We start from the raw sequence: 53,011 nt of genomic DNA on the forward strand, positions 1-53,011 counted from the left end.
TGTGCGGGGTGAGGCGGCGGCGCCCGCCCTACCCAGCCGCCGGGGCCGCCGTGAGGCCGAACTCGGCGCCCCACGGGTCCCGCAGGACGGCGGGTTCCTCGCGGGCGGGCCGGAGGACCTGGGCGCCCAGGGCGACGGCCCGGCGGGTGGCGGCCTCCGGGTCGGTGGCGCCGAAGCGGGGGAGCCACTGCGGTCGGCCCTGGTCGCTCTCGACCACCGGGACGCCGCCGCCCCCGCCGCCGAACAGCTCCCCGTAGAACGCCTCCGCGCACCCCGCCGCCTGCGTCCGCAGCTCGTGCCCGCACAGGGCACCGGGCTCGTCGACGAGCATGCCCCCCACCGCCCGCTCGCCCTCCCAGAAGCCGACGGTGGCCCCGACCGCGTCGATGGCCAGGAAGAGCCGGCTGCCGCCCCCGGCGGGCACCGGCGGCATCACGACCCGCCCGCCCTGGTGCCACACGCGTTCGCAGGTGAGGTCGGCGTCGTCCGTCGCCAGGTAGATGTTCCACGCGGCGTGGGGCGGCAGGCCGGCCGGGGCCGCGCCGAAGCCGCAGACGGCCCGGCCGCGCAGGACGGCGAGGTCGTAGCCGGGTGATTCGGTGACGAACTCCCAGTCCAGCAGCGCGGAGTAGAACGCCCGGCTGCCGCTCAGGTCGGGAGTGATGCAGTCAACCCAGCACGGCGTGCCGTGGGGGCTGCGGGTACGTCGGGGCACGGTTCCTCCGTCATGGCGTGGTCGATCAGCCCGGCCGCCTCCTCGGCCCAGCCCACGTCGGGCAGGTGGAGGCGGAGGGCGGGTGCCCCGGTGAGGGCGGCGGTGGCGTCGGCGGGCCAGAGGCGGGTGGTGTAGTCGCCGGGGGTGAGCCGGACGTCGTCCTCGGCGGCGCGGCAGAGCCGCACCAGGGTGGGCGGTCCCGGTCGGGCGTGGAGGGGGACGACGGGGCCGAGGCTCTCGGGCCGTACCTGGAGCACCTCGGCGCCGCCCCCCGGCGGCTCGACGGTGCGCCAGGCGCCTTCGGGCAGTCCGGCCCCGCGCAGCCAGGCGGCCGCGGCTCCGCGGGCTTCCAGCGGGGCGAGGTAGGGCAGCGGGTGGCCGGTGCGGCGGTCGAGGACGAGCAGTTGCCCGGAGACGAACGCCCAGCCGCGCCGCGCGAGCGCCGCCGCCACGTTGGCCTGCTCCCCGTACGGCCCGCCGAGCAGCGCCACGGACCGGCCGTGCCGGGCCAGCACCACGGCGGGCGTCAGGCAGTACCGGTCCCGGAGGGCGGCGAAGGGCGGTACGGCCGGGGGCAGGTTGCCCCAGTCGCGGAAGGCCCGCCGCAGCAGGGGGGTGCCGTCCGCGCGCCGTACGAGGTAGTCCGGTTCGGCGCCGCCCCGGCGGATCTCCACGAGCAGCCGCGCGGAGCCGCCGCCGCCCCCACGAAGGTGCGGCCCGAACCGGAAGGCGATCTCCTCGCGCTCGACCCCGGTGAGACCGGTTTCGAGGCCGGCTTCGAGTCCGCTTTCGAGGCCGGGTTCGAGGCCGCTCGTGAGACCGCTCGTGAGGCCGATCTCAAGGCCGAAGAAGTCCAGCAGGATGGGCTCGGTGTCCGGCAGCACTTCGCCTCCTGACGTGCGCGTTCTGCGTGTCCGACGTGTCCGACGCCCGGAAGTCTGCTGCAGGGCCCGGGCCGCCGGAAGGGTTTCCGGACGGCAGGAAGATCGCGCTGGCAGCTTGGTGCCACGGCTGGCATGATCGAGCCGCCGACTCGCCCGGCGTCAGGCCGGGAACGGGGACGAGGACGCGAAGGGGTGGGCCGATGGTGCCCGAGATCGACGGTGCGGCGCAGGACGTCTACCGGCTGATGCTGGCGGAGCACCGGATCGGTGCCCCCGACATCGCCGTCGCGCTGGGCCTGTCCGAGGCGCGGGTGCGCGCCGCGCTCGACCGACTGGAGGGCCTGCGGCTGCTGATCCCGTCGGACGGCCTGGCGGGGGAGGCGCCCGGGGGCCTGCGGCCGGTGGATCCCAGGGTGGGGCTGCCCGCGCTGCTGCGGCACATCGAGTCGGCGCAGCAGCGCAGTGTGGAGGAGTTCGAGCGGCGCCAGGCCGCGATCACGGATCTGCTGGCCGAGTACCGGGACGAGTCGGCGGACGAGAGCGCCGACCTGGAGCGCCTGGTGGGCATCGCGACGGTGCACGCCAGGATGGACCAGGTGATCAGCGGCGTCCGCGAGGAGCTGCTCACCTTCGCCCCGGACGGTGTCCGGCCTCCGACCTCCTTGGAGGCGAGCCGCGCGGGCAACGAGGACCTGCTGACCAGGGGCGTGGCGATGCGCACGATCTACCTGGACGCCGCCCGCAAGTACCGCCCGCTGGTGCGGCACGCCGAGTGGCTGACGGGGCTGGGCTGCCAGATCCGCTCGGTGCCCGCGCTGCCGCTGCGGATGCTGGTCTTCGACCGGAAGCGGGCGTTCGTGCCGATGGACCCGGCGGACACCCGCCGGGGCGCGATCCTGCTCAGCGCCCCGGGGGTGATCACGGCCCTGGTGTCGCTGTTCGAGCAGACCTGGGCGGACGCGAAGCCGTTCGGCGCCCCGCCGCGGCGCGACGAGCAGGGGCTGACCGGGCAGGAGCAGGAGTTGCTGCGGCTGCTCGGCCAGGGGTTCACGGACGAGATGGCGAGCAAGCGGCTGGGCCTGTCGCTGCGGACGGCCCGCCGGATGATGGCGGACCTCATGGACCGCCTGGGCGCCCGCAGCCGGTTCGAGGCGGGTCTGCTGGCGGGCCGGCGCGGCTGGCTCTGAGGGGGCGGGGCCCAAGTGGTGTGGGTCACGCCGGAATCGACCGTTTTCGACTGTTCTGCCGGGGTGCTCGGAGCCGTCCGCAGGGGTTGTCGGTACACCGGAGGTTCGTGACCGCAGTGGCCCTAAATATGATCGGAAGTCACGCTCGTCGGTTCGTCCCGGCGACCGTCCGTGCAACCCGGGGCGGTGGTCGGGTCGTCATCCAAGTGTGCGGTGCGCCAGATCGTCCGGGGCGTCGCTTCCGTCGGTGAAAGGTACGCGCATGTCAGGTGAGTGGGGCGAAGGCCCGACCCAGGGCGAGGACGCCTCCTCCGGCGCGGTCTCGACCGGGGGCGACGGAGCCGTGCCGCCACCGCGCACCGGCGGTCGCGCCGAGGCCCGCAGGGCCGCCCAGGGCAAGGGCGGCGACCGCAGCGGCGGCGCGACGGACGGCGACAAGGACGGCGGCCGGGCCGCCGGACGCGCGGCGGCCCGCCGTGGCGGCAAGCCCAAGAAGAACGTGAAGAAGATCGTCGCCTGGTCGGCGGCCGGCGTGCTGGTGCTGATCGCGGGCGCGGGCGGAGCGATCTACTTCAAGCTCAACGCCAACATCAAGTCCTTCGACGCCGACGCGATAGCCACCGACCGCCCGCCGGAGGCCAAGGCCGACGCGGACGGCAACAGGCCGGTCAACATCCTGCTGATCGGCTCCGACAGCCGCGGCAAGAACAACGCCGACCTCGGCGGCGGCGAGGACGGCGGCGCCCGCTCGGACACCACGATCCTGCTGCACGTCTACGCCGACCACAAGCACGCCGTGGGCATCTCGATCCCGCGCAACGCGAAGGTCCCGATCCCGTCCTGCAAACTGCCCAACGGCAAGTGGACCAAGGGCGGCGGCGTCGAGCTCTTCAACTCGGCCTTCGCGATGGGCGGCAGCGACGACGGCAACCCGGCCTGCACCCAGAACACCGTCGAGAAGGTCACCGGCATCCGGGTCGACCACACCATCGTGGTGGACTTCAGCGGCTTCGCCTCGATGACCAAGGCCGTGAACGGCGTGGACATCTGCCTGCCGAAGGCGATCTACGAGGGGGACATCAACCCCAAGCTGCCCAAGAAGGGCGCGATGGTCCTGCCGCAGGGCAAGCAGACCGTCCAGGGCCAGCAGGCGCTGGACTACGTCCGGCTGCGCCACGGCATCGGCGACGGCTCCGACATCGGCCGGATGAAGCGCCAGCAGGCGTTCCTCAGCTCCTTCGCCAGCAAGGTCAAGAAGGAGGGGCTCAGCCCCACCACCCTCCTGCCGCTGGCCGACGCCGCCACCAAGTCGCTGATCGTCGACCCCGGCCTGGACTCCGCGGACAAGCTGATCTCCTTCGGCATGTCGCTGCGCAACATCGACATGCACGAGCTGAAGTTCGTGACGGCGCCCTGGCGCTTCCGCACCGAGGACAAGGACCTCGACCTGGTCCACCCCGACGTGGACAAGCTCTGGGAGACCCTCAAGGCCGACCAGACCGTCGACGGCCAGAACGCCACCGGCCAGCAGCCCGACGCCCCCGCCACCTCGGCGCCCCAGCAGCCCACCACCCCGGCCGCCCCGGCGGGGGACGCCGCCAACGCCTCGATCAAGGTCGCGGTCTACAACGGCACGAGCACCAACGGCCTGGCCGGCAAGGCGACCGAACTGCTCAAGGGCGCCAAGTTCACCGCCACGACGGCCGGGCAGGGGCCCAACACCAAGTACAAGACCACCGTGGTCGAGTACGGCTCCGGGCAGAAGGCCAACGCCGACAAGGTCGCCGCGCTGTTCCCGGGCGCCACGGTCAGCGCCGGCGGCGGGCGCGGCGTGAACGTCATCGTCGGCCAGGACTTCGCCGCCGCCAGCGGCCTGGCGGGCGCCACCGGCGGCGCGGGCACCCCCGCCCCGGGAGCCCCCGGCGGCGCCCCGCAGCCGCTGCCGACCACCGTCACCAACGACGTCCGCTCGGCCGACGACGACATCTGCGCCAACACCTCGTACGGCAGCGGCGGCTGAGCCGTGGGGAGGTGAGGGCCCCGGGGCGCGTGCCCCCGGGGTCCGTGCCATGGTGGCCCTGACGGAGGGGGCCACCACGGCACCGAAAGGCGGGCCCATGCCCGAGATCGCCCTGCAGCTCGACATCGCCGCCCAGCGCTCCGTCGTCCTCGCCGCGCTCACCACCCACGACGGCCTGACCGGCTGGTGGACGGACGCCGTGGACCGCGACGGCGACGTGCTGCTCCTCACCCTCCCGGGCGCCCCGGAGCCGTACCGGCTGCGCGTCCAGCGGGCCGACACCGACAAGGTGGTGTGGTCCAACGCGGGCGTCTTCCCGCCGCAGTGGGCGGGCACCTGGATCAGCTGGGACCTCGCCGAGCAGCCCGGCGCCCCCGAGCGCACGGTCCTGCTGCTGCGCCACGGCGGCTGGCAGCCGGGCGGCGAGCACGGCATCCCGGCGGTGGCGGGCACCTGGGCGGAGCTGGTGGTGCGCCTCAAGGACTACGCGCAGAGCGGCGAGAAGCAGCCGTACTTCGTCACCACCCGCCGCCACGACCCCGCGTAGGGCGTGTCCTCCGGCGCCCCCCTTCGCCCGCCAGGGCGCCGTCCGGTGGCGGGATCGCGGCGGCGGGCCGATGGTGGGCGGTGTACCGCCGTCCGCGCGACGGGTGTGCGGGCCGGGGCCCGGCCCGCGGCCCGCCCGACCCCGCCACAGCCGGCCACCACCGCCTCCGGGAGGCCCCGCAATGCCCGTAGTCACCGATCCGTACCAGCCCGGCACCCCCTGCTGGATCGACCTGATGGCGAGCGACCAGCAGGCCGCGCTCGACTTCTACCGCGACCTGTTCGGCTGGCAGGGCGAGGTCGGCCCGGCCGAGTTCGGCGGCTACGCCGTGTGCACGCTGAACGGCCGCCCGGTCGCCGGGATCATGGCGCGGTCCGCGCCCGAGGGGCAGCCGTTGCCGCCCGTCGGCTGGACGACGTACCTGGCCTCGGACGACGCCGACGCGACCTCCTCGGCGATCACCGGCGCCGGGGGCACCGTCCTGTACGAGCCGATGGACGTCGGCACGATCGGCCGGATGCTGGTCGCCGCCGACCCGACCGGTGCGGTGTTCGGCGCCTGGCAGGCCATGGACTTCATCGGCGCGGGCGTCGTCAACGAGCCGGGCGCGCTGGTGTGGAACGAGCTGAACACCACCGACACCGACGTCTCCGGCCGCTTCTGCCACCAGGCGCTCGGCCTGCGCCCGGCCACCATCCAGGGCATGGACGGCTACTTCTCCCTCAACGTCGGCGACCGCACGGTGGGCGGCCTCCAGTCCGTCCCCGGGTACCTGGGCGGCGGCACGCCCTCGCACTGGATGACGTACTTCTCGGTGGACGACACCGACTCCACCGTGGACGCCCTGGTCAAGGCGGGCGGCTCGGTCGTCCAGCCGCCCTTCGACATGCAGTCCGGCCGGATGGCCGTCGTCCGGGACCCGCAGGGCGCCGTGTTCGCCGTCATCCAGGCCCCCGAGGCGCAGCTGCCCGACTCCGCCTGAGCCCGGCGGTGACCGGAAGCCGCCCTTCCCGCGACGCGCCGCCGGGAATGGGCGGCTTCGCCGCGCTCCCCGGGTAAGACTGCACCCATGCTGGGGCTACCGGACGACATCCGCGCTTTCCTCTTCGACCTCGACGGGGTGCTCACCCAGACCGCGAAGGTGCACGCCGCGGCCTGGAAGGACACCTTCGACGCCTTCCTGCGCGCCGAAGCCGCCCGCACCGGCGGGCAGTTCGTCCCCTTCGACGCCGTCACCGACTACGACGTGTACGTGGACGGCCGCCCGCGCCTGGACGGCACCCGGGCCTTCCTGCGCAGCCGGGGCATCGACCTGCCCGAGGGCACCCCGGAGGATCCGCCCAACTCCCGTACGGTGCAGGGCATCAGCCGCGCCAAGAACGACACCGTGCTCAAGCTCATCCACGACCAGGGCGTGCAGCCGTACGAGGGCTCCGTCGCCTACGTGCACCGGCTGCGCGCGCTGGGCCTGCCGGCCGCGGTGGTCTCCTCCAGCGCCAACTGCCGGGACGTACTGCGCTCGGCGGGCATCGAGGAGCTGTTCGAGGTGATCGTGGACGGCCTGGTCTCCGCCCGCGAGCACTTGCCCGGCAAGCCCGCGCCGGACACCTATCTGTACGCGGCCCGCGCGCTCGGCGTGGAGCCCGCGCACGCCGCCGTCTTCGAGGACGCGCTGGCGGGCGTCGCCTCCGGCCGGGCGGGTGGCTTCGGCGCGGTGGTCGGGGTGAACCGCACCGGCCAGGCCGCCGAACTGCGCCGCGACGGCGCCACGGTGGTCGTCGACGACCTGGCCGAACTCCTGGTCGACGAAAAGCGGGGAGACGAAGCATGAGCCCGTCCGACAACTTCACCATCGACCCCTGGCAGATCACCGAACACGGCCTGGACCTCAACGCCCTGGCCCGCTCCGAGTCCCTGTTCGCGCTCTCCAACGGGCACGTGGGCCTGCGCGCCAACCTCGACGAGGGCGAGCCGCACGGCCTGCCCGGCACCTACCTCAACGGCGTCTTCGAGCTGCGCCCGCTGCCGTACGGCGAGGGCGGCTACGGGTACCCGGAGTCCAGCCAGAGCATCATCAACGTCACCAACGGCAAGATCATCCGGCTGCTGGTCGACGACGAGCCCTTCGACCTGCGCTACGGCGAACTCGTCAGCCACAGGCGCTGGTTGGACTTCCGCGAGGGACTGCTCCACCGCGAGGCCGAGTGGACCTCCCCGGCCGGGCGGACGATCCGGGTGCGCTCCACCCGCCTGGTCTCGCTCACCCAGCGCGCCGTCGCCGCCGTCGAGTACACCGTGGAGGCGGTGGACGCCCCGGCGCGCATCGTGCTGCAGTCCGAGCTGGTGGCCAACGAGCAGCTGCCCGGCGGCCCGGAGGGGGACCCTCGGGCCGCCGCCGTGCTGGAGGCCCCGCTGCAGGCCGAGGCGCACCACGCGAGCGGGGCGAAGGCGGTGCTGGTGCACCGCACCCGCTACAGCGGCATCCGGGTCGCCGCCGGGATGGACCACGTCATCGAGGGCCCGGAGCGGTACGACGTCGTCGCCGAGGCCGAGACCGACCACTGCCGGATCTCCGTCACCACCGTGCTCCCGCCCGGACAGAAGCTGCGGCTGGTCAAGTTCACGGCGTACGGCTGGTCCGGCGCCCGCTCGCTGCCCGCCGTCCGGGACCAGGTCGAGGCCGCGCTGACCGCCGCGCGGTACACGGGCTGGGAGGGCCTGGTCGCCGAACAGACGGACTTCCTCAAGGAGTTCTGGGAGACCAGCGACATCGAGATCGAGGGCGACGTCGAACTCCAGCAGGCCGTCCGGTTCGCCGTCTTCCACGTCCTCCAGGCGGGCGCCCGCAGCGAGGAACGCGCCATCCCCGCCAAGGGGTTGACCGGCCCGGGCTACGACGGCCACAGCTTCTGGGACACCGAGACCTTCGTCCTGCCGGTGCTCACCTACTGCCTGCCGGGCGCCGTCAACCAGGCCCTGCGCTGGCGGCACACCACCCTGCCGCTGGCCCGCGAGCGGGCCGCCCAGCTCGGCCTGGCCGGCGCGGTGTTCCCCTGGCGGACGATCCGGGGCGAGGAGTGCTCCGGGTACTGGCCGGCCGGCACCGCCGCCTTCCACATCGGCGCCGACATCGCCGCCGCCGTGGTCCGCTACGTCCGGGCCACCGGGGACGTGGAGTTCGAGCGCGAGTACGGCCTCGAACTCCTCGTCGAGACCGCCAGGATGTGGCGCTCGATCGGCCACCACGACACCGCCGGCAACTTCCGCATCGAGGGCGTCACCGGCCCCGACGAGTACAGCGCCGTCGCCGACAACAACGTCTACACCAACCTCATGGCGCAGACGAACCTGCGTGCCGCCGCCGACGCGGCCGTGCGCCACCCCGACGCGGCCGCCGCCCTCGGCGTCGACACCGAGGAGACCGCCGCCTGGCGCGACGCGGCCGCCGCGATGTACCTGCCCTACGACGCCGACCTCGGCGTGCACCCGCAGGCCGACGGCTTCACCCACCACCAGGTCTGGGACTTCGAGGGCACCCCGCCCGAGAAGTACCCGCTGCTGCTGCACTACCCGTACTTCGACCTGTACCGCAAGCAGGTCGTCAAGCAGGCCGACCTGGTGCTCGCCATGCAGGTGCGCGGCGACGCCTTCACCGACGAGCAGAAGGCCCGCAACTTCGCCTACTACGAGCGCCTGACCGTCCGGGACTCCTCGCTCTCCGCCTGCACCCAGGCGGTGATCGCCGCCGAGGTCGGCCAGCTGGACCTCGCGTACGACTACACCGCCGAAGCCGCCCTGATGGACCTGCACGACCTCGGCGGCAACACCCGCGACGGCCTCCACATGGCCTCGCTCGCCGGGGCCTGCATCGCCCTGGTCGCCGGCTTCGGCGGGCTGCGCGACCACAGCGACACGCTGTCCTTCCGGCCCCGGCTGCCGGCCGGGCTGACCGGGCTCGGCTTCTCGCTGATGGTGCGCGGGCAGCTGCTGGGCGTGCGGATCGGCCACGAGGGAACCACGTACACCCTGCGCCGGGGCGAGGTGATCCACCTGCGGCACGACGGGGAGATGGTGCAGGTCAAGGCGGGTGAGCCGGTCACCCTGCCCACCACGGCCCCGCCCGCCCAGGAGCGCTGCGCCCAGCCGCCCGGGCGCGAGCCCGCCCGCCGCCAGCCGCTGGCGGGCCTGGCGGCGGGCAAGCTCGGCCAGCAGGACCACCTGGCCGCCGAGTAGGCCACCTGTTCGGGTCCGTCCCGGGTGCGGGGCGGGCCCGGGCGCCGGAGGGTGGTCACATCCTGTGGCAACCGGTGCCGGGCGAAGGAGAACCCCCGTGGCGAGCGTGGCCGAACAGATGGTGGAGATCCTGCGGCAGGCCGGGGTGGAGCGGGTCTACGGCGTGGTCGGCGACAGCCTCAACCCGGTCGTCGACGCGATCCGCCGCGCCGAGGGCATCAGCTGGGTGCACGTGCGCAACGAGGAGGCCGGCGCCTTCGCGGCCGCCGCCGAGGCCGAGCTGAGCGGGCGGCTGGCGGTGTGCGCCGGCTCCTGCGGCCCCGGCAACACCCACCTGATCCAGGGCCTGTACGACGCCCAGCGCAGTGGACTGCCCGTCCTCGCCCTGGCCTCGCACATCCCCTCTGGCCAGATCGGTACCGGCTTCTTCCAGGAGACCCACCCCGAGCGGGTGTTCACCGACTGCAGCTCCTGGTGCGAGATGCTCTCCGCCCCCGCCCAGCTGCCCCGGCTGCTGCGGGTCGCCATCCAGCACGCGCTGGGCTCGCACGGCGTCTCGGTGCTCGCCTTCCCCGGGGACGTCGCCGCGCTGCCCGCCGCCGGACCGACGGGATCGAGCCACTTCCTCACCGAGCAGGCGGTGGCCGCCCCGCCCTGGTCCCAGGTGCAGGAGCTGGCCCGGCTGCTGAACGGCGCCCGCAGGGTCGCCCTCTTCTGCGGCGCCGGGGTGCGCGGCGCCCACACCGAGGTGATGGAGCTGGCCCGGGTCCTGGCCGCGCCGGTCGGGCACTCGCTGCGCGGCAAGGAGTGGATCCAGTTCGACAACCCGTACGACGTCGGCATGAGCGGCCTGCTCGGCTACGGCGCTTGCCACGAGGCGCTGCACGAGGCCGACCTGCTGGTCATGCTCGGCACCGACTTCCCGTACGACTCCTTCCTGCCGCAGGCCCGCACCGTCCAGGTCGACCACGACGCGACCAGGCTGGGCCGGCGCACCGCCCTGGAGCTGGCCGTGCACGGGGACGTGGCGGCCACCCTGCGGGCCGTCCTGCCGCTGCTGGACGAACGGAAGGACCGCGCCTTCCTGGACGGCATGCTGCGCAAGCACTGCAGGGCGCTGGAGGACGTCGTCGGCGCGTACACCAAGGGCATCGACAAGCACCTGCCGATCCACCCCGAGTACGTCGCCTCGGTGCTGGACGAAGCCGCCGCCGAGGATGCGGTGTTCACCGTCGACACCGGCATGAACAACGTCTGGGCCGCCCGCTACCTGACGCCCAACGGCCGCCGCCGGGTGATCGGCTCCTTCCTCCACGGCTCGATGGCCAACGCCCTCCCGCACGCCATCGGCGCCCAACTCGCCTGCCCGGGGCGGCAGGTGGTCGCCATGGCGGGCGACGGCGGGATCGGGATGCTGCTCGGCGAACTGCTCACCGTGGTGAAGTACCGGCTGCCGGTGAAGACGGTGGTGTTCAACAACGGCGCGCTCGGCATGATCAAGCTGGAGATGCTGGTCTCCGGGTACCCGGAGTCCGAGATCGACAACGGGGACGTGGACTACGCGGGCATCGCCCGGGCGATGGGCATCCCGGCCAAGCGGGTCACCGAGCCGGCCCGGGTGCGGGAGGTGCTGGCGGAGGCGCTGGAGCGGCCGGGGCCCGCGCTGGTGGACGTGGTGACCGACCCCAACGCGCTCTCCATCCCGCCGAGGATCACCGCCGCCCAGCTCAAGGGCTTCGCACTGGCGGCGGGCCGGACGGTGCTCTCCGGAGGGGTCGGGCGGATGGTCGACCTGGCGCGCAGCAACCTGCGCAACATTCCCTGGCCGTAACGAAACCGGGTTTGCCCCTGAGGCAATTTTCTTGCCCGCCAGGCAGGACGGGTGTCCACTGGTCACATGACCACCAGCCCCACAGGCGCAGACGGCCCGAACGACGACCAGGAGGTCGCCGGCCTCGCGGCCCGGCTGCGCGAGCACCGGCTCGGGAGCCGCCTGACCCTGGAGGTCGCGGCGGCCCGGGTCGGGCTCTCCCCAGCCTATCTGTCCCGGCTGGAGACCGGACGGCGCCAGCCCTCCCTGCCCGTCCTGCTGGGCCTGGCCCGCGCCTACGGCACCTCCGTCTCCGGACTGCTCGGCGAGACCATGGCCGAGCCGGACCCGATCGTGCGCGGCGCCGCCGTCGAGCCCGGCCGCGCGGGCGGCTGGGGCTACCGCAGGGCCGGCGCCCCCGGGCGGGCCATGCAGTCGCTCCACGTGCACGTGCCGCCGGGCGTCCAGGACGCGGTGGTCCGGGTGCACCCCGGCGAGGAGTGGCTGTACGTCCTGCAGGGCGCGCTGCGGGTGACCCTCGGCGAGCGCGTCCACCGCCTCGGCCCGGGCGACTCCGCCCACTACGACTCGCTCACGCCGCACTGCCTCGCCGCCGAGTCGGAGGACGGCGTCGAGCTGCTCTTCATCCACACCCTGCTGCAGAGCCCCGGCGGCGAGCTCTGCCTGGGCGGCGGACCCTCCGCCGGCCACTGAGCCGACGCATCGAACCGACGCATCGAACCGACGCATCGAACCGACGCATCGAACCGACGCATCGAACCGAAGCATCGTCAGAACCCCTCGGAGGAGATCACGATGGCCGATCCCACCACCACCGTCACCACCGCCACCACCGCCGCTGCCCTCAACCCCGACACCCCCGCCGGTCCGAAGACCATGGACGCCGGCAAGTGGGCCAACAAGCGCGTCTACATCCGCCTGGTGATCTACACCGCGGGCATCCACGTCTTCGCCGGCTTCATCATGCTGCTGTTCGAACTGGGCAGCCGCAACCGGTAGTTCACCCGCCCCGGGTCGACCGGAGCAGCTCGCACAGCGCCCCCAGGGCCGCCGGGAAGGCGTGCTCCGGCGGGGTCGCGTACCCGATCACCAGGCCCGGCTCCGGCTCCGGCTCCCCGCCGGCCCGGTGCCAGTCGAGGCCCGAGAGTCCCAGCCCCGCCGCCTCGGCGCGGGCCGTCAGCTCGGCCTCCGTCACCGAGCCGGCGGGCAGCCGGATCACCACGTGCAGCCCGGCGGCGATCCCGGTCACCCGTACGTGCGGGGCGTGCTCGGCCAGCGCCGCGACCAGCCGGTCGCGGCGCCGCCGGTAGTGCAGGCGGCAGCGTCGCACGTGCCGGTCGTACGTCCCGGAGGTGATCAGCTCGGCCAGCGTCAGCTGGTCCAGCACGGGGGACATCGTGTCGGCCCGAATCTTCAACCGGGCCACCGGCTCCAGGAGTTCGTCCGGCAGCGCCAGCCAGGCCAGCCGCAGGCCCGGCGCCAGGCTCTTGGCGGCCGTGCCCGCGTACACCACCCGCTCCGGGTCCAGCGCCTGCATCGCGCCCAGCGGCTGCCGGTCGAAGCGGAACTCCCCGTCGTAGTCGTCCTCGACGATGTACCCGTCCCGCTCGCGCGCCCACCGCACCGCCGCCGCCCGGCGCTCGGCGGACAGCGCGGCGCCCGTCGGGTACTGGTGGGCCGGGGTGAGCAGGACGGCCCCGCGGGTCTCGTGCAGGCCCTCCACCCGGGCGCCGTCGCAGTCCACCGGCAGCGGGTGCACCGCCAGCCCGGCCGCCCGGGCCGCGGCGTGCTGGGGCGGCAGCCCGTACGCCTCCACCGCCAGCGTCCGGGTGCCGCGCTCGCGCAGCGCCGCGCAGAGCAGGCCGAAGCCCTGGGAGACACCGGTGCAGATCAGCAGGTGGTCCGGGTCGGTGCGCACGCCCCGGACGCGGGCCAGGTAGCGGGTGAGCGCCTCCCGCAGCTCGATCCGGCCCAGCGGGCTGCCGTAGCCGAACGCCTCGTGCGGCGCGGTGGCCAGCGCCCGCCGGGCGGCGGCCAGCCAGGCGGTGCGGGGGAACGTCGACAGGTCCGGCCGCCCGGACATCAGGTCGTGGCGCACGCTGCGCCGCTGCGGCCCCGGCGGGACGGCGGTGCGCCTCACCACCTCGCACGGCACGGAGCGCTCCGCGACGACGGTCCCCGACCCCTGCCGCGAGCTCAGCCACCCCTCGGCGGTCAACTGCCCGTACGCCTCCACCACGGTGTTGCGCGCGATCCCCAGGTCCTCCCCCAGGGCCCGCGAGGACGGCAGCCGCGTCCCGGGCGCCAGCCGCCCGTCCTGCACCGCCTCCCGCAGCGCGTCCTCCAGCGCCGCCCTCAACCCCACCCCACCGGCCCGCCGCTCGGTGAGGTCCAGATGCAGATCGCCGCCGAACGTCGTCCAGGTCCCGGTCACCCACCCATTCTCCCCGACGACGCGGCAGCGCCCGGACCGTCGGGCGGTCCGGGCGCTGGTGGGGAGGCGGTGGGGAGGCGGTGGGGAGGCGGTGGGGGAGGCGGGCTCAGACGGAGAGGTAGACGGCGCTGCCGAGGCCCGCGAGGAAGCAGTAGACCGCGAAGGGGGTGAGGCTGCGGGTCTCGAAGTACTTGGTGAGGAAGCGGACGGAGATGTAGCCGGCGACGAAGGCGGCGACGCTTCCGGCGGCGACGGGGCCGAGGACGGAGGAGTTCTCGGGCTTGAAGAGTTCGGGGACCTTGAGGACCGAGGCGGCCAGGATGACCGGGGTGGCGAGGAGGAAGGAGAAGCGGGCGGCGTCCTCGTGGTGGAGGCCGCGCAGGATGCCGGCGCTCATGGTGACGCCGGAGCGGGAGATGCCCGGGAAGAGGGCGAGGATCTGGGCGGCGCCGATCCAGGTGCCCTGGACGAAGCTGAGCTTGGTCAGCCGCATGTCGGAGGCGATCGCCGGGTCCACCCCGGGCTCGTCGACGGGGGCCGCGTGGCCGGCCCGGCGGCGGCCGTTGCCGCCGCGCTTGAGGCGTTCGGCGCCGAGGAGGACCAGCCCGTTGAGGGCGAGGAAGACGGCGGCGGGGACGGGCTTGCCGAGGGCGTGGCGCAGGGCCTTCTCCAGGACGAGGCCCGCGACGCCGACCGGGATGGTGGAGATGATCAGCAGCCAGGTGAGCTTCTCGTCGCGGGTCTGGATCCGGCGGTGGCGGATCGAGGAGACGAGCCCGCTGACCACCCGCACCCAGTCCCGCCGGAAGAACACCACCAGCGCGAGCGCGGTGGCCAGGTGGAGGGCGACCAGGGCGGCCAGGTAGGAGGAGCCCTCGGCCGTCATGTCCAGGTCCTGCCCGAGCTTCCCGCCCACCAGGGCGGGGAGCAGGATGCTGTGGCCCAGGCTGGAGACCGGGAAGAGCTCCGTCACGCCCTGCAGCAGGCCGACGCCTATCGCTTCCGGGTAGGTCAGGGTGGACATCTCACACCTTCGCTCGGGAATCTGCGCCCGCCGAATCCGGGGGCCCCCGCGAAGCTACTACGGACCTGTAGACGCTCGGCAAGTCCGTCGCCAGAAATTCATCGACCGTACGACCCCGGGACATCGAGGGGGCGAGGCGCCGAGGCGCTACCCCAGGGCCACCCGCTGCCACGCGTCCGCGCCAGGCGCCGCCGCGAAGTCGTACCGCAGCAGGTCCGGCCCGAGCGCGAGCAGCGAGATCGAGGAGGAGCCCCAGATCCGCCCGTCCCCGAAGTCCCGCCGCTGCACCAGCGCCGCGTCCGCGTCCAGCGCCAGCCCGTCGCCCGTGACGATCGGCAGCCAGGCGCCCCACGCCTCCCGCGCCGGCCCGCCGGGGCCGGGCCGCGGGCGCGCGGTGGCGGTGAGCCGGGCCCGGAAGTGCTCGGCGCGGGCGGCCATCAGGGCGCGCACCCGCTCGGAGGTGGTCCGGTTGGCGGCCCGCCCCTCCAGGCCGTCGTTGAGCACCACGCTGAGCCCGACGGGCAGTTCGCGCTCCTGTGCCCGCCCGGAGCCGCCCCAGCTGGTGACGCGGGCGCCGTCCGGCCGGACGACCACGAGGTGGAACGGGTCGTACGGGGCGAGGTCGAGGTGCCCGATCCCGCCGTGCTCGACGGCGGTGAGCGGCAGTTCGCCCCGGGAGAGCCGGGCCTCGGCGGGGGCGAGCGGCCCGAAGCCGTTGAGCAGGCAGGCGGCGGTGCGGGTGGCGGGGTCGACGGCCAGCCAGGTGCCGCCGGCGGCGAGGTCCAGCCCGCCGACCAGCCCGGGCCGTCCGGGCCAGTGCGGGCCGGGCGGCCGCCAGGCGCGCCCGAGGTACTCGTCCCGGACGGAGAGCAGCAGCACCGGCGCCGCGGACTCCGGTTCTATGCTCACGAACGCCGTACACACGACCCTTGGGCCCCCTCGGTCTCGCCCTCCCCGCGATCCTCGCACGTGCGTTCCCGTACCGGAAGGGGAGGCGGAGTGGCCGAAATGGCCGAAGTGGCCCAGGGAAACCGTCGCCGAATGCACCAGAACTCCGGGCCGCCCGCTTCCTAAGCTGATCACCATGACGACCAACGAGACCGTCCCCGCGCCCGCGCAGCGTCTGGAACTGCACCGCCATGCCCCAGACTTCTACCAGGCGATGATCGCCACCGACCGGGCCTCCCGGGCGGGCCTGGACCCGGTCCTCGCCGAGCTGGTCAGGGTGCACGCCTCGATGATCAACGGCTGCGCCTTCTGCATCGACATGCACGCCGCCGAGGCCCGCGAGAACGGCGAGCAGGACCACCGCCTGGTCTCCCTCCCCGCCTGGCGCGAGACCCCCTGGTTCACCGCCCGCGAGCGCGCCGCCCTGGCCCTCACCGAGTCCGTCACCCTGCTCACCCAGGGGCACGTTCCGGACGCCGTGTACGAGGAGGCGGCCGCGCAGTTCGAGGAGGCCGAGCTGGCCCGGCTGATCGCCCTGATCGCCACCATCAACGCGTGGAACCGCATCGGCGTCTCCACCCGCATGAGCCCGGCAGCGAAGTGAGCGGCGCACAGATGACGACTCGGCAGAACACTCAGCAGCAGCAGGCCCGCCTCCTCCGCGAGCTGCACCGCCCCGGCGACCCCCTGGTCCTCGCGAACGTGTGGGACGCGGCGAGCGCCCGTCTGGTGGTCGCCGCGGGCGCCAGGGCGGTGGCCACGGCCAGCGCCAGCGTCTCCTGGTCCCTCGGCAGCCCGGACGGCGGCGGCGCCGACCGCGACCAGGTGCTGGCCCGCACCGCCCAGGTGGTCCGCTCGGTGGCCCTGCCCGTCACCGCCGACATCGAGAGCGGCTACGCGGACACCCCCGCCGGGGTCGGCGAGACCGTCACCGCGCTGCTCGCCACCGGCGCCGTCGGCCTCAACCTGGAGGACGCCGCCCACCCGCCCGAGCAGGCCGCCGAACGCATCGCGGCGGCCCGGGCGGCGGCCGACGCGGCCGGCGTCCCGGCGTTCGTCAACGGGCGCACCGACGTGTTCCTGCGCGGGATCGGCGCCCCCGAGGGCCGCCTGGAGGAGACGGTGCGCCGCCTGCGGGCGTACGTCGAGGCGGGCGCGGACGGCGTGTTCGTCCCCGGCGTCTCCGACCCGGCGACCATCGCCGCCCTGGTGGAGGCCGTGCCCGCCCCGCTGAACGTGCTGGCCGGCCCGGGCTTCCCGTCCGTCGCGGAGCTGGCGAAGCTCGGCGTAGCCCGGATCAGCCTCGGCCCGGGCCTGGCCGAGGTCGCGTACGCGGCCGTGCGCCGCGCCGCCGAGGAGCTGTACGGCGAGGGCACGTACGCGGCCCTGGAGGGCGGGCTCACCTACCCCGAGCTGAACGGCCTGTCGCAGCAGCAACAGCAGCAACAACAACAGCAGCAACAACAGCACTGACGACATGAGACTCGGGCGGCCGGCCGTACGGGGGTCGGCAGGCCGCCCGTCCCGCGTGTCAGCCGATCTGCCCGCTGAGGCCGGGGTGGCTCATCTGGTTGGTGCCGACGGCCTCCACCTCGTTGGCGGTGTTGCTGGCCACCGGGAGCTGGAGCTTGCCGACCGTCTGGAGGGCGAGGTCGGCGGGGGAGGCGTTCAGGCCGTCGGTGAGGCCGCCGGTGGCGTCGGGCGAGGAGGCGGTCTGGCCGGTGGCGGAGGCGGCCGGGGCGGCGAGCGCGAGGCCCGCCATGGTGAGGGCGGCGAGGGTGGCGAGTTTCTTCATGCCCTGCCGAACGACCCGGGCGGCCCTCAGGTAACCCCGTGGGCCCGACCGTCACCCCCGAGCGGCCCCTTTCAGGCCGTCACCCACAGGGTCCGCACACCGTTGCTGACGAAGGACGGCAGCGGCTCGTTCGTCCGCCCCTCGGCGAGCGCCAGCGAGGGGTGGCGCCCGAACAGGTGCCGCAGCGCCGTCTCCGCCTCCAGCCGGGCCAGCCCCGAGCCGAGGCAGAAGTGCGGGCCGTGGCCCAGCGAGAGGTGCCTGGAGGTACGGGACAGGTCGAAGCGGTCCGCGTCCGGGTGGTGCCCGCCGTCGCGCCCGGCCGCCGCGTACGAGGCCAGCAGCGCCTCGCCGCGCCGTACGAGCACCCCGCCGACCTCGATGTCCTCCATCGCGTAGCGCAGCGGGAACTGCCCGACGGGCGAGTCGTGGCGCAGGGTCTCCTCGACGGCCGCCGACCACGGCCGCGCGCCCTCCAGCAGCAGCCGCAGCTGGTCGGGGTGGGCGAGCAGGGCGCGGACCGCGTTGGTGATGAGGTTGAGCGTGGTCTCGTGCCCGGCTATCAGCATCAGCAGCAGGGTGCCGACGAGTTCGGCCTCGCTCAGCCGATCGCCGCTCTCCCGTACCGCGATCAGGGCGCTGGTCAGGTCGTCGCCCGGCTCGGCGCGCCTGGCCGCCACCACCGAGGCGAGCAGCGCGTTGAGGTCCCGCTGCGCGGCCACGGCCGCCTCGGGGGTGGCCGCGCTGGAGACCAGCGTGTCGCAGAGCGCGTGCAGTTCGTCCTGCTGATCCTCGGCGAAGCCGAGCAGTTCGCCGATCACCTGCATGGGCAGCGGGTAGGCGTAGCGCTCGCGCAGGTCGAACTCGCCCTCCAGACCGGCGATCCCGTCCAGCAGCGCGAGCGCCCGGGCCTCGATCGCGGGCGCCAGCGCGGCGATCCGGCGCGGGGTGAACGCCTGGCTGACGAGCCCGCGCAGCCGCCGGTGGTCCTCGCCGTCCGCGGTGACCATGCCCGGGACGGCGACGAAGTTGAGCAGCGGCCAGCCCTGCGGCAGCCGGCCCTCCCGGAAGGTCGTCCACAGCTGGGCGTTCTTGCCGATCCGGGGGTCGGCGAGCACCGACTGGAGGGTGTCGTGGTGCGTCACCGCCCAGACCACCACCCCGCCAGGGAGCTCCACCAGGACCGTGGGCCCGGCTGCCCGGAGTCGGGCGTTCTCGCCGTGCTGGTCGCGTCCGAAGGGGTCGAGCCGGATCGGTTCGGCGTCGCGGGCGGCTGCGGAGCGGCCGGGGGCGGTGTCCATGCGGATCTCTCCGGTGCAGGGGGGCGGGGCGGGGTGAAGGCGCTGTAGAGCACCGGCAGGGCGGTCAGCGCCCGCGACCACGGGGAGGGGCGCCAGGTCAGGTCGTGGGCGGGGACGGCGAGCTGGAGGTCCGGCAGCCGGTGCAGCAGGGTCTCGACGGCGGTCTCGACGATGATCCGCGCCGGGTGCTGCGCCGGGCAGACGTGCTCGCCGGCGCCCCAGGCCAGGTGGGCCCGGTTGCCGCCGAGGGAGCCCTGCGCGGCGGAGGCGCCGCCGAGGACGGCCGGGTCGGCGTTGGCCGCGGCCAGGCCGAGCACCAGCATGTCGCCGGCGGCGATGTGCTGGCCGCCGAGCACGGTGTCGGCGGTGGCCCAGCGGCCGGGGAAGTTCTGCGTCGGCGGGTCGCGCCACAGCACCTCCTCCAGCGCGTCGGAGACGGTCAGCCGCCCGCCGGTGATGGTGGTGCGGAAGCGCCGGTCGGTGAGCAGCAGCCGCAGGGTGTTGCCGGTCCAGTTGATGGACGTCTCGTTGCCCGCGATCATCAGCACCACCAGGTGGTGCACCGCCTCCTCGTCGCTCAGCGCGGCCGGGTGGGCGAGCAGCCAGGAGGTGAGGTCGGCGCTGGGCGCGGCCCGGCGGCGGCGGACGAGGTCCACCAGGATCGCCTGGAACTCCTGGTTGGCGCGCACCGATTGGGGGCCGCTGTCCACGAGGTGGCTGATCAGCTCGATGAGCCGGGGCCCGGCCTGGGCGGGCAGCCCGAGGAGCTGGGTGAAGACCAGCAGGGGCAGCGTGCGGGCGTACTGGGCGATGAGGTCGGCGGTGCCGTCCGGGCCCCAGCCGTCGATGAGGCCGTTGGCGGCGGCCTCGGTGGTCTCGCGCAGCTGGTGGTGGTCGATCTGGGCGAGGGTGTCGGAGACGGCGGCGCGCAGTCGCTGGTGCTCGGCGCCGTCCAGGTTGAGCAGGGTGGGGCGCCAGGCCGTCATCGGCAGCAGCCGGGAGTCGGGGGCGAGGCGGCCCTCGGCGGGCACCCGCCAGTGCCGGGAGTCCTTGGAGAACAGGGTCTCGTTGCGGGTGAGTTCGAGCAGCTCGCCGTAGCCGAGGACGAGCCACGCCTCGACGCCGGGCTCCAGCTCGATCGGGGCGACCTGCCCGTGGCGCTCGCGCAGCCGCGCGTACAGGCCGTGCGGGTCGTCGGCGACGGCGGCGCCGTACAGCGGGGCCGGGCGCGGCGCCTGCCCGAAGTGGTGGTCGCCGTACGGGAGTCGGGCGCCGCGGGTGACGGGGCAGCCGGCGGCCTCGGGATCGGGCGGCGTCATGCCCTCAGCTCCAGCAGGGAGCTGCGGTGCAGGTGGTCCACGAAGTCGATCAGGAGGTCGTAGGACTGCCGGCGGTCGCGGGCGTCGCAGAAGAGCAGCGGCACGTCGGGCAGCACGTCCAGCGAGGCGCGCACCTCCTCCTCGGGGTAACTCGGCGTCCCGGGGAAGGTGTTGACGGCCACGGCGAAGGGGATGCGCTGCTCCTCCAGCCGTCCGAGCACCTCGAAGCTCTCGTCGGGCCGGCGCAGGTCGACCATCACGATGGCGCCGAGCGCGCCGCGCGAGAGGTCCTCCCACAGCGGCAGGAAGCGCTGCTGGCCGGGGGTGCCGAACAGGTAGAGCGCCAGGCGGGAGTTGAGGGTGATCCGGCCGAAGTCCAGGGCGACGGTGGTGCTGGTCTTGCCGTCCAGTCCGGTCAGGTCGTCGACGCCGGTGCTGGCGGCGGTCATGGTCTCCTCGGTGCGCAGCGGGGCGATCTCGCTGAGCGAGCCGACCAGGGTGGTCTTGCCCACCCCGAACGGCCCGGTGACGAGGATCTTCACCGAGCCCCGCACCGAGGAGGGCAGGTACTGCGGCCCGGCGTCGGCGGAGTCGACGTCAGCGGAGTTGGCGGAGCCCAACGAGCACCTCCTCCAGGAGGGTGGTGGGCAGGCGCTCGGCCTGCGGGACGGGCGGGAGGACCTGCACGGCGCCCAGGTCCCAGAGGTCGCCGACCAGCACCTTGACCACGCCGAGCGGCAGCCCCAGGTGGGCCGCCACCTCGGCGACGGACAGCAGGCTGTGGCAGAGCGCCACGATGCGCCGGTGCTCCCGGTTGAGCAGCACGTGCTGGGGCAGCTCCGGCGGGTGCGGTAACGCGCTGACGAGGCTCTCCACGGCCAGGTCGGTCCGGGTGGGCCGGCTGCGGCCCCCGGTGATGACGTACGGCCGTACGGGACCGCTCACCGCAGGCCCTGCGCCGCGTGGTCGAAGCGCGGGGGACTGGTCAGGTGGGCGCCGATCCGCTCGACGAGCATCTGCATCTGGTAGGCGACCAGCCCGGCGTCGACCGCCTCGCCGGTGACCACGGCCAGGTGCGCGCCGGCTCCGGCGGCGACGATGAACAGGTAGCCGCCGCCGTACTCGACGATGATCTGCCGGGTGGCGCTGTCCGGTCCGCCGAAGCCCACCGCGACGCCCCGGGCCAGTGACTGGAGGCCGGAACAGGCGGCGGCGAGCCGCTCGGCGTCCTCGCGGGCGATCTCGGCGCTGCGGCCGATCTCCAGGCCGTCGCTGGAGACGACGACGGCGTGCTGGACCTGCGGCACGGCGATGATGTCGGCGAGCAGCCAACCGAGGTCAGGGGCGGTGGTCATGGAACTCTCCGGGCTGGGGAAGTCGGGGGGAAGCGGACAGGGAAGGGTCGTTCTGCTCCAGGGCCCGGGCGCGGGCGGCCGTGCGGCCGCTGGCCGTCCCGGCCTGGAACATCGCCATGAACGCCTGCGCGTCCCGGGCCGAGCGGTGCGGCGGCGCGGGCGGCGGTGGGGGAGCGGCGTGCTGGGCGGTGCGGCCCGCGCGGGGGCGCCGGTGGCTCCGGCGAGGCAGCGGGGGCGGGGTGCCGTCGGCCGTGGGGGTGGGGCCGGGCGGCGGGGTCTCCACCAGCGGGTGACCGGTGAAGTGGCCTGAGGGGGTGCCGGTCTGGGGCACGGCGCCGAAGGCGGGTCCGGAGGGGCCGAGGCCCGGGACGGTCGGCGGCAGCGGCTCGGTGAGCAGCGCGTTGGGCAGCAGCACGACCACCCGCACCCCGCCGTACGGGGAGGGCGCCGAGCTGAGCGTGACGCGGAAGCCGTACTGCTCGGCGAGCCGGCCGACGGCGGCCAGGCCCAACTGCGGGACCTCGCCGAGCCGGGAGACCTCCAGGGTGCTGCCCCCGGACAGGGCGGCGGACGCCTTGGCGACGGCCTGCTCGGGCATGCCGACGCCGCAGTCGTCGATCTCGATCACGGCGCCGTTGTGCACCGGTACGAGGGTCACGTACACCTGCGTGCTGGGCGGGGAGTAGCGGGTGGCGTTGTCCAGCAGTTCGGCGGTGGCGTGGATCAGCGCCTCGGCGGCGGCGCCGATGACGGCGGACTCGATGCGGCTGCGCAGCACCACCCGCTGGAACGGGAGGATGCGGGACTGCGCGCCGCGCACCACGTCCTCCAGGGCGATGGGTTCGGGCCAGTTGCGCCCGGCGCGGGCGCCGCAGAGTACGGCCAGGGTCTGGGCGAGGCGGGCCTGTTGGGCGGCGGCGTGGTCGGCCTTGAGCAGGCCCTCCAGCAGGACGGGGTCGTCGTGGGTGCGCTCCATCTCGTCGAGCAGGGCCTGCTGGTCGTGGGCCATGACGAGGATGCGGCGGGCGACGCTGAGGAAGGCCCGCTGGGTGGAGGCGGTGAGTTCGTGCTCGTGCTGGACGACGGCCAGTTCGGTGTCGCGGCGTTCCTGTTCGAGGGCGAGCTGCTCCCGGGCCTCGTGCAGCTCGCGCCGGAGCCGGTCGGCCCGGCGGCGGTGGGTGACGGACACGGCCCGGTACCGCGCGGCGGTCACGAGGGCGAGGACGGCGAGGACGCCGGTTGCCGTTGCGCACCACTGAGTCATCGTCACGCCGCGAATTCTAGGGCGATGATCCTACGAAGGTGTGAACAGATCTCGCCAAGTGACTGGATCTCGTCAAAATCCGGCAACGTGGCGTCAATTCGGCCTGGTTCGAACGCGATCCTAGGGCAGGAGTACTGGCCGGTCCAGACCTCGTGGGTGCCTGCGGCGCCCCGTGATCGGCCGATTCACGACCCCGGATGTGTGGAATTCGTGTGCAGGCTGTCGGGAAGCGACGGCGCCCGGTGCAGGAGCAGCAGCGCCACGTCGTCCGGCCGGGACCGCCGCTCGGTCACGTTCAGCGTCAGCAGGTCGGCCAGGCGCTCCAGCGCGGCCGCCGACCCGATCCTCCCCGGCCCCGCCTGGCGGGCCCACAGCTCCAGCCCGCCGAGCATCCGCTGCACCGACTCGTCGTAGTCCTCCTCGCGGTCCTCCACCAGCCCGTCGGTGTACGCCAGCAGCGTCTCGCCGACCCCCAGGTGCTCCACCGCCAGCGGGTACGGCTGCCCGGGCTCCACGCCCAGCGGCGGCCCGCCCGGCAGCGCCAGCTCGACGGCCTCGGCGTCCCCGGTGATCCGCACCGGCGGCGGGTGGCCGGCGCGGGCCGCCGTCAGGGTGCCGTCCGCCGGGTCCAGGGTGAGGAAGAGGCAGGTCGCGAACAGGTCGGTGTCCAGCCCGGCCAGCAGCCGGCTCGTCCGCTCCAGCGCCGCCGCCGGGTCGTGCCCGTCCGTCGCGTACGCCCGCAGGCCGCTGCGGAGTTGGCCCATCACGGCGGTGGCCTCGGCGTTGTGGCCCTGCACGTCGCCGATCACCAGCCCGATCCGGCCGTCCGGCAGCCGCAGCAGGTCGTACCAGTCACCGCCGATCTGCATGCCCTCGGTGCTCGGCAGGTAGCGGGCGGCGCTGGCGATCCCGGGCAGCGCGGGCAGGGTGCGCGGCAGCATCGCGCGCTGCAGCTCGCCGGCGCGGTGGTGCTGGGTGTCGAACAGCCGGGCCCGCTCCAGGGACTGGGCGAGGATCCCGGCGAAGGCCGAGTACAGGGTGCGGTCCTCGCGGCTGAACGCGCGCTCGGTGGCGAAGGTGATCAGGCAGGAGCCGACCTGCCGCCCGGAGGCCACCAGCGGCAGCACCGCCCAGGCGGCCGGGGCGCCACCCGGCTTCGGGCCGGCCGGCTCGCTGAACAGCGGGGCCGAGCGGGTCAGCGCGTCCCGCATCACGCCCTCGGACAGGTCCGCCAGCCGGGTCAGCTCGGCTCGGCGCGGCCCGCCGTACACGGTGTGCGAGACGGGCAGCAGCCGGCCCTCGTCCACCAGGTCCAGCACGATGCTCGCGGCGCCGAACGCCGGGCGGGCCACGTCGGTGACGGCGGTGGTCACCTCCCGTACGGTCACCGCCCGGGACAGCGCCCGGGTGAGGGAGAGCAGCAGCGCCGTCCGCGCGCCGGCCGGCCCCGCCGCCGCGGCCTCCGGGCGCCGCACCTCGGAGAGCAGCCCGGCGATGCGCACCGGGCGGCCGTGGACGTCCAGCATCACCTCGCCGGACTCCTCGACGGGCGTCGCCCGGCCGCCCCGGCGCAGCATCCGGTAGCCGATCCGGTAGCGCCCGCCGGCCGCCAGCGCCTCGGCCAGCGCGGCCTGCACGTCGGGCAGGTCCTCGGGGTGGACGACCCGCTCCAGCTCCGGCGCCTCGCCGTCCGGGGCGACGGGCCGCCCGGCCAGGCGGAACGCCGCCTCGTCCCAGTAGCTCTCACCGGTGACGAGGTCGCGCTCGAAGGCGCCGTGCCCGGAGGCCCGGACGGCGAGCGACACCAGCGGATGCGCGGCGGCCGCGCCGTCGGGGGCCGGGAGCTTCAGGGTGCGCACGTCCGCGTGGTCCAGCAGATGGGCGAGGCGGTGGGCGCAGGCGTCGCCGATGGTCTCCAGCACGTCCAGGTCGCGGCGCGGCACCGTCCCCCGGTGGGCCAGCGCCAGGGCCAGCACCCCGACCGGCTGCTCGTCCACCACCATCGGAAGGGTCACCACGGCGACCATGCCGGTGCCCATCCCGGTGTTCCTGTTCGGGTAGTCGACGCTGGTGTGCTCGGGGCTCATCAGGTACGGGCGGCGCAGCCGCAGCGCCATCGCCGCCGGCAGGTCCCCGGCCGGGTCGACCACGCCGTAGCGCTCGTGCGCCCAGTCGGGCAGCCCGTGCGAGGCCGTCAGCCGCAGCATCCCGCCCGCGTCCACCAGGTAGAGGGCCGAGCCCTCCCCGGTGATCCACCCGGGCCCCTCGTCCAGGACCGTCCCCAGCAGCTCGGCCGCACTGCCGCACCCGAGCAGCAGCCGCACGCACCGCATCGCGCTGCGCGGGGTCGTCCGGATCGTCTCGTCGGTGGCGGGCTCGGCGGCGGGTTCGGTGGCGGGCTCGGCGGCGGGTTCGGCGGGGCGCACTGATTCTTCATACCCCATTTCGCCCACGCCCGACTCCCGCCCCACCGGCCCCGCGCGTCCCGGCCCGCCGACGGTTCGGCGGGGGCTCGGCGGGGGCTCAGCGGGGGTTCAGCGCGGCGCGGGCGCTCCGGGCCAGCCGCGCAGAGCGGTGGTGAGGGTGGTGATCAGGCGGTCGTGCGTGGTCGTCAGGTCCTCGGCCAGCTGGAAGGCGCCGGAGGTGGTCAGGGCGGCGAAGCCGTGCGCCATCGACCGCACCGTCCGGGCCGCGTGGATCGCCTCGGAGCCGTCGAGCCCGTACTCGCGCAGCACGGCGATGATCACCCCGACGAGCCGGCCCGCCGCCCGGGTGAGGTCCTCGTCGGGCTGGGGCGCCTGCGGGAGCGCGTGGTAGCGGTGCGGGTACGCGGTGGCGTACGCCTGGTACGCCCGCAGCACGGCCGCGACGGCGTCGTCCCCGCTGCGCCCGACGGCCGCCTCCGCGAGCCGGTCGGCGAGCTCCCCGGTGACGCGGACGGCGACCAGCCGCCGCAGTTCGGTCAGGCCGCCGCTGACGTGCTTGTACAGCGAGGGCGTCGCCACACCGGCCCGGGCGGCGACGGCGGCGAGGGTCAGCCCCTCCGCTCCCTGCTCGTCGATGAGGCCGAGGGCGTGGTCGACGACCTGCTCGGGGTTCAGTCCTACGCGGGGCATGGGGGTGTCTCTCTCCGTACGAAGGGGCGGGCGCGTGATCGGGCGCGTGATCGGGGTCGGGAGCGGGACCGGGTGCGGGCTCGCGGTGTCAGCCGCGCTCGGCGAGGAAGGGCAGCAAGGCCTCGGCGACGGCCTGCGGGTTGTCGGCCATCGGGTAGTGGCCCGACCCCTCGATCATCACCTTCTCCGCCCGCAGCGCCGCCGCCTGCCGCCCGGCGACGGCCGCCGGGTCGGGGAAGTCGGGGTCCTTGCTGCCCATCAGCACGATCGCCGGGCACCGCACCCCGGCCGCCCAGCCCACCGGCGCGGAGTCCCCGCCGACGTGCCCGCGGGTGGCGACCTTGCGGCCGGGGGTGCGCAGGGCGGCGACCAGCCCGTCCACGTACGCCTCGAAGTCGGCGGGCTTGGCGCCCGGGTAGGCCATCTTGCGGAGGTAGAAGCCCCAGGCGGCGGGCCAGTGGACGAGCATCGTGCCCATCACCTTCATGACGGCCTTCATCAGCCCGCTGGGCGGGTTCTCGACGAAGGCGTCGATCAGCGCGATCCCGGCGACCCGCCCGGGCGCGTCGAGGGCGGCGCGCACCACGGTGGCGCCCGTGTAGGACTGCCCGACCAGGACGGCCCGCTCGATGCCGAGGTGGTCGAGGAGGGCGAGGGCGTCCCCGGCGACCGCGGCGGGGGAGTAGTCGTCCCAGGCGATGCCGGACTCGCCGAAGCCGCGCAGGTCCATGGTGATCACCCGTCGGCCGGCGGCGGTGAGCAGCGGCCTGAGGTGGCGGTACGCGGTGCGGCTGTCGAGCATCCCGGGGAGCAGGAGGACGGGGAGGCCCTCGCCCTGCCGGGTGTCGTCGAAGGCGATCCGGCCGCCGGGGAGGTCGAGGTACTGGGTGGCGGGGGCGGTGGTGCCGTTCATGGGTTCTCTCCTCGGTCCGGTGCGGGGTGCTGCGCGGTGCTGCCGATAGCCATAAAGCTAAGGCTAATAGCCTTAGCTGTCAAGCTATCGGCGCCACGGATCGAGGATTCCCAGGTCGGGGCCCTGTCAGGCCCCCTGGAACGGATCGTGCTCCGCCAGCAGCTTCTCCAGCCGGGCCTGGTCCACCCGGGCGACGGTGTCGCCGGCCTCCTGTCGGTCCCGGATCACCTTCGCCAGCGTGAAGGCGGAGGTGACGGTGTAGAGCAGGCCCACGCCGAGGAAGGCGCGGACCCACCCCCCGACCGGCAGATAGGCGATCCCCGCGGCGAGGGCCGTGGCGGAGACGCCGAAGGACAGGACGGCCTGGACGTAGTACGCGGCCGTGGTGCGTGACTGCATCGGTGCGCTCATGGCGCCCAGCATGCGTGCGCTCCGGCCCTTGGCACATGAGTAGCGGTACTCAGTCGGGGCCGTGCAACGGGGGATCGTTCGTTGACGTCCCCTCACCCGCTTCCCGGTCGTCCCGGACGAACGGCTTGGAATCAGAGCCTCCTCGGATTAACGTTTGATAACGCAGCGCGGTCTTCAACGCCGTACCCAGACGGCACCGTGCGCCGTCGCCTAATCCCACCGGCCGGCCTTCGGGCAGGTCAGGGAGCCGGGGAACCACGTTCCTTGGGGTGAATCGGCGGGGCTCCGGCCCGGCCGTAGGAGACCTTCCTGCTCCGAACCCGTCAGCTAACCCGGTAGGCGCGAGGGAAGGAAAGGAGCGCGCCCCCGTGGCGTCGACGCACACCCCGGCACACCCGGCCGGCCCCGCAGCCGGTACCCAGCTGCTCGAACATCCCGGCCACGACGGCTTCGAGCCGGACGGCCCCCTCGCGGCCGAGACCGAGACCAACCGCCACCGGATGCCGCGTCAGACCCGCGGCGCCTCCCCGCTGCTCGGCGTCACCGCCGTCGCCGCCACCCTGGGTGCCACCGGCTTCGCCTCCGCGACCCCGGCCGCCGCCCCCGCCGTCGAGGCCCCCGACGAGACCCCCGTCGCCCTCGCCGCCGACCCCGGCCTCGCCCTCGCCGCGCGCATCCAGCAGCAGGCCGACAGCCAGCGCACCGCCGCCGAGGAGGGCGCCCGCCTCCAGGCCGCGAAGGAGGCGGAGGCCAAGGCCGCCGCCAAGGAGGCCGAGGCGAAGAAGGCCGCAGCCGAGGCCGAGGCCAAGAAGGCCGCCGCCCTCACCCTGCCGGTCTCCGACTACCGCCTCTCCGCCCACTACGGCCAGAGCGCCCGCTACTGGGCCCACCTGCACACGGGCCTGGATTTCGCCGCCGACACCGGCACCCCGGTCATGGCCATCGGCCAGGGCACCATCACCTCGGCCGGCTGGTCCGGCTCGTACGGCTACCGGATCGTCGAGACCCTGCCCGACGGCACCGAGATCTGGTACTGCCACCTCTCCTCGATCATCAAGGGCTCCGGCAGCGTCACCGGCGGCCAGCAGATCGGCAAGGTCGGCGCCACCGGCAACGTCACCGGCCCGCACCTGCACCTGGAGGTCCGCCCCGGCGGCGGCGCCCCGGTCGACCCGGAGACCTGGCTCGAGCAGCGGGGCCTCACCCCCTGACGGATCGCGGAAGGGCCCCGGCGCTCGCCGGGGCCCTTCTCGCACCGCTTCCGTCGTGGGACTACTCCAGTAGTGGCACTACTCGCGTAGTGCCACTACTCCTGTAGTTCCGCTTGGTCCGCCTGTTCCCCGGGTTCCGCAGGCACCTGCGCCAGGTACGCGTCGATCTCCTCCGGACCGGGCTCCGGCGCCAGCTCAGGGAACTCCTCGACCAGCAGCCGCGCCAGCCCCGGCACCGTCCACTCCCCGAACAGCTCCAGCGCCGCCCGGGCCGCCGCGTCCTCCAGCCCCTCGAAGTCCCCGGCCAGCTCCTCCGGCATCGGCCGGCCCAGCGCCGTCAGCTCGGCCAGGTTGCGGTAGCTGCGCCGCATCAGCCCGTGCTCCAGCAGCCGGCGTGCGCCGTCGGTGGCCATGCCCACGGACAGCGCCCGGGCCGGGCCCCAGCCCCGCTCGTCCGGCTCGTCCAGCCACCCGGCCTCGGCCAGCGCCTCGAACGCGGCGTGGCGCTCCTCCTCGCCCAGCTCGGCGAAGGCGCCCAGCCAGTCGCGCACGGCGGCCTCGTCGGACACGTCCACCCCGTGCGCGTGCAGCAGCAGGGCGTACAGCCGGGGCCAGGTCACCAGGTCGGCGCGGCGCAGCAGCCCCGCGGCGACCTCCCCCTGCCACTCGGCCTCGGCGTGCAGCCGCTCCTGGCGCTTGGCGTTGAGCCGCTTGGTCGCCCGCTGGTGGTCGACCAGCAGCCGTACGGCGTCGCCGTACGCCAGGGGGTCCGCCTCCGGCGCGGGTTGGACGTACAGGTGCAGCCGCTCGTACAGCAGGTGCTCCACCGCGTTCGAGGTCAGCTCGGGCCAGCCGTCGTGCATCCTGCCCTCGCCCAGCTCCAGCAGCGCCAGCACCGTCCGCAGCGGCTCCTCGGCCACCGGTGGGCGGTCCTGCCCGGCCGCCCAGGCGAGCAGGTCGGCGGCCCTGGTGCGCGGGGCGAGCCGCAGGTCTTCGTCGTTCATGCTCCGACGGTATCCGCGCGCGAGTAGGGTCGGCAGCCATGGTCCCCGTCCAGCTCACCGGCTCCCGCCTCGCCGTCCGCGAACACCACCACACCCCGGAGGAGGTGGAGGCGCTGTACGCGCTGTTCGGCGACCCGGAGGTCACCCGCCACCTGCCCTTCGGACCGCGGACGCCGGAGGACTGCGCCGACCAGCTGGAGCTGTACGTGGAGGAGGCCCTGACCGAGCCCCGGCGCGTCTACCGCCTCGCCGCCGCCCTGCGCGAGGACCCCGGGGCCGCACCGATCGGGCAGGGCTCGCTCTTCCTCGGCCGCCACCGCAGCGCCCACCTCGGCTACGCGCTGCGCCGCGACGCCTGGGGCCTGGGCTACGGCGGTGAGCTCGCCCGGCTGCTCTGCGGCCTCGCCTTCGGCCCGCTGGGCGTGCACCGGCTGGTCGCGGTGGTCGAGGTGGGCAACCCGGCCTCCTCGCGGGTGCTCACCCGGCTCGGGTTCCAGCTGGAGGGGCGGCTGCGGCACGACGTGTGCAAGGACGGGGTCTGGTCGGACGCGTTCCAGTACTCGCTGCTCGCCGACGAGTGGTAGGACGAGTGGTAGGGCGAGCGGCAGGACGAGCGGCAGCCGGCCCAGGGGGGTTAACCCCACCCCCGATCCGCCGGGCCTCCCGATGTTCCCCGGTGCCCCCGTTCGGCCAGACTGGTGGTCGTCAAGGAGTACGAACCACCGCGAAGGGCCGGGGGAACGGAACATGAGCAGCAGCCACGTCACGCAGGACGCCGAGTGGGACTTCGGCGGCTACGGCGACGACGCCGGCCCGCGCCCCGCCCGGGCCCGCCGCACCGAGGAGCCGCCGCCGTTCTGGCGGGCGCCGTTCTCCGCGCACTACTTCCGCGAGGTCGGCTACGCGCTCACCGGCCTGCCGGTGGCGATCGTGGGCTTCGCCGTCTCGATCACGCTGTTCTGCCTCGGCCTCGGCACGGCCGTCACCTGCCTCGGCCTGCCCGTCCTGGCCTCCCTGACCGTCGCGGCCCGGGGCCTCGGCCGGATGGAGCGGGCCCGGGTGCGCTCGATGCTCGGCGTGGACGTGCCCGGTCCGGCGCCGGTGCGCCCGACCCGGCCGGGCTTCTGGGGTTCCGTCACCGCGCGGCTGGCGGACGCGGCGGGCTGGAAGGCCGTGCTGCACCAGGTGGTGATGTTCCCCTGGGCGATCTTCCGCTTCGTGATCACCGTGGTGTTCCTGCTGCTCGGCTGGGCGATGACGCTCTACCCCGTCTACCACTGGGTCTTCCCGACCTACGTCGACTGGCCCGGGTACCGGGTCTACGACTTCACCGTCGACGGCGGGCACTACGAGTACTACGTCCAGTCGCCGGCGCAGATCGCGGCCGTCTCCGTGCTCGGCCTGCTGCTCGTGTTCCTCACGGCGCAGCTGGTGCGCGGCCTGACCAACGTGGACCGGGCCGCCGCCGAGGGCCTGCTCGGGCGCTGAACCGGCCCGGGGTCCTCCTGAGCTCTCCCGGGGTGCGGGCGGGGGCGGTGCGTGGTCCGATGGCCGCGTGGCCGCCCCCACTCGCACCCCGGACGTCCTGGTGACCTCCCGGCCCCTGGACGAGTACTGCGCCCTGTTCGACCTCACCCGGGCCGGCCTCGCCGCTCTCCCCGGCCCGCTGCTCGACTGCCCCGGCGGCGCCGCCGGACTGGCCGCCGAGGCCCGCGAACTCGGCTGCCGGGTGGTCGCCGCCGACCCGGCGTACGCCCTGCCGCCGCCCGTGGTCGCCGCCCACGCGCTGGCCGCCCGCTCCTCGATGGCCGCCGCCATGGCCGAGCGCCCGCACCTCTACCCGCCCCCGGGCCGCCCCGGGAGCTACCTGCGCAGCTGGGACCGCGCCCGCCGGCTGTTCACCGCCGACTCGGCCGACCACCCCCAGCGCTACGTGGCCGCCCTGCTGCCCCGGCTGCCCTTCGCGGACGGCACCTTCGCGCTCACCCTCAGCGGGTACCTGCTCTTCGCCTATCCCGAACTGTTCGGCCCCGAGCGGCAGTTGGCCGCCCTCGTCGAACTGGTCCGGGTGACCTCCCCGGAGGGCGAGGTGCGCGTCCAGCCGCTGCACGACGGGTACGGCCGCCGCTGCGGCCACCTCGACGGGCTGCGGTACGCGCTCGGCGAGCGCCGGATAGCCAGCGAGGTCCACCGCTTCCCGCGCCCCGGGGACGGCCGCACCCGCCAGGTCCTGGTCCTGCGCGCGGCCGACCACCGGGCGCGGGGCCTACGGGGCTGACGGGGCTGACGGCCCTGACGGCCCTGACGGCCCTGACGGGTTGGGGTCCTCGGCCGGTGCGGGCTGAGCAGGCTCCTGCCGGGGCTCGGTCCGCGCCTCGGGCTGGGCCGGGACCAGCGGCGGCACCGTCGGCAGCTGGGAGAGGATCTTCTCCGCCAGCCAGCTGCGGTCCGACCGGTACGGAATCCCCTCCGGGTCCATCAGTCGCCCGGCCACCGCGTCCCGCAGTCGGCGGGCGTCGGCCGCGGGCAGCCGGGAGAGCAGCCCCCGGGCGGCCAGCAGCGCGTGGTACTGCTCGAAGTCCGAACGCGGGTGCTCGATCGCCTCCAGCACGCTCGACAGGTCCGCCAGCGCCGGATCGCCCTGCATCAGCGCCAGCGCCTGGATGCGCCGGCCCTCCGAACCCTCGGCGAACAGCTGCCGCACCTGCTCGGCCGTCAGCGCCGAGCGCCGCGCCGTCGCCCTGACCTCGGCCACCACGCCGTCCGGCCCGTTCGGCCCGTTCGCCGCACCCGCCGAGGGCGGCAGCTGACCGGCCAGCGCGGCCGGCTGCTCCGCCGTGCCGCCGAGCAGGCCGAGCTGCTGCATCGCCCGTACCCGCAGGTCGTCCGCGCCGACCTTGTCGCCGTGGCGGTCGCGGTCCTGCCCGGCGAGGAAGAGGTCCAGCGCCTCGTCGGCGTCGGTCAGCGCCCGGGGCAGTGCCAGCCTGGTCACCAGCCAGCCCGCCAGGAAGCCGAGCACCACGAAGTACAGCACCAGGGCCGCCGCGAACGGCACCGCCGGGGCGCCCCCGCCGAGCGCGGGTGCCAGCGCCGTGCCCAGCTGGTGCAGCCGCTCGCCCAGCGAGCCCAGCTGCGTCAGCCCGACGCCCAGCAGCACCTTGGTGAGCCAGTCGGACACCTGCTCCAGATTGGTGTTCGGCGCGTACGAGCCGTGCGGCTCGTCCGAGCCGCCGCGCACCCGGGGCACCCCGAACAGGAAGCCCAGCGCGCCGCCGAGCACCGCCGAGGCCCCGGCCACCACCAGACCGCCGCCGACCGCCTGCCAGGGCTCGTCCCGGCCGAGCGCGAACATCAGCAGGCCCAGCAGGCCCGTCCCCGCGAGGACCCAGGCCGCGGCCCCCCTCGCCGTCCGCAGACCCGCCGCCCCGCTCCGCCGCGTCTTCGCCACCGCACACCCCCTGTGTCCACGCCGTTGCGCTCCGGATGGTAGCGCCGTCGTCCGGGTTCGGGAATGCAGACGGCCCGTGGGCTGCTCCTCATGCGCCGGCCCGTGCACTGGCCAGGCGCCGAGGCACCGGGGATGTACCGGTGAGCCCACGGGCCGGGTGACTGCTGTGGATTTCGCCTGCCGGAGGCCGAGGGCCTCACCCTGCGCAGGCAGGGGCGGCTCTAGCGAGCAGCCACCTCACGCATCCTGAAGGAACTCAACTCAGGATCACCTCCTTTCAGTGTGGGCTCACCATAGGCAGCCCCTCCGAGGGAGGGCAACGGATTTATCTTCGCCGGGGAATGCGAAAGGCCCGGAGGACGAGTCCTCCGGGCCTTCCTGCTACTGAGTAGCGGGGACAGGATTTGAACCTGCGACCTCTGGGTTATGAGCCCAGCGAGCTACCGAGCTGCTCCACCCCGCGTCGGTGAACACGACACTACGGGGAAGACGCCGAGAAGGGAAATCGGTTCTCCCGTCGCGTGCGGGGAACGCGAAAGGCCCGGAGGACGAGTCCTCCGGGCCTTCCTGCTACTGAGTAGCGGGGACAGGATTTGAACCTGCGACCTCTGGGTTATGAGCCCAGCGAGCTACCGAGCTGCTCCACCCCGCGTCGGTGAACACAACACTACGGGGAAGACGCCGAGAAGGGAAATCGGTTATCCGGGCCCCAGTCGGGGCCCCGCTCACGCCGGCTTCGCCGCCGGCCGGTGCCCCCGCCGGGAGGGGCCGCGGGAGGCCCGGGATCTCGCCCAGGCGGCGAAGCCGACCAGCGCGAGGAAGCAGGGCACCATCAGCACCCCGTAGACGACCAGGAAGCCGTCCGTGCCCAGGTCGGCGGCGGCGTTCCAGGTGCCGTGCAGCGCCATCGCCAGCAGCAGTCCGGCCGGCACCGCCAGCCGGGACAGCCAGCGCCGGCCGCTGGTCAGGGCGACGGCCAGGCCGATGCCCGTCAGCGCGGTGAACAGCGGGTGGGCGAAGGGGGAGAGCAGGGCGCGCAGCACGAAGGTCTGCACGGTGCCGTCGAAGTCGCGGATGCTGGGCCGGGTGCCGAGGCCGATGCTGTCCAGCCGCTGCCGCTGGTCGCTGGTGAAGGCCCGGCCGAGGTAGAGGGCGTTCTCGGTGAAGGCGAAGCCGCAGGCCGTCATCCCGCTGAGCACCACCCCGGCGGCCAGGGTGCGCGGCCGGGAGCGGCGGTGCCCGCCGTCGCCGGGCGGCTGCGCCGGGCTCAGGTACGGCAGCGGGCGCAGGTACGGGCGCAGGCGCAGCCCGGGGGCGCGGTCGGCCGGGTGGTGCCCTCCCGCGGCCTTCGGCCGGGGGGACCCCCATCCGCGGGGCCGGCGCGGGGCGGGGTGGCGGTGCAGCAGGGGTGCGCAGGGGCGGCCGGTGCGGCGGCCGTGGCAGCGCAGCCGCCGGCCGAGGGGGAGGAGCAGGACGAGCAGGGCGGTGGCCTTGGCGGTCTCCTCGATGAGCGGGGTGGCGATTCCGGGGCCGAGGAGTTCGCCCAGCGGGCCCTGGCGGTTGGCGAGGTGGCTGGCCGTCCAGTTGTTGGCCAGGATGGCGACGGTGGTGGCCGCGCAGGCGCCCCAGGCGAGGCAGAAGACGGTGTGCCGCAGCGGGACCCTGGCCGTCAGGTTGAGCCAGGCCAGGGCGCCGAGCACGAAGGGCAGCGGGACCATCGCCAGGCCGAGGCCGACGAAGAGGCCGAGCGTGCCGGTCTGCCGCTGGACGAGGTGGAGGATCAGTACTCCGCAGGCGGCCAGGGTCAGCACGGTGGTGGCGGTGACGGAGGAGAGCGCCGTCAGGCGGGTGCGCACCCCGGGCGGCGGGTGGGGCGCGGCGTCGGCCGGGGCGACGGCGGGCCGGGGCAACGGCCGCTCGGCTCGGCGCCCCCGGGGCCCCGGGATGGTCCGGGTGTCGCCGGTGCGCGGAGCCGTCGTCTGCGGTGCGTCGTCGGCGGCCCGGGCGGGTGCCCGGAGCCCGCCGCCGGACGGGCTGCCCATGCGGCTCAGGGTAGGCCACGGGGGCCGCCCGCCGGGAGGAGTCGGGACGAATCGTCCGTCCGGGTCATGGCCGGTGGTCCGTCCGGGTCAACCGCGCCCGTCCGGGCTCGCTCGTTCGTTCGATCCGGCCGAACAGGGCCCGGTGGGCCGGTGGTTCAGCGGCGGCGGAACAGCAGGTCGTGCACGACGTGGCCCTTGGCGATCCCGGCGCGCTCGAACTTGGTCACCGGGCGCCAGTCGGGACGCGGCGCGTAGCCGGGCACGCTGCCCTCGGGGTGCTCGGCGGGCTCCAGCCAGCCGGTGCCGTCGCCCTCGGGGTGCAGGTTCTCCAGCTCGGGGGAGGCGGAGAGCACCTCCAGCATCTGCTCCGCGTACGGCTCCCAGTCGGTGGCGCAGTGCACCAGGGCGCCGGGGGCGAGCCGGGGCAGGACGAGCTCCAGGAGGGAGGGCTGGACCAGGCGGCGCTTGTGGTGCTTGGGCTTGGGCCACGGGTCGGCGAAGTACACCCGCAGCCCAGCCAGCGAGGCGTCGGCGAGCATGTCGCGCAGCAGGATCACGGCGTCGCCGGCGGCCGTGCGGACGTTCTGCGAACCGTCCCGCTCCAGCAGGCCGATGAGGTTGCCGTGGCCGGGGGTGTGCACGTCGGCGGCGAGGATGCCCGCGGCCGGGTCGGCGGCGGCCATCGCGGCGGTGGTCTCGCCCATGCCGAAGCCGATCTCCAGGGTGACCGGCAGGCCCCCGAACAGCTCCCCCAGGTCCAGCGGGGTGCCGTCGATCGGGATGCCGTACTGCTCCCACCCGCGGTCGAGGGCGCCCGCCTGGGCGTTGGTCATCCGGCCCCGGCGCGGCTGGAAGCTGCGGATGCGGCGCTCGCGGTGCTGGGCCTCGGTGGCCTTGTGCGGGTACATCGGCGCGGGGTAGGCCGCGGGCGCGGCGGACAGCCGGGCGGACGGCGAGGGCTGGGGGATGGGGGCGGTGGCAGTCACAATCCCCCGAGTCTACGGGGCCGTCCGGGGCACCCGTCGGGGTGTGTGACGGGGCTCATCCCCGGTTCGGCGGCGCGGGCTCAGCGGTGCGGCGGCGCGGCTCAGCCGCCCGCCTCCAGGGCGGCGAGGGCCCGGCGGGCGACCTCCCGGCCGATGGGCAGCGAGGCCGTCGCGGCGGGGGAGGGGGCGTTGAGCACGTGCACGGTCCGGCGCGGGGAGCGCGCGTCCTCGGGGTCGAAGCCGGCGAAGGCGAAGTCGTCCAGCAGCGAGCCGTCCCGGGCCACGGCCTGGGCGCGGACCCCGGCGGTGGTGGGCACCAGGTCCTCGGCGGTCACGGCGGGCAGCAGGTGCTGGACGGCGGCGGTGAACGCCCGCTTGGACAGCGAGCGGTGCAGCTCGCCGACCTCGTAGCGCCAGTGCCGGCGCAGGATGCGCCAGGTGCCGGGGAAGGCGAGGGTGTCGGCCAGGTCGCGGGGGTGGATCGTGCGCCAGTCGTAGCCCTCGCGGGCCAGCGCGGGGACGGCGTTCGGGCCGACGTGGACGTCCCCGTGGATGCCCCGGGTGAGGTGCACGCCGAGGAAGGGGAAGGCCGGGTCGGGCACCGGGTAGACCAGGCCGTTCACCAGGTCCCGCCGCTTCTCGGTCAGTTCGTAGTACTCGCCGCGGAAGGGCACGATCCGCACCCCGGTGTCGTCCCCGGCCATCCGGGCGATCCGGTCGCTGTGCAGGCCCGCGCAGTTCACCAGCACCCCGGCGCGCAGCTCTCCGGCGTCCGTGGCCACCGTCACGCCGTCCCGGCGCCGGGCCACGGACCGCACCGCGCGCCCGGGCCGCAGCTCGGCCCCGGCCTCGCGGGCCAGCCGGGCGAAGGCCGAGGCCACGGCGGGGTAGTCGCAGATGCCGGTGCTGCCGATGTGCAGCCCGGCCACGCCGGTGACGTTCGGCTCGTAGTCGGCGATCCCGGCGCGGTCCAGCTCGAGGACGGGGATGCCGTTCGCCCGGCCGCGCTCGGCCAGCGTCGCCATCCGGGGCAGCTCGGCGGCGGAGGTCGCCACGATCAGCTTGCCGGTGACCTCGTGCGGGATGCCCTGCTCGCGGCAGAACTCCACCATCTCGGCGGCGCCGGCCACGGCGAAGCGGGCCTTGTACGAGCCGGGGCGGTAGTAGACGCCGCTGTGGATGACCCCGCTGTTGCGGCCGGTCTGGTGGGCGGCGAAGCCGTTCTCCTTCTCCAGCAGCGCCAGCCGCAGGCCCGGCCGGGCCCGCGTCAGCGCGTACGCCGTGGCCAGTCCGACGATCCCGCCACCCACGATCACGACATCGAACTCGCCCGCCACCGCTCGCTCCCGCCTGACGCCCGGCTGTTGTGTGCCGCCGATGCTGCCACGGGGGCGGGTGGGCGTCGAGGGTGCGTCGGGGCGCAGTCGGGGGCGGCAGTCGGGGCGCCGGGTGAGGCGCGTTCCCGCGCGCCGGTCGGCCCGTGAAGGCTCCGCCGCGCGGGGATGTGACGTACCGCCGGGTCAGATGACGTGCCGGTTGACGTGCCGGTTGACGTGCCGGTGCGGCAGGTGGCGGTCGGCTCGTCGCCGACCACCCCTGCCGCGTGGCGGCGCACCTGGCCCCCCGACCCGGTGCGCCGCCGTCCCCCCCCCTCGCCCGGCCGCGGTGTGGTGTGCTCGGCCCCCCGGCCGCGCACGCCACACCCTCCCCCCGGCCGAGGCCCGGTGTGCCGCGTCGAGCCCCCCGGCCCTCGTGCGGCACACCGCCCCTGGTGGTCTACTCCTGGGCCTCCCAGGGCCAGCCGGTGTCCTCCCCCGCCTCCAGCAGGGGGATCAGCCGGAAGGCCGCGTCGCTCAGGCCGCCGAAGGTGTGCCGGTTGGCCACACCGCTGGGGCCGTGGCCGGTGGCGTAGCCCGCGAGGTTCCAGGTGTAGACCGGCACGTGGGCCGGGACGGCCGCGAGCGGGTCGCGGCCTCCCCGCACCCAGGAGGTCTGCTCGTCGGTGACGACGACCACCCGGCCGTGCCCCCGGTAGTGCTCGCGGACGGCCTGCGCGGTGTTCGTGCCCCCGAGGTCGGAGAAGCGGTCCAGCACCCGCAGCACCGACTCCCCGGGGCCGACCTCGACGGTCCTGCTCGACGTCCCGAACTCGACCAGGTCGGCCTTCTCCGCCCGGACCTTCAGCGCGGTGCCGAAGATCGCCGCCGAGTCGGCCCGGTTGAGCTGGGTCTGCGCGCTCGGCCGGTCGAACATCGAGCCGGAGCGGTCGACCAGGATCAGCGTGCGGCCCGGCAGTGCGGGCACGTTGGCGAGCGAGTGGGCGAGCGCCTTCTCCAGCGCGTGCCCCCACCGCAGCGAGGGCGCGTGCCGGTAGGCGGCCAGGTACCGGAAGGGGAACTGGCGCGAGCGCCGGACCTCGCCCTTGTCGGATATCCGCCGGGCCACCGCCTCCGCGACCTCGTCCGAGACTCCGGCCTGGTCGAAGTTGCGCAGGTTCCGCACCAGGGCCATCGGGCCCATGGACGGGATGACCGCCTCCCAGACGGCCGCGTCCATCGGCCCCTGCAGCCAGCCCGCCAGGGCCTCCCAGGTCAGCCCGGCCGCGGCCAGCCGCTCGGCACCGCCGGGCGACGTCACGGCCGCCCGCCGCTCCTCGACGGGCAGCGCGAGCAGCTCACGGTTGGCCGTCAGCATCGCGTCCGCCGCCGGGGGCAGCGCTTCGCTCGGCCGGTGCCGCCGGTCCAGCGCGTACCGGAACAGCGGGCCCTGCCACGCCTTGTGCGGGTGCGGCGACGGGTGCGTCAGCTCCAGGACGTCGCCGAAGCGGTAGTCCTTGCCCGCGGTGTCGTACTTGAGCAGCGCCCGGGCGTCGTAGAGCTGCTGGACCGCGTCCGCGACACCGCGCTTGACCGGCTTGGGCAGCGCCCGGCCGTAGCGCGAGGTCCAGTACGCGAGCAGCTCACCCGGCTCGTCCGGGCGGCGCAGCACGGCGGCGACGGCCTGCCGCGACCAGCCGGGCTCGCCCGCGTCCAGTCGGGCCCGGGTGAACTCGGCGGCGCCGACCAGCGCGGCGGTGCGCATCTGCGCGTCGTAGCGCAGCCAGCGCAGCAGCTTGAACGTCCACTCGGGATCGCTGACGGCGAGCTCGCGCACCAGCGCGGTGTACCGGTCGTCGCGGTCGCCGCCCCGCTCGTGGAAGGAGTGCTGCCCGACCATGTTGGCCACGGCGAGCAGGAAGAGTTCGGACCGGGCGTCCCGGACGTGCCCGGCACCGCCGTTGGCGTTGACGACGACGCGACCGGTGGTGGCCACGGCCGAGACCGGGCCTGCCGGGGCCTTCTTCTTGCGGAGATTGAACCTGGACATGCTGCAGCCCCCCTCGGCCTGCGGATTTTCGCGACGGGAGGGAGGCATGCTGCGGTCAGGGGTGCCCGCATGCGAGCCACCCGTGAAACGCCTTTGCCTCCCGAGATCAAGGGAATCGGCCGCGGTTGTTTTGGTTTGCTTCAACGCGCCCCATGGGGGCACTCCACAGAAGTAACCGCTGCCTTCGCACCGGGAAGTGCGGACGAACTATTGACGTGTAGGTGTCCAGAGTTCGAAAGCGGCTGAGGTAACAAGCTGCTCTACCAACTGAGCTACACCGACCCGAAGTCGGTGACGGGACTCGAACCCGCGACACACCCAATCGAAGTGGAAGTAACCTCTGCCTGCGCACCTGGACGAGAGAGACCTTATCCGGGCCTCTCTCGAAGGTGCATCCGAATTACCGGCAGACGCGCGCCCCTCACGCCGGCGCGACGATCACCGCGCGCGCCCGTTCCGTCAACTCCCGTACGCGGCGCTCACCCTGGAAGGGTTCCAGCCGGCGCAGCATCTCCACCACGTACTCCCGGCTGCGCTGCGAGGAGATCCTTCCGGCCACCTCGACGGCCCGCTCCCCGGCGGCCACGGCCGCCTCCAGGTCGCCCGCCTCCGCCTCGGCCATCGCCGAGACCACCAGCCGCAGCCCGTGCGAGCGGACGAAGCCCTCGGTGGGCGTGGCCAGCGCCTCGCGGGTGAACTGCCGGACCTTGGAGGGCACCCCGAGGTCGCGGAAGCACTCCGCGGCGTCGGCGGCGAGGCGGTCGTAGGCGTAGAAGTCGATCCAGGCCGGATCCGGGTCACCGGCGCGGGCCCGCTCGAGTGCGCTCTCCGCAGCCCCGAGCGCCGTCGCGCACGCCGCCGCGTTGCGGGCCTTGGCCTGGGCCCGTGCCTCCACCAGGTGGAAGAAGCTCATCGTCCGGGCGGTGGCCAGTCCCCGGTTGCGCTCCAGCGCGGCCTGCGCGAGGTCGACGGCCTCCTCCGCGAAGCCCCGGTAGCCGGCCTGCAGGCTCATCGAGGCCAGCACGTACCCGCCGAGCGGCACGTCGGCGGCGGCCCGGGCGAGTCGCAGGGCCTGGATGTAGTACCGCTGGGCGGCCTCGTGCTGCCCGGTGTCGAAGGCCATCCACCCGGCCAGCCTGGTCAGTTCGGCGGTCGCGCCGAACAGCGCCCGGCCGACGGCGTCGCTGTACGAGGCGAGCAGCAGCGGCGCCGCCTCCACCCGCAGGCACTCCGGGACCATCGACGAACGCCAGTCCCCGCCGCCGTACTTGGAGTCCCAGCGGCGGGCCTCCTGGGCCGCCTCGCGCAGCTTCGCCGCGTCCGAGTGGCCGACCCGGTACGAGGAGCTCTCGCTGGGGGAGCGCGGCACCTCGCGGGCCACCGAGCCGTCCGCCGGGTTGATCAGCCAGCGGGAGACGGGCGTCGCGTACGCGGCGACGGAGAAGGTCCCGGCCAGGCTGTCGCTCCACCGCCCGCCGCCGGGGCCGCGCCGCAGGTCGAGGTCGACCCGCCACAGGTCGGTGGCCGAGCGGACGGCGTCGGCCACCTCGCGCGGGAAGGCCAGGCCGAGTTCGGGCGCCGGGTCGGTGTCGCCCAGGCCGATCTCCTCCAGCGGCACCGGGCGGCCGAGCTTGCCGCCGATCGCCGTGGCGATCAGGTGCGGGACGGGCCCCTGCGGGACCATGCCCTTGCTGACCCAGCGGGCGACGGAGGTCTTGTCGTAGCGCAGGGTCAACCCGCGCTGCGCGCCGAGGTCGTTGACCCTGCGGGCGAGTCCGGCGTTGCTGATCTGGGCGAGGGACAGGAGCGTGCCGAGCCGTTCGTTCGGTCCTCGTGGGCTGATGGTCATGGTGGCGGCTGCACCTCCTGCGGCCTTGTGCGCGGGGCCCGGGCGGCACCGGGCCGTAGCTGCTGTACCTAGAGTAGTCGGACGCGTTCCGAGGGTTAAGAGGTCGCATTCCGGATGGCGGGATCGCGTGCCCGGCCCATCATGCCGTGGTGGGGCGGGAGTTGGTCCGGACCACTCGTTTCCGGCCGGGTGCGCCGTGCGCCGGAGCCTCGTGCTCCGGTCCCGTGTCGATGTGCGCCCGGCCGTGCCCCCTGGCCCGACCGGCAGGTGGGCGATTCGCTGGTGGTCGTGGGTCGGCCCGCCGTCGAGGACCCGGCGGGCCGGGGGATGCCGCCGCCTCAATCCCCGCGGGCGGCAGCGGAGTCCGGGAGGGCATGCGGATGCCCTCCCGGACTGGGCGACGCCTTTCGGCCATCTCGCGATGCCCATGCCAAGGCGATCCCGGGGCGGCCCGGGCCTTGGAGGGGAAGGCCCGGCCCGCCCGCCGTGCGAGCGACTGCGACCGAACGCGACCGACTGCGACCGAAACGGAACCGGCGACACCGCGCCCCGGCCGCCCGGCCCGCACAACACCCGCCCCGCCCGGCCCCCGTGACGCGCAAACGGAACCGGAAACACCGGCCCCAGTGGCCCCCGGCGATGGCACGATGTCTCCAGACGACGCGCCGGAGCGCCGTCCGGGTGCGGGTCCTCGTCCGGTGGAGGCGCGATGCGGTGGCTGACGGGCTGGAGCACCGGCGCGCCACGGCCGGGCACGCCCGCGCAGGAGGCCCTCGCCACCGTCACCCCGATCGCCGCGCGCCCCCTGTGGACCGGGCCCAACCCGCTCTGGGCGGTGGGCGACTGGCGCCCCGAGGAGATCCGCCTCGTCACCCTCCGCCCCGGCGCCCCCGCGGCCGTCACCACCGGCCCCACCGCCCCGGACACCGCCGAGGACACCCCCGCCACCACCCGGCTCGCCGTCCTCGGCCACTGCGGCGCCACCGACGCCGAACTCGCCGCGGGCCTCGCCGCCGCCCGCGGCGGCGCCGTCCGCCACCTCACCGCCTGGCCCGGCAGCTACACCGTCGTGCTGCGCACCGGCACCCGCTCCACCCTGCTGCTCACCGACCTCGCCGGCGCCCAGCCCGTCTTCCACACCCCCTGGGCCGGCGGCACCGCCTACGCCACCGCCGCCCTCCCGCTCGCCGACCTCGTCGGCGCCCCGCTCGACACCGGCCACCTCGCCGCCCGGCTCGCCTGCCCCGAATCCCCGGAGGCGCTCGGCACCGGCACCCCCTACCTCGGCGTCCAGCGGGTGCCGCCCGGGCACGCGCTCACCATCCACGGCGGCCGCCCCTACGTGTCCGGCTACGACGAGCCGTCCGCCACCGAGCAGCCGCGCGGCGAGGCGCCCGCGATCCGCGAACTCACCCGCGCGCTGCTGGAGTCCGTCCGCTCCCGGGTCCGCACCACCGTGCCCGCGCCCTCGCGGGACGGACGGGCACGGCTCGGCGTCGACCTCTCGTACGGCACCGCCTCCGCGACCGTCGCCCTGCTCGCCGCCGCCGTGCCGCTGCCGCCCGCGCCCTCGCCGGCCCCGGCCAGGGGCCCGGCCGCGCGGCCCGCCACCGGCGCCAGGAGCGGGGCCGTCAAGGGCTCCTGGGCCCGGGGCGGCGAACGCGAACCCGCCGGCCCCGAGCAACTCGCCGCCGTCACCCTCGGCGAGACCGAGGGCCCGGCCACCCTCGCACTCGCCCCCGACACCCCGCGCCTGCGGCACACCGTCCTCGACCCCGGCCCCGGCACCCTCCCGTACGCGGGCCTGGGCACCGACCCGCAGACCGGCCCGCTCACCGACGAGCCCGGCCCCGAACTCGTCGCCGCCGCCCGGGCCGTGGCCCGCTTCGACGCCGGCGGCACCGACCACCTCACCGGCTACGGCGCCCGGCAGGTCCTGGACGGCCACCCCGCCCGGCTCGCCGACCTCCTCCGGGCCGGCCGCCCGCGCGAACTCCTGCCCCCCGTCGCCGCGCTGGCCGGAGCCGACCGGGCCGCCGCGGGCGTCCTCACCGGCGCGGTGCGCACCCCGCTCGTCGTCGTCCGGGCCGCCCACCGGCTCTCCCGGGTCCGCTACGCCGAGGCGCTGGACGAGGCTGCCGCCAAGCTGACCGCCCGCCACGTCCCGGACGGCATCGGCACGGCGGGCCGCCGCTCGGCCCTCGACCTCGCCTGGTGCGTCCCCGGCCCGGCCGCCCGCTGGCTCTCCGACGACGCGCTCTCCTCGGTCGCGCTGCGGCTGCGCCTGGCGGCGCGCAGACCGGCGCCCGAGGAACACCCCGGCGCGCACCGCGCCCGGCACGCCCTCCACCGGCAGGCGCGCTCCTTCCGCACGCTGCTGCACGCCGCCGAACAGCCCGGCCAGCGGCTGCACGCACCCTTCCTCGACAACCAGGTGGTCCGCGCCGCCCGCCTCCTGCCCGACGACGTCCGCCTCCAGCCCGGCGCCCGGCATGCCCTCCTGCACGCCGTCCTCACCGGCGCCGGCCGCACCGACCTGCCCCCCGACTGGGGCCGCAGCCCCCGCCCCGATCGCACCGCCCCCACCCGCGCGGGCCTGCGCCTCGCCGCGGACGGCCTCGCCGAACTCTTCGACGCCCCCCTCCTCGCCGAAGCCGGCCTCATCGACCTCCCCGCCCTGCGCACCCACCTCGCCCGCACCGCCGACCCCGCCACCCCCCTCACCCCGGCCACCCTCGCGGGCCTCGCCGACCTCGTCTCCACCGAACTCTGGCTCCGCCGCCTCCGCGCCCGCCGCCACGGCGCCTGCTGGACGGGCCTCCCCCACCCCCACCCCCGAGCCCTCACCCCCTGACCCCGCCCACTGTCCCCGGCTCCCGGCGGCCGCCCCACCCTCCTGCCGCCGCTCCGGCACGCGGCGCCCCGCCCCGCTCCGCGCGGCCCCCGCCGCTCCCTCGGGTCCGGCGCGGCCCTGGCCTCCGGCGGCCGCTCCACCTTCCTGCCGCGGCTCCGGCACGTGGCGCCCACTCCACCCCGCTCCGCGCGGCCCCCGCGGCCCCCTCGGGTCCGGCGCGGCGAGCGCGGACGGGATGGGGCGGGAGGGCGATGATGACCGGGATCGTGGGTCCGGGGCGAGGAGGGTTCGGTGGGCGAGCGGGTGCCGGTGGTGCTGTCGGTGCTGGGGCGGCCGCCGTCCGGGAGACCGGCCGGGGTGCTGGCGGCCTGCGACGGGTCGGACGGGTCGCTGTGGGCGCTGGACCGGGCGATGACGGAGGCGGAGCTGTTCGGCCTGCCGCTGTACGTGCTGGCCGTGGTGAACCCCGCCCCGGCGGGCTACCCGCCGGGGATGGCGGAGCTGGTGCAGGAGAGCGTGGAGACGCTGGTGGAGAGCATGGCGGACGGGCTGCGCCGCGCCGTGGAGGCCGTGCAGCGCCAGCGCCCCCGCCCGTACACCGGGGAGATGTCCCTGCACGTGGTGCTTGGCAACGTGATCGAGGTGCTGCTGGAGGCCTCGACCCGGCAGCACACCATGGTGCTCGGCACCCGGGGCAACGGGGGCTTCGCCCGGCTGCTGCTGGGGTCGGTGAGTTCGGCGGCGGTGCACCACGCGGCCTGCCCGGTACTGGTGGTCCCGGCCCCGCCGGGCAGCTGACCGGAAGGCCCGGCGGGGCCGGGCGGGTCCGGCGGGCGTGCCGGGAATGTACCGAGATGGTTCACCGTTCACCTATCTCGCACGCACAGGTTTCACGCCCCCCTTGGAGTCACCCCGCATGAAGGTCGAGATCTACAGCGACATCGCCTGCCCCTGGTGCTGGATCGGCAAGCGCCGGTTCGAGACGGCCCTGGAGGCGTTCCCGGGCAAGGACGCCGTCGAGCTCGTCTACCGCCCGTACCAGCTCGTCCCCGACGCCCCCGAGACGGCGAGCCCCCACCGCGCCTGGCTGGCCGAGCGCTACGGCCCGCAGTCCGTCGCGATGGACGCCCGGGTCGCGGAGCTGGGTCTCGCCGAGGGCCTGACGTACGACTTCGACGCCGCGCAGCACGTCAACACCATCCTGGGCCACCGCCTGCTGCACCTGGCGGAGACCGAGTACGGCGCCGAGGCCCAGGGCCGGCTCAAGGAGGCCCTGCTGAAGGCGCACTTCACGGACGGCGTCGACGTCGGCGACCGCACCGCGCTGGTGGAGGTCGCCGCCTCGGCGGGCCTGGACCGCGAGCGCGCCGCCGCCTACCTGGCGGGCGACGAGGGCGCCGCCGAGGTGGAGGCGCAGCTGGCCGAGGCCCGGGAGCTGGGCATCAACGCCGTGCCGACCTTCGTGTTCGAGGGCAAGTGGGCCGTCCAGGGCGCCCAGGACGCCGAGACCTTCCGCAAGGTGCTGGACCAGGTCGCCACCGAGATCGGCGAGCGCCGCCCGGCCCCGCAGCCGGTCGCCCCGGCGGGCGAGTCCTGCGCGGACGGCACCTGCGCGATCTGAGCCGGCACGCGCCCGGGGGCCCGGTTCAGGAGCACCTGAACCGGGCCTCGGCCCAGTCCGCCACGTTCAGCACCGACCACACCCCGTTCGCGGGCGTGACCACGAGCCGGATCGACGTCTGACCGGCGAGCGGCACGTGCACCGGCACCGCGGAGTCGCCGACGGCGAGCGCGGGGGAGTGCCACAGCGTGGTGCCGTCGCCGCCCTGGACGGAGAAGACGACCCCGCCCGGCGAGAGCGTGGCGTCGTCCACCCCGGCGACCGCGTCGAAGGACGTGCAGCTGCGGTTGAGGTCGATCAGCGTGGTGGCCGGGGCGTGCACGGTGAGCGCGTGCGGGTGGTAGTCGCCGGCGATCCAGCCGCCGGAGCGCTGCTGGAAGTTCCCGCTGCCCTTCTTCCGGATGCTCGGCCCCTCCGGCGGCACCCGGTTGTTGCCGGGCTTGGTGACGGGCAGCGAGTCGGCCCAGAAGTCGCTGGGCACGGGCGGGGTGGGCGTGGGCACGGTCGGCACCGGCACGTCCGGCACGGTGGGCACCGGGATGTCGGGCGTGGGCACCGGCGGCAGCGTCGGCTCGGGGACGACGGGCGGCGGCACGACGCGCGGCGGGGGAGCCGGGGTGCTGGGCGCGGGGCTCTTCGCCGGAGCGGGGGTCGCGGTCGGCGTCGGCTCGGGTGCGGCGGTCGGCGGCGGGCTCGGAGCGGGTTCCTCCGGCGTGGGCTCGGCACTGCTGGGCGGCGCGGGCGAGGCCGGGGCGGGTGAGGCCGGTGCGGGGGCCACCGGGCCGGGGGCGGCCGGGGCACTGGTGACCGGGGGAGCGGCCGCCGGGGGCGTGGCCTCGGGCGAGCCGGTGAGCGCGTACGCGGCGACGGCGGCCGCGGCCACCGCGATGGCGGCGGCGATGCCCGCCTTGGCGGCGGTGCCCAGGCCCTCGCCGGCGGCGGCGCTCGCCGCGCCGCCCCCCGAGGAGGCCCCTGCGGCCCCGGCCCCGGCCCCGGCAGAGCCCGCGGCGCCTGCGGCGCCCGCCGTCCCGGCGGTACCGCCCGTCGCGGCCGCGGCCGCGGCCGTTCCCGCCGCCGCGGCACCGCCGACCGCCGCCACACCGCCCACGGCGGCCGCGGCGAACCCGGCCCCGCCGACGCCGATCCAGACCAGCACGCCGCCGGGCAGCAGCGCGCGCAGGCCGGTGTTGATCTCGGTCAGCTCCAGGCAGGCCGCCGTGCAGCGGTCGCACTCCTTGAGGTGCCTCCCGACCTCGGCCGAGGCCCGCTTGCGCAGCGAGCCGCGCGCGTAGGCGCCGAGCCGGTTGGCGTACGCCTCGCAGGTGCTGTCCTGGCTGCCGGAGACGTGCGCCTGGAGGAAGCCGGCGGCGAGCCGGTCGCGGGCCCGGTGGGCCTGGACGGCGGTGGCGTTGGCGGTCTTGCCGAGCATGACGGCCACGGTCTTGGGGGATTCGCGCTCGACCTCGGTGTGCCAGAGCACCACCCGGTCGTCCTCGGGCAGTTCGGCGTACGCCTGCATCACCATGCGCTGGTCGGCCATGGCCATCGCCCAGGCGTCGGCGCCCGGGTCGGCGAGGTCGAACTCGGCGACGGCGGCCGAGGTCTGGGCGAACACCGAGAAGTCGTCGACGAGTTGTTCGCGCCGCTCGCTGCGGTGCCAGGCGGCGGCGACGTTGCGCACGGCGGTCAGCAGGTAGGCGCGGACGGCGAAGTCCGGCCCCTTGCCCGCCCGGAGCGCCTGGAGGGTGCGGGCGAAGACCTCGCCGGCGAGGTCCTCGGCGGTGAAGTTGTCCCGGCAGCAGGTGCGCGCGTACCGGCGGACGGAGTCGGCGTGGCGGCGGTAGATCTCCTCGTACGCGGTGTCGTCACCGGCCCGGACGCGGGCGGTCAACTCGGCGTCGGAGGGCGGGCGCTCGCCGTCGACGGGGTCGGCGGGCGCGGGGACGGTCGGGCGCACCGGCATGCCGTCGCCGACGAACGCCTCGGGGGCGACGCCGCCCCGGCCCGCGGGGGCCTGGCCGGGGACGCGGCCGGGAGGCAGCGGGGATGCGGAGGAGAAGGACTCGCGGCCGGGCGCCCCGGCCTGGTCGGGCACATGGCCGGGTCCCGAGCCCGGTGCGGCACCCGGTACTTGGGCGGCTCCGGGTACTTGGGCGGCTCCGGCCGGGCCCGCGGCGGACCCTTCGGCCGTACTACCGGAGTAGCCCCCGAAATCGAGGCCGTACCCGTAGTCGTTCTGTTCCTCGGCGCTCACAACGGACCCCAGATTCCACGACAGCCCCCGTAGTGTGGCAGGGCGCGCGGGAGTGCGTAGGCGCACGGTTCCCCGACGCACGGCGCCGACGGCGCACGAAGGGCGCGCATCGGGACATTGGCTCCAACCACGGGCAAAGGATGGCATAGCGCAGGGTGGGGCGGTAGCCGGACGGGCCGGTACCCACTCTTCCGTGGGGCCGTCGCGGGTGTGTTCGCCCAGCGTGCGGCGCCGGGTCGCGCGCCGTCCCCACCCGGCGCGCGTTCCCTGATCGCGCGCCGGTCATCCGGCCAACTTCCGTGGTCCACCCCCGGGATGAGGCATCAGGGGCGCACGGTCGCACACGCTCGGCGCACCGACGCACGGTGCCCGGAGCGCTGGGGCTCAGCGCGCCCGGAGGCCGTCCAGCAGGATCTGCAGCAGCCGGTCCGACGGACCCGCCGAGCGTTGACCGTCCGCCTGCGAAGCGATCGAACCGCCCAGGCCGACCGGGCCGACCGGGCCGCCGACACCGACCGGCACCGAAGCCGGAGCGCCGAAGCCCGCCGGAGCCGTCCGCGCCGCGTGCACCGGAACCGACGCCGTCAGCACCAGCACCACGTCCGACACCGTCACGCCCGGCCGCAGCTCACCCGCCGCACCCGCCCGTGCCACCAGCGCGGCCAGCAGCTGCAGCAGCAGCCGCGGATCGGCGTCCGCCGCCGAGGAGTCGACCGGCTCCGCGTCCAGGCGCACCGCACCCGCCTGCTCGGCGATCCGCTGCTCGGGCACCCGGCCCAGCTCCTCCGCGTACCGGAACGCCTCCGGCGGCAGCAGCCGCCCGGCGCCCGTGGTCACCGCCCGCGCCAGGTACCCGGCCAGCGCCTCCCAGGCGCCGTCGCCGCCGTACAGCGACTCCCGCGCCTGCGCCGTCAGCCAGGCCACCTCCTCGGCGGCGATCCGCTGGACCAGCACCTCCTTGCTCGGGAAGCGCCGGTACACCGTGCCGACACCGACACCCGCCCGCCGCGCGACCTCCTCCATCGGCGCGTCGTAGCCGTACTCGCCGAACACCTCGCGAGCGGCCCGCAGCACGCTCTCCAGGTTCCGCCGCGCGTCCACCCGCAGCCGGGCGCCGGGCACCGGCGCCGAGGCCGGTACGGGCTCCGTGCGGTACGGCACGCCCGCGTACTGGACGCCGCCCGTCGACGCGTCGACCGGTACGTCGACCGGTCCGCGCTGCTCGGGCACCGTGCCCTGGCCGGCGTGCGGTGAGACCGCCCGCCCCAACACCTGCTCCTGTTGTTCCATCATCCCAACTCTCCCCCGCAGGCGTCCGAATCCGGATTCAGTCGTCGCCCGCCCCTGCACCCCCCGGTGCAGCTCGATCCGTCAGAAGTGACCCGGTGATCCATCGCTCGTGCCGCCCGTCCCGTTCCGGTGACCGCGGTCGTGCGTCGTGCCGCCGGGCCGGGGCACCCCGGCTCGGCGCGTCGGCGCCGCCCGGGGCCTCGTCCGGGAACTACCCTTCCCCGGATGACTGTCCCGCAGTCGGGTTCTCGCGCCAACACTGGAACAGGCCGTAGTGGCCGATCCACGGTGCGTCGCCGCCGGTGGTCGTGGCGGAGTCCGCTCCGATACACAATCCGACCATAGTTCACGGCTCTTCGCGCCCGAAAGTGCGTCAGAAAGTCGCCCTGCAGGCACAACTGACCACATGCGCCCCGTCCGTCCCAAAGGATGCCGTACGGACTGTGGACAAGACCGCCCCCGCCGGTCCTTCATAGGGGGGCGTGATGGGGGGACACCCCCGGCCGCGGGGCGGCCGGGACGAAGCGTCACATCGGCAGGAGGTGCACCATCCGAGTCCTGATCGCCGGCGGCGGCTGTGCCGGAATGGCCGCCGCGCTGCACCTCCAGCGCGGCCTGCGGGAGAGACTGCGCAGCGGCGAGGTGGAGATCACCGTCGTCGAACCCGAGGCGTACTTCACCTACCACCCGCTGCTCGCCGAGGTCGCGGCCGGCTCGATCGACCCCCGGCACGTGGTCGTCCCGCTGCGCCGGGTCCTGCCGGAATGCCGGGTGCTCACCGCCAGGATCACCCGCATCGAGCACGCCACCCGCCGGGCCTTCGCCGACGCCGCGGGCCCCGGCGAGCCTCCCGCACCCGTCGAACTGCCCTACGACCTCCTGGTGGTGGCCCCCGGCTCGGTCTCCCGGGGCGCCCCCGTGCCCGGACTCGCCGAACACGGACGCGGCTTCTCCACCGTCGGCGACGCCGTCAGCCTGCGCAACCACGTCCTGGAGCAGCTCGACCTGGCCTCCGCCACCCGTGACCCGGCACTGCGCCAGGCCGCGCTGACCTTCGTCTTCGTCGGCGCCGGCTACGCGGGGGTGGGCGCGCTGGCCGAGCTGGAGGACATGGCCCGCACGGCCGTGCGCGACTACCACAACGTCGACGTCACCGACCTGCGGTGGGTCCTGGCCGAGGCCACCGACCGCATCCTGGCCGAGGAGTCGCCCGAACTGGCCGAGCACACCCTGCGCGAACTGCGCGAGCGCGGCGTCGACGTCCGGCTGGGCACCACCCTGGCCTCGGCCGCCGACCAGGTGGTCGCGCTCTCGGACGGCAGCCGCTTCGCCGCCCGCACCCTCGTCTGGACGGCGGGCGTGCGGCCCGCCCCGATGCTGAGGGACACCGACCTCCCGCTGGACGCCCTCGGCCGCGTCCGCTGTCTCGCCACCCTCCAGGCGGTCGGACCGGACGGACGGGCCCTGCCCGGGGTCTGGGCCGCCGGCGACTGCGCGGCCGTCCCGGACCCGAACGCGAACGGTGACCCCTGCGCCCCCAACGCCCAGCACGCCTTCGCCCAGGCCGAGTTGCTCGCCCGCAACCTGGTGGTGGCCCTGGACGCCGGACCGTACGCGCCCGGCCTGGAGGCGTACGAGCCCGGCCCGGCCTCCTGCTCCACCTCGCTGGGCATCGGCCGGGCCGTCGCCCACACCCGCCGGGGCGCCCGGATCACCGGGCGCCGGGCCTGGTGGCTGCACCGGGCCCGCCATCTGAGGCGCCTGCCGAGCGCGGAACGCCGGGTGCGGGTGCTCATGGACTGGGTGCTGGGCGGGGTCTTCTCCCGGGAGGTCGTGTCCCTGGGCGGCGTCGAGTACCAGCGTTCGGGATTCGAGGAGGGGTTCGAACCGGGGCCCGGCCGACCACCCGGCGCCGGGCCGGAAGCTCCCCGGTGAGCGGGCCCCGCCACGGCGCGGGGCGGCCGTTCGGACGGCCACGCCGCGCGGGCGACTTCCGGAACCGGGCCTCCGCCTGACAGGATCAGCCCGACCTGGTCATTACCCCGTGTGCCAGTGCGCACACAAAAAGTGATGATATGCCTGGAAAACGAGGAAGCGGCCGTCGTTTGAACCTCATGCGCTGGAGCGTCCGGCTCACCGGAGTCCCCTGGCGTGCCACCCCGACCGACGGGGCCGGCACCGAGGACGGCACGCCCTGCGCCGACAGCGTGGTCGTCCCCAGCCCCCGCGACCCGACCAACCTCGCCAGCGTCACCGAACTCCTCGACCCGCACAGGCCCCAGAACCTGCGCGAGGTCCTCAACCGCATCCCCGCGCCCGTCGCCGTCACCTACGGCCCCGCGCACCAGCTCGGCTACACCAACCGCGCCTACCGCGAACTCTTCGGCGACCGCCCCACGGGCCTGCCCGCCGCCGAGGCCCTCCCCGAGCTCGGCACCATGGGCGTCCTGCCCCTGATGGACCAGGTCATCCGCGGCGGCCGGCCCCGCAGCGTCAAGGCCCGCTGCATCCTCGGCCTCACCGGCAACCGCTACTACAACGTCTCCTGTGTCCCCCTCGGCCCCGGTGACACCGCGGACGCCCCCACCGAGGGCCCGCCCGCCGGCGTCCTGATCTTCGCCGCCGAGGTCACCGACCAGGTCCTCGCCGCCGCCCGCCTGCGCGAAGCCGAACGCCGCCAGCGCGAGGCCGCCGTCACCCTCCAGCGCAGCCTGCTCCCGCAGAAGCTCGACCAGCCCGCCGACCTGCGCGTCGCCGCCACCTACCAGCCCGGCGGAGCCGAGGCCGCGGTCGGCGGCGACTGGTACGACGTCATCGCCATCGACGGCGGCCGCACCGCCCTCGTCATCGGCGACGTCATGGGCCGGGGCCTGCGCGCCGCCGCCGTCATGGGCCAGCTCCGCACCGCCGTCCGCGCCTACGCCCGCCTCGACCTGCCCCCGCACGAGGTGATGCGCCTGCTCGACGGCCTCGCCATGGAGATCGACGCCAACCAGATCGCCACCTGCACCTACGCCGTCTGGGACCCGAGCCGCCGCACCCTCACCTACGCCTCGGCCGGCCACCTCCCCGTCCTGCTGCGCTGCCCCGACGGCACCATCCTGCGCAGCGAGGAACAGAACGGCCCCCCGCTCGGCACCGGCGACGGCCTCCACGTCTCCCACACCCTGCGCCTGCTCCCCGGCACCACCGGCGTCCTCTATACGGACGGCCTGGTCGAGCGCCGCGACGAGGACATCGACCAGGGACTGGACCTCCTCGCCCGCACCCTCACCGGCGCCGTCGGCGCCCCCGAGGTCATCTGCGCCCGGCTGCTCCGGGCCATGGGCGTGACCTCCGAGCACGACGACGACGTGGCCGTCCTCGCCTTCCAGCTGCCGGCGGAGGAGGACGCTGAGAATCCGGTTGCAGAGCTTGACTCGGTCGTGCGAGAGGTCTAGTGTTCTTCGAGCTGCCTGGCAGGGAGCACCGGACACGCACCGCGCGGACGGTCCCGAGGTAGCCAATCCCTTGAAACACCACTTCCGGCTCGTGCCGGCCGTTTCGCTTTTCGCGTCGCGGCTCGGTGCTTATTCGGCGTGCTCGTTTTATCGGATTGCGGCCGGATTCGCTTTTCGGAGCGGGGATCGGCTAGAGTTTGAAACGTCGGACAGGGCGTCAAGCCCCGGAAGACACCAGCGAGTTGGATGACGAAGCCCCGGAAAACGGAGCGGAAAACATCTGGTAAGCTGGAAACACGAAAGAACGAAGCGCCCGGAGGGCCCGCTGGAAGGCGGCTCGAAGGAAGCGTCC

General features: G+C 75.0%; 44 protein-coding genes, 2 tRNA genes, 1 pseudogene and 1 riboswitch. Of the genes and pseudogenes, 20 read left to right on the forward strand and 27 right to left on the reverse strand.

Features of this window, described 5'->3' with window-relative positions:
* Window positions 1-28: 28 nt before the first annotated feature.
* Window positions 29-715 (reverse strand): VOC family protein, encoded by a 687-nt coding sequence (locus tag ACIBCA_RS14645; RefSeq protein WP_396283226.1) that lies wholly within the window; start codon window positions 713-715, stop codon window positions 29-31.
* Window positions 649-1,599 carry a hypothetical protein gene (locus ACIBCA_RS14650; protein ID WP_396283227.1) on the reverse strand — a complete coding sequence of 317 codons (951 nt, stop codon included), beginning with the start codon at window positions 1,597-1,599 and terminating at the stop codon, window positions 649-651. The genes ACIBCA_RS14645 and ACIBCA_RS14650 overlap by 67 nt, the downstream gene beginning before the upstream one ends.
* Window positions 1,600-1,799: 200 nt before the next feature.
* On the opposite strand from ACIBCA_RS14650, the gene ACIBCA_RS14655 reads away from it, so the two are divergent.
* The 9 genes from ACIBCA_RS14655 (at window position 1,800) to ACIBCA_RS14695 (ending at window position 12,416) form a co-directional block, all read left to right on the forward strand.
* Window positions 1,800-2,786 carry a LuxR C-terminal-related transcriptional regulator gene (locus tag ACIBCA_RS14655; protein WP_396283228.1) on the forward strand — a complete coding sequence of 329 codons (987 nt, stop codon included), beginning with the start codon at window positions 1,800-1,802 and terminating at the stop codon, window positions 2,784-2,786.
* Window positions 2,787-3,048: 262 nt separating this feature from the next.
* Window positions 3,049-4,806, forward strand: a complete 1,758-nt coding sequence (locus ACIBCA_RS14660) for an LCP family protein (RefSeq protein ID WP_396283229.1) — start codon at window positions 3,049-3,051, stop codon at window positions 4,804-4,806.
* A 97-nt stretch (window positions 4,807-4,903) separates the two neighbouring features.
* Entirely contained in the window at window positions 4,904-5,353 is a 450-nt protein-coding gene (locus ACIBCA_RS14665) for an SRPBCC domain-containing protein (protein WP_396283230.1), read from the forward strand.
* 181 nt (window positions 5,354-5,534) lie between these two features.
* Window positions 5,535-6,335 (forward strand): VOC family protein, encoded by an 801-nt coding sequence (locus ACIBCA_RS14670; RefSeq protein ID WP_396283231.1) that lies wholly within the window; start codon window positions 5,535-5,537, stop codon window positions 6,333-6,335.
* An 87-nt stretch (window positions 6,336-6,422) separates the two neighbouring features.
* Window positions 6,423-7,184: an HAD family hydrolase gene (locus ACIBCA_RS14675; RefSeq protein ID WP_396283232.1), complete on the forward strand. Its 762-nt coding sequence runs from the start codon at window positions 6,423-6,425 to the stop codon at window positions 7,182-7,184.
* Entirely contained in the window at window positions 7,181-9,586 is a 2,406-nt protein-coding gene (locus ACIBCA_RS14680) for a glycoside hydrolase family 65 protein (protein WP_396283233.1), read from the forward strand. The genes ACIBCA_RS14675 and ACIBCA_RS14680 overlap by 4 nt, the downstream gene beginning before the upstream one ends.
* A gap of 118 nt (window positions 9,587-9,704) precedes the next feature.
* Window positions 9,705-11,417: a pyruvate dehydrogenase gene (locus ACIBCA_RS14685; RefSeq protein WP_396283278.1), complete on the forward strand. Its 1,713-nt coding sequence runs from the start codon at window positions 9,705-9,707 to the stop codon at window positions 11,415-11,417.
* A 66-nt stretch (window positions 11,418-11,483) separates the two neighbouring features.
* On the forward strand, window positions 11,484-12,110 hold the full coding sequence (locus ACIBCA_RS14690) for a helix-turn-helix domain-containing protein (protein ID WP_396283234.1): 627 nt from the start codon (window positions 11,484-11,486) through the stop codon (window positions 12,108-12,110).
* A 102-nt stretch (window positions 12,111-12,212) separates the two neighbouring features.
* Window positions 12,213-12,416, forward strand: a complete 204-nt coding sequence (locus ACIBCA_RS14695) for a DUF6126 family protein (RefSeq protein ID WP_396283235.1) — start codon at window positions 12,213-12,215, stop codon at window positions 12,414-12,416.
* A gap of 1 nt (window position 12,417) precedes the next feature.
* On the opposite strand, the gene ACIBCA_RS14700 is transcribed toward ACIBCA_RS14695, so the two are convergent.
* The 3 genes from ACIBCA_RS14700 to ACIBCA_RS14710 all read right to left on the reverse strand — a co-directional run bounded on the left by ACIBCA_RS14700 (window position 12,418) and on the right by ACIBCA_RS14710 (window position 15,784).
* Window positions 12,418-13,851, reverse strand: coding sequence for a PLP-dependent aminotransferase family protein (locus ACIBCA_RS14700; RefSeq protein ID WP_396283236.1), 1,434 nt, complete (start codon window positions 13,849-13,851; stop codon window positions 12,418-12,420).
* 106 nt (window positions 13,852-13,957) lie between these two features.
* Window positions 13,958-14,875, reverse strand: a complete 918-nt coding sequence (locus ACIBCA_RS14705) for an undecaprenyl-diphosphate phosphatase (protein ID WP_396283237.1) — start codon at window positions 14,873-14,875, stop codon at window positions 13,958-13,960.
* A 147-nt stretch (window positions 14,876-15,022) separates the two neighbouring features.
* On the reverse strand, window positions 15,023-15,784 hold the full coding sequence (locus tag ACIBCA_RS14710) for an NRDE family protein (RefSeq protein WP_396283238.1): 762 nt from the start codon (window positions 15,782-15,784) through the stop codon (window positions 15,023-15,025).
* A 175-nt stretch (window positions 15,785-15,959) separates the two neighbouring features.
* Between ACIBCA_RS14710 and ACIBCA_RS14715 the strand changes: the two genes are divergently transcribed.
* Both ACIBCA_RS14715 and ACIBCA_RS14720 read left to right on the forward strand, forming a co-directional pair.
* On the forward strand, window positions 15,960-16,427 hold the full coding sequence (locus ACIBCA_RS14715; RefSeq protein WP_396283239.1) for a carboxymuconolactone decarboxylase family protein: 468 nt from the start codon (window positions 15,960-15,962) through the stop codon (window positions 16,425-16,427).
* 11 nt (window positions 16,428-16,438) lie between these two features.
* Window positions 16,439-17,296: an isocitrate lyase/phosphoenolpyruvate mutase family protein gene (locus ACIBCA_RS14720; RefSeq protein WP_396283240.1), complete on the forward strand. Its 858-nt coding sequence runs from the start codon at window positions 16,439-16,441 to the stop codon at window positions 17,294-17,296.
* A 58-nt stretch (window positions 17,297-17,354) separates the two neighbouring features.
* Here the strand turns inward: ACIBCA_RS14720 and ACIBCA_RS14725 are convergent, their stop codons facing one another.
* The 11 genes from ACIBCA_RS14725 to ACIBCA_RS14775 form a co-directional block, all read right to left on the reverse strand.
* Window positions 17,355-17,618, reverse strand: a complete 264-nt coding sequence (locus ACIBCA_RS14725) for a hypothetical protein (RefSeq protein WP_396283241.1) — start codon at window positions 17,616-17,618, stop codon at window positions 17,355-17,357.
* A 71-nt stretch (window positions 17,619-17,689) separates the two neighbouring features.
* Window positions 17,690-18,760: a cytochrome P450 gene (locus tag ACIBCA_RS14730; protein ID WP_396283242.1), complete on the reverse strand. Its 1,071-nt coding sequence runs from the start codon at window positions 18,758-18,760 to the stop codon at window positions 17,690-17,692.
* The gene (locus ACIBCA_RS14735) at window positions 18,757-20,235 is read right to left on the reverse strand and encodes a cytochrome P450 (protein ID WP_396283243.1); all 1,479 of its coding nucleotides are present in this window, start codon (window positions 20,233-20,235) and stop codon (window positions 18,757-18,759) included. Before ACIBCA_RS14735 ends, ACIBCA_RS14730 begins: the two co-directional genes overlap by 4 nt.
* Window positions 20,232-20,855, reverse strand: a complete 624-nt coding sequence (locus ACIBCA_RS14740; RefSeq protein WP_396283244.1) for a GTP-binding protein — start codon at window positions 20,853-20,855, stop codon at window positions 20,232-20,234. The genes ACIBCA_RS14735 and ACIBCA_RS14740 overlap by 4 nt, the downstream gene beginning before the upstream one ends.
* Window positions 20,833-21,180, reverse strand: a complete 348-nt coding sequence (locus ACIBCA_RS14745) for a DUF742 domain-containing protein (protein WP_396283245.1) — start codon at window positions 21,178-21,180, stop codon at window positions 20,833-20,835. The genes ACIBCA_RS14740 and ACIBCA_RS14745 overlap by 23 nt, the downstream gene beginning before the upstream one ends.
* Window positions 21,177-21,590 (reverse strand): roadblock/LC7 domain-containing protein, encoded by a 414-nt coding sequence (locus ACIBCA_RS14750; RefSeq protein ID WP_031075938.1) that lies wholly within the window; start codon window positions 21,588-21,590, stop codon window positions 21,177-21,179. Before ACIBCA_RS14750 ends, ACIBCA_RS14745 begins: the two co-directional genes overlap by 4 nt.
* Window positions 21,574-22,854: a sensor histidine kinase gene (locus tag ACIBCA_RS14755; protein WP_396283279.1), complete on the reverse strand. Its 1,281-nt coding sequence runs from the start codon at window positions 22,852-22,854 to the stop codon at window positions 21,574-21,576. The genes ACIBCA_RS14750 and ACIBCA_RS14755 overlap by 17 nt, the downstream gene beginning before the upstream one ends.
* Window positions 22,855-23,039: 185 nt before the next feature.
* Window positions 23,040-25,280 (reverse strand): SpoIIE family protein phosphatase, encoded by a 2,241-nt coding sequence (locus tag ACIBCA_RS14760; RefSeq protein ID WP_396283246.1) that lies wholly within the window; start codon window positions 25,278-25,280, stop codon window positions 23,040-23,042.
* A gap of 108 nt (window positions 25,281-25,388) precedes the next feature.
* The gene (locus tag ACIBCA_RS14765) at window positions 25,389-25,970 is read right to left on the reverse strand and encodes a TetR/AcrR family transcriptional regulator (RefSeq protein ID WP_396283247.1); all 582 of its coding nucleotides are present in this window, start codon (window positions 25,968-25,970) and stop codon (window positions 25,389-25,391) included.
* 88 nt (window positions 25,971-26,058) lie between these two features.
* Window positions 26,059-26,883 carry an alpha/beta fold hydrolase gene (locus ACIBCA_RS14770; protein ID WP_396283248.1) on the reverse strand — a complete coding sequence of 275 codons (825 nt, stop codon included), beginning with the start codon at window positions 26,881-26,883 and terminating at the stop codon, window positions 26,059-26,061.
* A 126-nt stretch (window positions 26,884-27,009) separates the two neighbouring features.
* Window positions 27,010-27,294, reverse strand: coding sequence for a YiaA/YiaB family inner membrane protein (locus ACIBCA_RS14775; RefSeq protein WP_267884082.1), 285 nt, complete (start codon window positions 27,292-27,294; stop codon window positions 27,010-27,012).
* Window positions 27,295-27,491: 197 nt separating this feature from the next.
* Window positions 27,492-27,650: riboswitch (cyclic di-AMP (ydaO/yuaA leader) on the forward strand.
* Window positions 27,651-27,662: 12 nt separating this feature from the next.
* Between ACIBCA_RS14775 and ACIBCA_RS14780 the strand changes: the two genes are divergently transcribed.
* Window positions 27,663-28,505, forward strand: coding sequence for a M23 family metallopeptidase (locus ACIBCA_RS14780; RefSeq protein ID WP_396283249.1), 843 nt, complete (start codon window positions 27,663-27,665; stop codon window positions 28,503-28,505).
* A 95-nt stretch (window positions 28,506-28,600) separates the two neighbouring features.
* On the opposite strand, the gene ACIBCA_RS14785 is transcribed toward ACIBCA_RS14780, so the two are convergent.
* Entirely contained in the window at window positions 28,601-29,509 is a 909-nt protein-coding gene (locus tag ACIBCA_RS14785) for a hypothetical protein (protein WP_396283250.1), read from the reverse strand.
* A 38-nt stretch (window positions 29,510-29,547) separates the two neighbouring features.
* Between ACIBCA_RS14785 and ACIBCA_RS14790 the strand changes: the two genes are divergently transcribed.
* The 3 genes from ACIBCA_RS14790 to ACIBCA_RS14800 all read left to right on the forward strand — a co-directional run bounded on the left by ACIBCA_RS14790 (window position 29,548) and on the right by ACIBCA_RS14800 (window position 31,787).
* Complete coding sequence (locus ACIBCA_RS14790; protein WP_396283251.1) at window positions 29,548-30,093, forward strand: GNAT family N-acetyltransferase; 546 nt, start codon at window positions 29,548-29,550, stop codon at window positions 30,091-30,093.
* Between the two features lie 163 nt (window positions 30,094-30,256).
* Complete coding sequence (locus tag ACIBCA_RS14795) at window positions 30,257-30,997, forward strand: sensor domain-containing protein (protein ID WP_396283252.1); 741 nt, start codon at window positions 30,257-30,259, stop codon at window positions 30,995-30,997.
* A gap of 67 nt (window positions 30,998-31,064) precedes the next feature.
* Window positions 31,065-31,787: a hypothetical protein gene (locus ACIBCA_RS14800; RefSeq protein WP_396283253.1), complete on the forward strand. Its 723-nt coding sequence runs from the start codon at window positions 31,065-31,067 to the stop codon at window positions 31,785-31,787.
* Here ACIBCA_RS14800 and ACIBCA_RS14805 read toward each other — a convergent pair.
* From ACIBCA_RS14805 to ACIBCA_RS14840, 8 genes are all read right to left on the reverse strand, one after another.
* The gene (locus ACIBCA_RS14805) at window positions 31,776-32,957 is read right to left on the reverse strand and encodes a hypothetical protein (RefSeq protein WP_396283254.1); all 1,182 of its coding nucleotides are present in this window, start codon (window positions 32,955-32,957) and stop codon (window positions 31,776-31,778) included. The two genes, ACIBCA_RS14800 and ACIBCA_RS14805, sit on opposite strands and share 12 nt — an antisense overlap.
* 389 nt (window positions 32,958-33,346) lie before the next feature.
* A tRNA-Met gene (locus ACIBCA_RS14810) sits at window positions 33,347-33,420 on the reverse strand.
* Window positions 33,421-33,535: 115 nt separating this feature from the next.
* A tRNA-Met gene (locus ACIBCA_RS14815) sits at window positions 33,536-33,609 on the reverse strand.
* Window positions 33,610-33,682: 73 nt separating this feature from the next.
* A complete protein-coding gene (locus ACIBCA_RS14820) occupies window positions 33,683-34,999 on the reverse strand; it encodes a PrsW family intramembrane metalloprotease (protein ID WP_396283255.1) in 1,317 nt (438 codons plus the stop codon).
* Window positions 35,000-35,154: 155 nt separating this feature from the next.
* A complete protein-coding gene (gene trmB / locus ACIBCA_RS14825) occupies window positions 35,155-35,985 on the reverse strand; it encodes a tRNA (guanosine(46)-N7)-methyltransferase TrmB (protein ID WP_396283256.1) in 831 nt (276 codons plus the stop codon).
* A gap of 101 nt (window positions 35,986-36,086) precedes the next feature.
* Window positions 36,087-37,322: an L-2-hydroxyglutarate oxidase gene (lhgO, locus tag ACIBCA_RS14830; protein ID WP_396283257.1), complete on the reverse strand. Its 1,236-nt coding sequence runs from the start codon at window positions 37,320-37,322 to the stop codon at window positions 36,087-36,089.
* Between the two features lie 439 nt (window positions 37,323-37,761).
* Window positions 37,762-39,351, reverse strand: a complete 1,590-nt coding sequence (locus ACIBCA_RS14835; protein WP_396283258.1) for a TROVE domain-containing protein — start codon at window positions 39,349-39,351, stop codon at window positions 37,762-37,764.
* A gap of 421 nt (window positions 39,352-39,772) precedes the next feature.
* Window positions 39,773-41,200 (reverse strand): MFS transporter, encoded by a 1,428-nt coding sequence (locus ACIBCA_RS14840; RefSeq protein WP_396283259.1) that lies wholly within the window; start codon window positions 41,198-41,200, stop codon window positions 39,773-39,775.
* 709 nt (window positions 41,201-41,909) lie between these two features.
* On the opposite strand from ACIBCA_RS14840, the gene ACIBCA_RS14845 reads away from it, so the two are divergent.
* The 3 genes from ACIBCA_RS14845 (at window position 41,910) to ACIBCA_RS14855 (ending at window position 45,675) form a co-directional block, all read left to right on the forward strand.
* A complete protein-coding gene (locus ACIBCA_RS14845; protein WP_396283260.1) occupies window positions 41,910-44,054 on the forward strand; it encodes an asparagine synthase-related protein in 2,145 nt (714 codons plus the stop codon).
* A 291-nt stretch (window positions 44,055-44,345) separates the two neighbouring features.
* Window positions 44,346-44,852, forward strand: coding sequence for a universal stress protein (locus tag ACIBCA_RS14850; protein WP_396283261.1), 507 nt, complete (start codon window positions 44,346-44,348; stop codon window positions 44,850-44,852).
* Window positions 44,853-44,970: 118 nt separating this feature from the next.
* Window positions 44,971-45,675, forward strand: a complete 705-nt coding sequence (locus ACIBCA_RS14855; protein WP_396283262.1) for a DsbA family oxidoreductase — start codon at window positions 44,971-44,973, stop codon at window positions 45,673-45,675.
* Window positions 45,676-45,700: 25 nt separating this feature from the next.
* Here ACIBCA_RS14855 and ACIBCA_RS14860 read toward each other — a convergent pair whose 3' ends face one another.
* Together ACIBCA_RS14860 and ACIBCA_RS14865 are read right to left on the reverse strand one after the other, a co-directional pair.
* Window positions 45,701-47,770, reverse strand: coding sequence for a sigma-70 family RNA polymerase sigma factor (locus ACIBCA_RS14860; protein ID WP_396283263.1), 2,070 nt, complete (start codon window positions 47,768-47,770; stop codon window positions 45,701-45,703).
* Window positions 47,771-48,313: 543 nt separating this feature from the next.
* Window positions 48,314-49,222, reverse strand: a complete 909-nt coding sequence (locus tag ACIBCA_RS14865; protein WP_396283264.1) for a TetR/AcrR family transcriptional regulator — start codon at window positions 49,220-49,222, stop codon at window positions 48,314-48,316.
* Between the two features lie 582 nt (window positions 49,223-49,804).
* Between ACIBCA_RS14865 and ACIBCA_RS14870 the strand changes: the two genes are divergently transcribed.
* Window positions 49,805-51,154: an NAD(P)/FAD-dependent oxidoreductase gene (locus tag ACIBCA_RS14870; protein WP_396283265.1), complete on the forward strand. Its 1,350-nt coding sequence runs from the start codon at window positions 49,805-49,807 to the stop codon at window positions 51,152-51,154.
* A 170-nt stretch (window positions 51,155-51,324) separates the two neighbouring features.
* Window positions 51,325-52,617, forward strand: a pseudogene (locus tag ACIBCA_RS14875) (SpoIIE family protein phosphatase); the annotation flags it as partial.
* Window positions 52,618-53,011: the final 394 nt, after the last annotated feature.

The organism is Kitasatospora sp. NPDC051170, from assembly GCF_044455705.1.
In the GTDB taxonomy this organism is placed as follows: Bacteria; Actinomycetota; Actinomycetes; order Streptomycetales; family Streptomycetaceae; genus Kitasatospora.

What these genes read in the sequence shown, in the direction of transcription:
- ACIBCA_RS14705 (WP_396283237.1), bottom strand. Translation starts at nt 14,875, where the DNA reads ATGTCCACCCTGACCTACCCGGAAGCGATAGGCGTCGGCCTGCTGCAG.
- ACIBCA_RS14750 (WP_031075938.1), bottom strand. Translation starts at nt 21,590, where the DNA reads ATGACCACCGCCCCTGACCTCGGTTGGCTGCTCGCCGACATCATCGCC.
- ACIBCA_RS14660 (WP_396283229.1), top strand. Translation starts at nt 3,049, where the DNA reads ATGTCAGGTGAGTGGGGCGAAGGCCCGACCCAGGGCGAGGACGCCTCC.
- ACIBCA_RS14795 (WP_396283252.1), top strand. Translation starts at nt 30,257, where the DNA reads ATGAGCAGCAGCCACGTCACGCAGGACGCCGAGTGGGACTTCGGCGGC.
- ACIBCA_RS14720 (WP_396283240.1), top strand. Translation starts at nt 16,439, where the DNA reads ATGACGACTCGGCAGAACACTCAGCAGCAGCAGGCCCGCCTCCTCCGC.
- ACIBCA_RS14775 (WP_267884082.1), bottom strand. Translation starts at nt 27,294, where the DNA reads ATGAGCGCACCGATGCAGTCACGCACCACGGCCGCGTACTACGTCCAG.
- ACIBCA_RS14870 (WP_396283265.1), top strand. Translation starts at nt 49,805, where the DNA reads ATGGCCGCCGCGCTGCACCTCCAGCGCGGCCTGCGGGAGAGACTGCGC.
- ACIBCA_RS14790 (WP_396283251.1), top strand. Translation starts at nt 29,548, where the DNA reads ATGGTCCCCGTCCAGCTCACCGGCTCCCGCCTCGCCGTCCGCGAACAC.
- ACIBCA_RS14855 (WP_396283262.1), top strand. Translation starts at nt 44,971, where the DNA reads ATGAAGGTCGAGATCTACAGCGACATCGCCTGCCCCTGGTGCTGGATC.
- ACIBCA_RS14735 (WP_396283243.1), bottom strand. Translation starts at nt 20,235, where the DNA reads ATGACGCCGCCCGATCCCGAGGCCGCCGGCTGCCCCGTCACCCGCGGC.
- ACIBCA_RS14845 (WP_396283260.1), top strand. Translation starts at nt 41,910, where the DNA reads ATGCGGTGGCTGACGGGCTGGAGCACCGGCGCGCCACGGCCGGGCACG.
- ACIBCA_RS14840 (WP_396283259.1), bottom strand. Translation starts at nt 41,200, where the DNA reads ATGACCATCAGCCCACGAGGACCGAACGAACGGCTCGGCACGCTCCTG.
- ACIBCA_RS14765 (WP_396283247.1), bottom strand. Translation starts at nt 25,970, where the DNA reads ATGCCCCGCGTAGGACTGAACCCCGAGCAGGTCGTCGACCACGCCCTC.
- ACIBCA_RS14865 (WP_396283264.1), bottom strand. Translation starts at nt 49,222, where the DNA reads ATGATGGAACAACAGGAGCAGGTGTTGGGGCGGGCGGTCTCACCGCAC.
- ACIBCA_RS14835 (WP_396283258.1), bottom strand. Translation starts at nt 39,351, where the DNA reads ATGTCCAGGTTCAATCTCCGCAAGAAGAAGGCCCCGGCAGGCCCGGTC.
- ACIBCA_RS14670 (WP_396283231.1), top strand. Translation starts at nt 5,535, where the DNA reads ATGCCCGTAGTCACCGATCCGTACCAGCCCGGCACCCCCTGCTGGATC.
- ACIBCA_RS14820 (WP_396283255.1), bottom strand. Translation starts at nt 34,999, where the DNA reads ATGGGCAGCCCGTCCGGCGGCGGGCTCCGGGCACCCGCCCGGGCCGCC.
- ACIBCA_RS14770 (WP_396283248.1), bottom strand. Translation starts at nt 26,883, where the DNA reads ATGAACGGCACCACCGCCCCCGCCACCCAGTACCTCGACCTCCCCGGC.
- ACIBCA_RS14685 (WP_396283278.1), top strand. Translation starts at nt 9,705, where the DNA reads ATGGTGGAGATCCTGCGGCAGGCCGGGGTGGAGCGGGTCTACGGCGTG.
- ACIBCA_RS14725 (WP_396283241.1), bottom strand. Translation starts at nt 17,618, where the DNA reads ATGAAGAAACTCGCCACCCTCGCCGCCCTCACCATGGCGGGCCTCGCG.
- ACIBCA_RS14715 (WP_396283239.1), top strand. Translation starts at nt 15,960, where the DNA reads ATGACGACCAACGAGACCGTCCCCGCGCCCGCGCAGCGTCTGGAACTG.
- ACIBCA_RS14680 (WP_396283233.1), top strand. Translation starts at nt 7,181, where the DNA reads ATGAGCCCGTCCGACAACTTCACCATCGACCCCTGGCAGATCACCGAA.
- ACIBCA_RS14695 (WP_396283235.1), top strand. Translation starts at nt 12,213, where the DNA reads ATGGCCGATCCCACCACCACCGTCACCACCGCCACCACCGCCGCTGCC.
- ACIBCA_RS14755 (WP_396283279.1), bottom strand. Translation starts at nt 22,854, where the DNA reads ATGACTCAGTGGTGCGCAACGGCAACCGGCGTCCTCGCCGTCCTCGCC.
- ACIBCA_RS14785 (WP_396283250.1), bottom strand. Translation starts at nt 29,509, where the DNA reads ATGAACGACGAAGACCTGCGGCTCGCCCCGCGCACCAGGGCCGCCGAC.
- ACIBCA_RS14690 (WP_396283234.1), top strand. Translation starts at nt 11,484, where the DNA reads ATGACCACCAGCCCCACAGGCGCAGACGGCCCGAACGACGACCAGGAG.
- ACIBCA_RS14665 (WP_396283230.1), top strand. Translation starts at nt 4,904, where the DNA reads ATGCCCGAGATCGCCCTGCAGCTCGACATCGCCGCCCAGCGCTCCGTC.
- ACIBCA_RS14655 (WP_396283228.1), top strand. Translation starts at nt 1,800, where the DNA reads ATGGTGCCCGAGATCGACGGTGCGGCGCAGGACGTCTACCGGCTGATG.
- ACIBCA_RS14675 (WP_396283232.1), top strand. Translation starts at nt 6,423, where the DNA reads ATGCTGGGGCTACCGGACGACATCCGCGCTTTCCTCTTCGACCTCGAC.